Annotated in this window: 52 protein-coding genes (2 of these 52 only partly in view); 37 read left to right on the top strand and 15 right to left on the bottom strand. The window is 72.1% G+C overall.

The window, feature by feature from the left end:
• Positions 1–972: the 3' portion of a DNA polymerase III subunit delta gene (gene holA, locus LMU33_RS13645; protein WP_228620436.1), read on the top strand. 18 nt of this gene lie to the left of the window's left edge; only the last 972 of its 990 coding nucleotides appear in the window; its start codon lies beyond the left edge, outside the window; the stop codon is at positions 970–972.
• A 1062-nt stretch (positions 973–2034) separates the two neighbouring features.
• Here the strand turns inward: holA and rpsT are convergent.
• Positions 2035–2301, bottom strand: coding sequence for a 30S ribosomal protein S20 (rpsT, locus tag LMU33_RS13640; protein WP_067006864.1), 267 nt, complete (start codon positions 2299–2301; stop codon positions 2035–2037).
• 226 nt (positions 2302–2527) lie between these two features.
• Here rpsT and lepA point away from each other — a divergent pair, with 226 nt between their 5' ends.
• The 5 genes from lepA to LMU33_RS13615 all read left to right on the top strand — a co-directional run bounded on the left by lepA (position 2528) and on the right by LMU33_RS13615 (position 10534).
• Positions 2528–4402 (top strand): translation elongation factor 4, encoded by a 1875-nt coding sequence (lepA, locus tag LMU33_RS13635; RefSeq protein WP_228620435.1) that lies wholly within the window; start codon positions 2528–2530, stop codon positions 4400–4402.
• A 271-nt stretch (positions 4403–4673) separates the two neighbouring features.
• Positions 4674–6548, top strand: coding sequence for an AMP-dependent synthetase/ligase (locus LMU33_RS13630; protein ID WP_228620433.1), 1875 nt, complete (start codon positions 4674–4676; stop codon positions 6546–6548).
• Positions 6549–6752: 204 nt separating this feature from the next.
• Complete coding sequence (locus LMU33_RS13625) at positions 6753–8582, top strand: SpoIIE family protein phosphatase (RefSeq protein ID WP_228620515.1); 1830 nt, start codon at positions 6753–6755, stop codon at positions 8580–8582.
• Positions 8583–8609: 27 nt separating this feature from the next.
• Positions 8610–9842 carry a radical SAM family heme chaperone HemW gene (gene hemW, locus LMU33_RS13620; protein WP_228620431.1) on the top strand — a complete coding sequence of 411 codons (1233 nt, stop codon included), beginning with the start codon at positions 8610–8612 and terminating at the stop codon, positions 9840–9842.
• 101 nt (positions 9843–9943) lie between these two features.
• Complete coding sequence (locus tag LMU33_RS13615) at positions 9944–10534, top strand: Uma2 family endonuclease (protein ID WP_228620429.1); 591 nt, start codon at positions 9944–9946, stop codon at positions 10532–10534.
• On the opposite strand, the gene LMU33_RS13610 is transcribed toward LMU33_RS13615, so the two are convergent.
• A complete protein-coding gene (locus LMU33_RS13610; protein ID WP_228620427.1) occupies positions 10512–11381 on the bottom strand; it encodes a DUF3097 domain-containing protein in 870 nt (289 codons plus the stop codon). The genes LMU33_RS13615 and LMU33_RS13610 overlap by 23 nt on opposite strands.
• 34 nt (positions 11382–11415) lie before the next feature.
• Positions 11416–12138, bottom strand: coding sequence for an MBL fold metallo-hydrolase (locus LMU33_RS13605; RefSeq protein WP_228620425.1), 723 nt, complete (start codon positions 12136–12138; stop codon positions 11416–11418).
• A gap of 172 nt (positions 12139–12310) precedes the next feature.
• Between LMU33_RS13605 and hrcA the strand changes: the two genes are divergently transcribed.
• The 10 genes from hrcA to LMU33_RS13555 all read left to right on the top strand — a co-directional run bounded on the left by hrcA (position 12311) and on the right by LMU33_RS13555 (position 23033).
• Positions 12311–13327 carry a heat-inducible transcriptional repressor HrcA gene (hrcA, locus tag LMU33_RS13600; RefSeq protein WP_228620423.1) on the top strand — a complete coding sequence of 339 codons (1017 nt, stop codon included), beginning with the start codon at positions 12311–12313 and terminating at the stop codon, positions 13325–13327.
• Positions 13328–14464, top strand: coding sequence for a molecular chaperone DnaJ (gene dnaJ, locus LMU33_RS13595; protein ID WP_228620421.1), 1137 nt, complete (start codon positions 13328–13330; stop codon positions 14462–14464). It begins immediately after the preceding gene.
• An 88-nt stretch (positions 14465–14552) separates the two neighbouring features.
• Entirely contained in the window at positions 14553–15629 is a 1077-nt protein-coding gene (locus tag LMU33_RS13590; protein ID WP_228620419.1) for a nitronate monooxygenase, read from the top strand.
• On the top strand, positions 15626–16378 hold the full coding sequence (locus tag LMU33_RS13585) for a 16S rRNA (uracil(1498)-N(3))-methyltransferase (RefSeq protein WP_228620417.1): 753 nt from the start codon (positions 15626–15628) through the stop codon (positions 16376–16378). The genes LMU33_RS13590 and LMU33_RS13585 overlap by 4 nt, the downstream gene beginning before the upstream one ends.
• A 15-nt stretch (positions 16379–16393) precedes the next feature.
• Positions 16394–16786, top strand: coding sequence for a VOC family protein (locus LMU33_RS13580; RefSeq protein WP_228620416.1), 393 nt, complete (start codon positions 16394–16396; stop codon positions 16784–16786).
• A 147-nt stretch (positions 16787–16933) separates the two neighbouring features.
• Positions 16934–17452, top strand: a complete 519-nt coding sequence (locus LMU33_RS13575) for a hypothetical protein (protein ID WP_228620414.1) — start codon at positions 16934–16936, stop codon at positions 17450–17452.
• A 46-nt stretch (positions 17453–17498) separates the two neighbouring features.
• A complete protein-coding gene (locus LMU33_RS13570; protein WP_228620412.1) occupies positions 17499–20693 on the top strand; it encodes a S41 family peptidase in 3195 nt (1064 codons plus the stop codon).
• Between the two features lie 49 nt (positions 20694–20742).
• On the top strand, positions 20743–21096 hold the full coding sequence (locus LMU33_RS13565) for a histidine triad nucleotide-binding protein (RefSeq protein ID WP_228620410.1): 354 nt from the start codon (positions 20743–20745) through the stop codon (positions 21094–21096).
• A gap of 6 nt (positions 21097–21102) precedes the next feature.
• Positions 21103–22011, top strand: a complete 909-nt coding sequence (locus tag LMU33_RS13560) for a ribonuclease Z (RefSeq protein WP_228620408.1) — start codon at positions 21103–21105, stop codon at positions 22009–22011.
• Between the two features lie 17 nt (positions 22012–22028).
• A complete protein-coding gene (locus LMU33_RS13555) occupies positions 22029–23033 on the top strand; it encodes an adenosine deaminase (protein WP_228620406.1) in 1005 nt (334 codons plus the stop codon).
• Here LMU33_RS13555 and LMU33_RS13550 read toward each other — a convergent pair.
• Positions 22985–24214: an MFS transporter gene (locus LMU33_RS13550; RefSeq protein ID WP_228620404.1), complete on the bottom strand. Its 1230-nt coding sequence runs from the start codon at positions 24212–24214 to the stop codon at positions 22985–22987. The genes LMU33_RS13555 and LMU33_RS13550 overlap by 49 nt on opposite strands.
• Before the next feature lie 274 nt (positions 24215–24488).
• Here LMU33_RS13550 and LMU33_RS13545 point away from each other — a divergent pair, with 274 nt between their 5' ends.
• The 8 genes from LMU33_RS13545 (at position 24489) to LMU33_RS13510 (ending at position 32354) form a co-directional block, all read left to right on the top strand.
• On the top strand, positions 24489–25385 hold the full coding sequence (locus LMU33_RS13545; protein WP_249813686.1) for a 5-dehydro-4-deoxyglucarate dehydratase: 897 nt from the start codon (positions 24489–24491) through the stop codon (positions 25383–25385).
• Positions 25382–26671: a glucarate dehydratase family protein gene (locus tag LMU33_RS13540; protein ID WP_228620401.1), complete on the top strand. Its 1290-nt coding sequence runs from the start codon at positions 25382–25384 to the stop codon at positions 26669–26671. The genes LMU33_RS13545 and LMU33_RS13540 overlap by 4 nt, the downstream gene beginning before the upstream one ends.
• 64 nt (positions 26672–26735) lie before the next feature.
• On the top strand, positions 26736–27893 hold the full coding sequence (locus LMU33_RS13535; RefSeq protein WP_372477949.1) for a carbohydrate kinase family protein: 1158 nt from the start codon (positions 26736–26738) through the stop codon (positions 27891–27893).
• A gap of 139 nt (positions 27894–28032) precedes the next feature.
• Positions 28033–29115 carry a PhoH family protein gene (locus tag LMU33_RS13530; RefSeq protein ID WP_228620400.1) on the top strand — a complete coding sequence of 361 codons (1083 nt, stop codon included), beginning with the start codon at positions 28033–28035 and terminating at the stop codon, positions 29113–29115.
• Positions 29116–29127: 12 nt separating this feature from the next.
• Positions 29128–29625 (top strand): rRNA maturation RNase YbeY, encoded by a 498-nt coding sequence (gene ybeY / locus LMU33_RS13525; RefSeq protein WP_228620399.1) that lies wholly within the window; start codon positions 29128–29130, stop codon positions 29623–29625.
• A gap of 9 nt (positions 29626–29634) precedes the next feature.
• Positions 29635–30936, top strand: coding sequence for a hemolysin family protein (locus LMU33_RS13520; RefSeq protein WP_228620397.1), 1302 nt, complete (start codon positions 29635–29637; stop codon positions 30934–30936).
• Positions 30933–31292 (top strand): MmcQ/YjbR family DNA-binding protein, encoded by a 360-nt coding sequence (locus LMU33_RS13515; RefSeq protein ID WP_228620395.1) that lies wholly within the window; start codon positions 30933–30935, stop codon positions 31290–31292. Before LMU33_RS13520 ends, LMU33_RS13515 begins: the two co-directional genes overlap by 4 nt.
• A gap of 42 nt (positions 31293–31334) precedes the next feature.
• Positions 31335–32354: a S66 family peptidase gene (locus LMU33_RS13510; protein ID WP_228620393.1), complete on the top strand. Its 1020-nt coding sequence runs from the start codon at positions 31335–31337 to the stop codon at positions 32352–32354.
• Here LMU33_RS13510 and LMU33_RS13505 read toward each other — a convergent pair.
• Positions 32339–33769 (bottom strand): MFS transporter, encoded by a 1431-nt coding sequence (locus tag LMU33_RS13505; protein ID WP_228620391.1) that lies wholly within the window; start codon positions 33767–33769, stop codon positions 32339–32341. The two genes, LMU33_RS13510 and LMU33_RS13505, sit on opposite strands and share 16 nt — an antisense overlap.
• A 163-nt stretch (positions 33770–33932) precedes the next feature.
• On the opposite strand from LMU33_RS13505, the gene LMU33_RS13500 reads away from it, so the two are divergent.
• The 5 genes from LMU33_RS13500 (at position 33933) to LMU33_RS13480 (ending at position 38415) form a co-directional block, all read left to right on the top strand.
• The gene (locus LMU33_RS13500) at positions 33933–34754 is read left to right on the top strand and encodes a helix-turn-helix transcriptional regulator (protein ID WP_228620512.1); all 822 of its coding nucleotides are present in this window, start codon (positions 33933–33935) and stop codon (positions 34752–34754) included.
• 28 nt (positions 34755–34782) lie between these two features.
• Positions 34783–35136 (top strand): cytidine deaminase-like protein, encoded by a 354-nt coding sequence (locus LMU33_RS13495; RefSeq protein WP_228620389.1) that lies wholly within the window; start codon positions 34783–34785, stop codon positions 35134–35136.
• A gap of 207 nt (positions 35137–35343) precedes the next feature.
• A complete protein-coding gene (locus LMU33_RS13490; RefSeq protein WP_228620388.1) occupies positions 35344–35820 on the top strand; it encodes a hypothetical protein in 477 nt (158 codons plus the stop codon).
• Positions 35821–35972: 152 nt separating this feature from the next.
• Complete coding sequence (locus LMU33_RS13485; protein WP_228620386.1) at positions 35973–37310, top strand: beta-xylosidase; 1338 nt, start codon at positions 35973–35975, stop codon at positions 37308–37310.
• Positions 37311–37389: 79 nt separating this feature from the next.
• The gene (locus LMU33_RS13480) at positions 37390–38415 is read left to right on the top strand and encodes a WxL protein peptidoglycan domain-containing protein (protein ID WP_228620384.1); all 1026 of its coding nucleotides are present in this window, start codon (positions 37390–37392) and stop codon (positions 38413–38415) included.
• On the opposite strand, the gene LMU33_RS13475 is transcribed toward LMU33_RS13480, so the two are convergent.
• Positions 38309–38647, bottom strand: coding sequence for a P-II family nitrogen regulator (locus tag LMU33_RS13475; RefSeq protein WP_228620382.1), 339 nt, complete (start codon positions 38645–38647; stop codon positions 38309–38311). The two genes, LMU33_RS13480 and LMU33_RS13475, sit on opposite strands and share 107 nt — an antisense overlap.
• Entirely contained in the window at positions 38644–39960 is a 1317-nt protein-coding gene (locus tag LMU33_RS13470; RefSeq protein ID WP_228620380.1) for an ammonium transporter, read from the bottom strand. The genes LMU33_RS13475 and LMU33_RS13470 overlap by 4 nt, the downstream gene beginning before the upstream one ends.
• Before the next feature lie 175 nt (positions 39961–40135).
• On the opposite strand from LMU33_RS13470, the gene era reads away from it, so the two are divergent.
• A complete protein-coding gene (gene era, locus LMU33_RS13465) occupies positions 40136–41089 on the top strand; it encodes a GTPase Era (RefSeq protein ID WP_228620378.1) in 954 nt (317 codons plus the stop codon).
• Between the two features lie 19 nt (positions 41090–41108).
• Here era and LMU33_RS13460 read toward each other — a convergent pair whose 3' ends face one another.
• Positions 41109–41963 (bottom strand): helix-turn-helix transcriptional regulator, encoded by an 855-nt coding sequence (locus tag LMU33_RS13460; protein ID WP_228620377.1) that lies wholly within the window; start codon positions 41961–41963, stop codon positions 41109–41111.
• A 123-nt stretch (positions 41964–42086) separates the two neighbouring features.
• On the opposite strand from LMU33_RS13460, the gene LMU33_RS13455 reads away from it, so the two are divergent.
• Positions 42087–42941: an NAD-dependent epimerase/dehydratase family protein gene (locus LMU33_RS13455; RefSeq protein WP_228620375.1), complete on the top strand. Its 855-nt coding sequence runs from the start codon at positions 42087–42089 to the stop codon at positions 42939–42941.
• Between the two features lie 50 nt (positions 42942–42991).
• Here the strand turns inward: LMU33_RS13455 and LMU33_RS13450 are convergent, their stop codons facing one another.
• Genes LMU33_RS13450 through LMU33_RS13435 form a run of 4 tightly spaced genes read right to left on the bottom strand, consistent with a single transcriptional unit; the run spans position 42992 to position 47010 of the window.
• Entirely contained in the window at positions 42992–44245 is a 1254-nt protein-coding gene (locus tag LMU33_RS13450) for an MFS transporter (protein ID WP_228620373.1), read from the bottom strand.
• 10 nt (positions 44246–44255) lie between these two features.
• Positions 44256–45578: a GH1 family beta-glucosidase gene (locus tag LMU33_RS13445; protein WP_228620371.1), complete on the bottom strand. Its 1323-nt coding sequence runs from the start codon at positions 45576–45578 to the stop codon at positions 44256–44258.
• Positions 45579–45635: 57 nt separating this feature from the next.
• Entirely contained in the window at positions 45636–45902 is a 267-nt protein-coding gene (locus tag LMU33_RS13440; RefSeq protein WP_228620369.1) for a protealysin inhibitor emfourin, read from the bottom strand.
• A gap of 37 nt (positions 45903–45939) precedes the next feature.
• Positions 45940–47010: a M4 family metallopeptidase gene (locus LMU33_RS13435; protein ID WP_228620367.1), complete on the bottom strand. Its 1071-nt coding sequence runs from the start codon at positions 47008–47010 to the stop codon at positions 45940–45942.
• A 358-nt stretch (positions 47011–47368) separates the two neighbouring features.
• Here LMU33_RS13435 and leuA point away from each other — a divergent pair, with 358 nt between their 5' ends.
• The 6 genes from leuA (at position 47369) to LMU33_RS13405 (ending at position 55397) form a co-directional block, all read left to right on the top strand.
• Complete coding sequence (leuA, locus tag LMU33_RS13430; RefSeq protein WP_228620365.1) at positions 47369–49090, top strand: 2-isopropylmalate synthase; 1722 nt, start codon at positions 47369–47371, stop codon at positions 49088–49090.
• Between the two features lie 185 nt (positions 49091–49275).
• Positions 49276–49971: a TerB family tellurite resistance protein gene (locus tag LMU33_RS13425; protein ID WP_228620363.1), complete on the top strand. Its 696-nt coding sequence runs from the start codon at positions 49276–49278 to the stop codon at positions 49969–49971.
• A 217-nt stretch (positions 49972–50188) separates the two neighbouring features.
• Entirely contained in the window at positions 50189–52258 is a 2070-nt protein-coding gene (locus LMU33_RS13420; protein WP_228620361.1) for an MMPL family transporter, read from the top strand.
• A gap of 39 nt (positions 52259–52297) precedes the next feature.
• Complete coding sequence (locus LMU33_RS13415; RefSeq protein ID WP_228620510.1) at positions 52298–53491, top strand: sensor histidine kinase; 1194 nt, start codon at positions 52298–52300, stop codon at positions 53489–53491.
• Positions 53488–54153 (top strand): response regulator transcription factor, encoded by a 666-nt coding sequence (locus LMU33_RS13410; RefSeq protein WP_228620359.1) that lies wholly within the window; start codon positions 53488–53490, stop codon positions 54151–54153. The genes LMU33_RS13415 and LMU33_RS13410 overlap by 4 nt, the downstream gene beginning before the upstream one ends.
• A complete protein-coding gene (locus LMU33_RS13405; protein WP_228620357.1) occupies positions 54150–55397 on the top strand; it encodes a sialidase family protein in 1248 nt (415 codons plus the stop codon). The genes LMU33_RS13410 and LMU33_RS13405 overlap by 4 nt, the downstream gene beginning before the upstream one ends.
• A gap of 11 nt (positions 55398–55408) precedes the next feature.
• Here LMU33_RS13405 and LMU33_RS13400 read toward each other — a convergent pair whose 3' ends face one another.
• The 3 genes in view from LMU33_RS13400 to LMU33_RS13390 are tightly spaced (at most 1 nt apart) and all read right to left on the bottom strand, a layout consistent with a single transcriptional unit that may run on beyond the window.
• Positions 55409–56335 (bottom strand): dihydrodipicolinate synthase family protein, encoded by a 927-nt coding sequence (locus tag LMU33_RS13400; protein WP_228620355.1) that lies wholly within the window; start codon positions 56333–56335, stop codon positions 55409–55411.
• A gap of 1 nt (position 56336) precedes the next feature.
• Positions 56337–57341, bottom strand: coding sequence for an oligopeptide/dipeptide ABC transporter ATP-binding protein (locus LMU33_RS13395; protein ID WP_228620353.1), 1005 nt, complete (start codon positions 57339–57341; stop codon positions 56337–56339).
• Positions 57338–57671: the final stretch of a dipeptide/oligopeptide/nickel ABC transporter permease/ATP-binding protein gene (locus LMU33_RS13390; RefSeq protein ID WP_228620351.1), read on the bottom strand. The gene runs 1625 nt beyond the window's last position; only the last 334 of its 1959 coding nucleotides appear in the window; its start codon lies beyond the right edge, outside the window — the gene reads right to left on this strand; its stop codon occupies positions 57338–57340. Before LMU33_RS13390 ends, LMU33_RS13395 begins: the two co-directional genes overlap by 4 nt.

The raw sequence follows: 57671 nt of genomic DNA, 5'->3' as shown, positions 1-57671 counted from the left end.
AATGACGACCCTCTCGCCCCGGTGACGCTCGCCGTGGGCCAGGAGGACCTCCTGCTCGACCGTGCCGTGCAGGAGGTGGTGGCCGCCGCCAAGGCCGCCGACGCCGACACGGACGTACGCGACCTCACCCCGGACCAGTTGCAGCCCGGCACGCTCGCCGAGCTCACCAGTCCTTCGCTCTTCGCCGAGCGGAAAGTCGTGGTCGTACGCAATGCGCAGGACCTGTCCGCCGACACGGTCAAGGACGTGAAGGCATATCTCGGGTCGCCCGCCGAGGAGATCACGCTCGTGCTGCTGCACGCGGGCGGGGCCAAGGGCAAGGGGCTGCTCGACGCCGCGCGCAAGGCGGGAGCGCGGGAGGTGGCCTGTCCGAAGATGACCAGGCCGGCGGACCGGCTGGCCTTCGTGCGAGGGGAGTTCCGCTCCTTCGGGCGATCGGCCACGCCTGAGGCGTGCCAGGCGCTGTGCGACGCCGTCGGCAGCGATCTGCGGGAGCTGGCCTCGGCGGTCTCCCAGCTGGTCGCCGACGTGGAGGGGACGATCGACGAGGCGGTCGTCGGGCGGTACTACACCGGCCGTGCCGAGGCCTCCAGTTTCACGGTCGCCGACCGGGCCGTGGAGGGGCGTACGGCGGAGGCGCTGGAGGCGCTCAGATGGTCGCTGGCGACTGGCGTGGCGCCGGTGATGATCACCAGTGCGCTGGCCCAGGGCGTGCGGGCGATCGGGAAGCTGTCCTCCGCGCGCGGGGGGCGGCCGGCCGATCTGGCCCGGGAGCTGGGGATGCCGCCGTGGAAGATCGATCGGGTGCGACAGCAGATGAGGGGGTGGACGCCGGACGGGGTCGCGGTGGCGATGCGTGCCGTTGCCGAGGCCGACGCCGGGGTGAAGGGCGGGGGCGACGATCCCGAGTACGCCCTGGAGAAGGCGGTCGTGACGATCGCCCGGGCAGCGCGGTCGAGAGGCCGGAGCTGACCGCCGCCGCGCCGTCCTGGCCGGACCGGCTCCGGCCCGGGGCTGCTCCGCCGATGCCCCAGGGCGCACCGGCACCGGCCCAGGGCTCCGCAACGCAACGACAGGGCTGAACTGGGCGCCGCTCCGGGTTGCTCCGCCGCCGACCTGGGCCCACCGGCACCGGCTCCGGCCCGGGGTTGATCCGCCGACGACGCAGCGCGAACTCGGCGCCGCCCTGCGCTGATCCGGCGCCGCCTGGGGCCGATTCGGCATCGACCAGGTCTGCTCTGGCGTCGACCTGGAGCTGACCGCCGCCGCGCCGACCTGGGCCGGACCGGCTCCGGCCCGGGGCTGCTCCGCCGATGCCCCAGGGCGCACCGGCACCGGCCCGGGCTCCGCAACGCAACGACAGGGCTGAACTGGGCGCCGCTCCGGGTTGCTCCGCCGCCGACCTGGGCCCACCGGCACCGGCCCGGCTGATCCGCCGACACTCCAGGGCGCACCGGTACCGGTCCAGGGCTGCTCCGCCGACGACACAGCGCGAACTCGGCGCCGCCCCGCGCTGATCCGGCGCAGCCCGAGCGGATTCGGCATCGACCCGGGCTGCTCCGACGTCGCACCCGGCTGCTCCGGCCCCGTCCCGGGACCACTCGGCGCCGACCCGGGTGGGTTCGTCGCCGACCTGGGTGGGTTCGTCGCCGACCTGGGTGGGTTCGTAGCCGACCCGGGCGGGTTCGTAGCCGACCTGGGCGGGTTTGGCGCCGATCCGGGAGGGGCAGCCCAGTCGGCCGGGAGTAGCAGCCCAGTCGGCCAGGAGTAGCAGCCGCAGAGGATCCTGGGCGTTGGCCGCAGGCGGCGCAGCGCGAGCCGTTCTGCGCGGCCCGGTCGTCGAAGGGAAGGGCGCATGCCGAAGGCCCCGGTGGCCGCCCTGGGGAAGGGAGGGTGCCGGGGCCTTCGGATCAAGCTGGTGGACTCGCACCCGCGTGGCGAACGCAGGCCGCGTGCGAATCCGGGGTGCCGGGCGGGAGCGGATGAGAGAGGGCCCGCTCTGGGTCCTTCCGGCGGTCAGATCAAAGAGGAGGTTCAGCCCTTGAGGGACGTGACCTTGGAAGCAAGCGCCGACTTCTTGTTGGCGGCCTGGTTCTTGTGGATGACGCCCTTCGAGACGGCCTTGTCGAGCGCACGCGCGGCAGCGCGCTGCAGCTCGGTGGCCTTCTCGACGTCACCCGCGGCAGCGGCCTCGCGGGCCTTGCGGATCGCGGTCTTCAGGGAGGACTTGACGGCCTTGTTGCGCAGCCGAGCCTTCTCGTTGGTCTTGATCCGCTTGATCTGGGACTTGATGTTCGCCACGAAGGAGCCTTTTCAGGTTCTGGTGCGGGGCCGCGCGGGTCCCGTACCGGTGATCCAAAATTTCTCGGACGTGCCTCGCGCTGAGAGGGCATGAGGCACAGCCATCTACAGTACCAGTGGCCCTGCGAGCGGCCCAAAACGGTGCCCGGTCCCTCCGCGTGGGACCATGGAGACTACGTATCGATCCGACCCGAGGCATAAGGCGCCTCAAGAGACAGGACCCTGCGTGCCCGCGACCCCTAACCATGTGCCCGAGCCGAGCCGTACCGCCCCGGCTCTGATCCGCAATTTCTGCATCATCGCGCACATCGACCACGGCAAGTCCACACTCGCCGACCGGATGCTCCAGCTGACCGGTGTGGTCGAGCAGCGGCAGATGCGTGCTCAGTACCTCGACCGGATGGACATCGAGCGCGAGCGCGGCATCACGATCAAGTCCCAGGCGGTGCGTCTGCCCTGGGCCCCCACCGAGGGCCCCGACCAGGGCACGACCCACATCCTCAACATGATCGACACCCCGGGGCACGTCGACTTCACCTACGAGGTCTCGCGGTCGCTCGCCGCTTGTGAGGGGACCATCCTCCTCGTCGACGCCGCCCAGGGCATCGAGGCTCAGACCCTCGCCAACCTCTACCTGGCGATGGAGAACGACCTCACGATCATCCCCGTACTGAACAAGATCGACCTGCCGGCCGCCCAGCCGGAGAAGTTCGCCGAGGAGCTGGCGAACCTGGTCGGCTGCGACCCGGAGGACGTCCTCAAGGTCTCCGCGAAGACCGGTCTCGGGGTCGACGCGCTCCTGAACAAGGTCGTCAAGGAGATCCCGGCACCGGTCGGGGTCGCCGACGCGCCCGCCCGCGCGATGATCTTCGACTCCGTCTACGACTCCTACCGCGGTGTCGTGACGTACGTCCGTGTCATCGACGGCCAGCTCAACAAGCGCGAGCGCATCAGGATGATGTCGACCGGCGCCACGCACGAGCTGCTGGAGATCGGCGTCAGCTCGCCCGAGATGCTGCCGGCCGACGGCCTCGGCGTCGGCGAGGTGGGTTACCTCATCACCGGTGTGAAGGACGTCCGGCAGTCCAAGGTCGGTGACACCGTCACCAGCCAGAGCAAGGGGGCGACGGAGGCGCTCGGAGGGTACAAGGACCCGAAGCCCATGGTCTTCTCCGGTCTGTATCCGCTCGACGGCTCCGACTACCCCGAGCTGCGCGAGGCCCTGGACAAGCTGCAGCTCAACGACGCCGCGCTGGTCTACGAGCCGGAGACCTCCGCCGCCCTCGGCTTCGGCTTCCGTGTCGGCTTCCTCGGTCTGCTGCACCTGGACGTGATCCGGGAGCGGCTGGAGCGCGAGTTCGGCCTCGACCTGATCGCCACCGCCCCCAACGTGGTCTACCGCGTGGTCATGGAGGACGGCAGCGAGCACACGGTCACCAACCCGAGCGAGTTCCCCGAGGGCAAGATCAACGAGGTCTTCGAGCCGGTCGTGCGGGCCACCATCCTCGCGCCCACCGAGTTCATCGGCTCGATCATGGAGCTGTGCCAGACCCGGCGCGGCACCCTGCTCGGCATGGACTACCTCTCGGAGGACCGTGTCGAGATCCGCTACACGCTGCCGCTCGCGGAGATCGTCTTCGACTTCTTCGACCAGCTGAAGTCCAAGACCCGCGGCTACGCCTCCCTCGACTACGAGCCCACCGGCGAGCAGACCAGCTCCCTGGTCAAGGTCGACATCCTGCTGCACGGCGACAAGGTCGACGCGTTCTCCGCGATCACCCACAGGGACCAGGCGTACGCGTACGGCGTGCGGCTCGTCGCCAAGCTCAAGGAGCTGATCCCGCGGCAGGCCTTCGAGGTGCCGGTGCAGGCCGCCATCGGCTCCCGGGTCATCGCCCGCGAGACCATCCGCGCCATCCGCAAGGACGTTCTCGCCAAGTGCTACGGCGGTGACATCTCCCGTAAGCGGAAGCTGCTGGAGAAGCAGAAGGAAGGCAAGAAGCGGATGAAGATGGTGGGTTCCGTGGAGGTTCCGCAGGAAGCCTTCATCGCCGTCCTGTCCAGCGATGACAGTGCGGGGTCGGCCAAGGGCAAGAAGTAACCAGCGGTAACAACGGGTTACGTCCATAAACGGGACACAAGGGGGTCCGTCGCGCAAAAGCGCGGCGGGCCCCTACGCGTGCGTAGCGTCGCTCTGCGTGGAAAGTGACAGGCCGAAGCCCCTTACGCAGCGGCCGGTCGCGGCTTACTCTGATCCCTGCTCGATAGTTACTCGCGAGTTAAACAACGTGAAGTACCCGCACGAACCCCCACCGTGAGTTAACCCAGCCGCACCGAGTCAGCCGCACCGTCGCGGGCCCCCGGAGGATGTCGTGAGCGACACACAGACCTTGATCGAGAACCGTCCGCCGTCCGTGGCGGCCCTCTTCCTGGAGCGCGTGGCGGCCACACCGGACGCCGAGGCCTACCGGTACCCGGTGCCTCCTGCGTCCGGCCAGGGCCCCGACGACTGGAAGTCGCTCAGCTGGGCGCAGGCGGCCGAGCGCGTGTACGCGATCGCGGCCGGCCTCATCGAGCTGGGCGTGCAGCCCGAGCAGCGGGTGGCGCTCGCCTCCTCCACCCGGGTGGAGTGGATCCTCGCCGACCTCGGCATCATGTGCGCCGGTGGCGCCACGACCACCGTCTACCCGCAGACCAACGCGGACGAGTCCGCCTTCATCCTCTCGGACTCCGAGAGCCGGGTGCTGATCGCCGAGGACGCGGCCCAGGTCGCCAAGGCGCTCGAGAAGCGCGCCGAGCTGCCCGAGCTGACCAAGGTCGTCGTCATCGACGCGGCGGGCGCGGAGACGAGCGACTGGGTGATCACGCTCGCGGAGCTGGAGCGGCGCGGAGCGGCCTACCTGGAGACCCACCCGTCGCTGATCAAGGAGCGGGTCGGCGCGATCAAGAAGGAACAGCTCGCCACCCTCATCTACACCTCCGGCACCACCGGCCGCCCCAAGGGAGTCAGGCTCCCGCACGACAACTGGGCGTACATGGCGAAGGCGATCGCCGCGACCGGCCTTGTCACCATGGACGATGTGCAGTACCTGTGGCTGCCGCTCGCGCACGTCTTCGGCAAGGTGCTCACCTCCGGCCAGATCGAGGTCGGCCACGTCACCGCCGTCGACGGCCGCGTCGACAAGATCATCGAGAACCTTCCGGTGGTGCAGCCGACGTACATGGCGGCCGTGCCGCGCATCTTCGAGAAGGTCTACAACGGCGTCGCCGCCAAGGCCCGCGAGGGCGGCCCGGCCAAGTACAAGATCTTCCAGTGGGCCGCCGAGGTCGCCCGCGAGTACGCCAAGGTGAGCCAGGACAACTTCCGGCGCACCGGCACCGCCGCGGTGCCCTTCAGTCTCGGCGCCAAGCACAAGGTCGCCGACACCCTCGTCTACGGCAAGCTCCGCGAGGCCTTCGGCGGCCGGCTGCGGGCCTGCGTCTCCGGCGCCTCCGCCCTCGCGCCCGAGATCGGCTACTTCTTCGCCGGCGCCGGCATCCACATCCTGGAGGGCTACGGGCTCACCGAGTCCTCCGCCGCCTCCTTCGTCAACCCCGGCGAGGCCTACCGCACCGGCACGGTCGGCAAGCCGCTGCCCGGCACCGAGGTGCGCATCGCCGACGACGGCGAGATCCTGCTGCGCGGCCCCGGCATCATGGAGGGCTACCACGGGCTGCCCGAGAAGACCGCCGAGGTGCTGGAGACCGACGGCTGGTTCCACACCGGCGACATCGGCGAGCTCTCGCCCGACGGCTATCTGCGCATCACCGACCGCAAGAAGGACCTCATCAAGACCTCCGGCGGCAAGTACGTCGCCCCGGCCGAGGTCGAGGGCCAGTTCAAGGCGGTGTGCCCGTACGTCTCCAACATCCTGGTGCACGGCGCCGACCGGAACTACTGCACCGCCCTCATCGCCCTGGACGAGATCGCCCTCCTGGACTGGGCGAAGGAGAACGGGCTGGGGGGCAGGCCGTACGCGGAGGTCGTCGCCGCGCCGCAGACGGTGGAGATGGTCGACGGGTACGTGCAGCAGCTCAACGCCGGGCTCCAGAAGTGGCAGACGATCAAGAAGTTCCGGCTGCTGCCGCGGGATCTCGACGTCGAGCACGGGGAGATCACGCCGAGTCTGAAGCTGAAGCGGCCCGTGGTCGAGCGGGAGTACAAGCACCTCATCGACGAGATGTACGCCGGGACGAGGGAGAAGTAGGGCGCTTTCCGCAGGGGCGGGGGATCGTAGGCGGCCGCGGGTTTCCGTGGCCGCTCGGCCCCATGCGGCGGAGCCGCATCTCGGGTACCGCCCCCGCCCCTGGGTAAGTTGCGCTCACCGGCGTTCGAAAGTGGCCGTCTTCTGTCCACTTCAGTGACTCAACGCTTATAGCTGCCCCCGGTCTGTCACCCTGGCCGCATGGACATGGCGGCCATACCGACACAGCGGGACAGCGAGCCCCGGGCCCGGGAGGTGCGGGGGCGGGCCACGCTGCCCGGAAGTCCTCTCGCGCCCGGCGCCGCTCGTGCGCTGGTGCGGTCCGCCCTGGCCGAGGCGCCCGCGGTGTCCGGGATATCGGCGCGGCTCGTCGACGACGCCATGGCCGTCGTCAGCGAGCTGGTCACCAACGCCGTCGTGCACGCCGGCACCGACGTGGAGGTCGGCTGGCTGGTGGAGGAGACCGGCGCGTTCGTGGTGGAGGTGGGCGACCGGCATCCCTCCCGCGCCCCGCGCGACCCGCTCGGCGGCGACGGGCCGTACGACACCCCCGAGTACGGGCGCGGCCTGCGGCTGGTCACCACGCTCGCCGAGTCGTGGGGCGTCACCTACCGTGCCGGCGCCAAGACCGTCTGGGCGCGGCTGCCCCCGGGAGGCGTGGAGGACCCGGACGCCCCCGCCCCGGACGCCGCCCTGGAGGTCGCCGAGGACCTGGCCCCGCAGCCGCAGCGCGCCGACGGCGACCGGGACTGGCTCGGCCGGGGCGCGCTGTCCTTCCTCGCGGAGGCCTCCGACCTGCTCGCCGGGCAGCTGGACGAGAACCTGGTCACCGCCCTCACCGGCCAGCTCATCGTGCCCCGGCTCGCCGACTGGTGCGCGGTGTGGCTGGAGGACGAGGCGACCGTCCGCGGCGGCGCCGCCGACGGTCCCGACCGGGTGTGGCACGCCAGCGAGAACCGCATCGAGGAACTGCGGTGCGCGCTGGAGAAGGAGCCGCCCTGCCCGCACGAGGGACTGCGCTCCGGCCCCGAGCCGTACCCGTGGCCCGGCCATGCGCTCGGTCCGCAGGGCACCGACGGCACGGCGCTGTCGTACCGGCTGGTCGCGGGCGGCCGGCCGCTCGGCACGCTGGTCATCGGCCGGTGCGGGCTGCTCGACTTCCCCGACGAGGTCACCGGGCTCGTGGAGGACCTCGGCCGCCGCGTCGCCCTCGCGATCGGCGCCGCCCGCCAGTACGCCCGCCAGGCCACGATCAGCGCCGTCCTGCAGCGTGGCCTGCTGCCCGGCGCGGTCGCCGAGATCCCCGGCGTGAGCAGCGCACTCGTCTACGAGCCCTGCGACAAGGGCGGTCCCAGCGGCGACTTCTACGACCTGTTCCCGGCCGGTGACGGCCGCTGGTGCTTCGCCGTCGGCGACGTCCAGGGCAAGGGGCCCGAGGCGGCGGTCGTGATCGGCCTCGCCCGCCCCTGGCTGCGCCTCCTCGCCCGCGAGGGCTACCGCGTCGCCGACGTCCTCGACCGCCTCAACCAGCTCCTCCTGGACGACGCCACCGAGGCCGCCGACGCCGCCGCCCGCGCGCTCGTCGCCGCCGGCGGCAGGCCGGTGGTCACCGGGGACGGCCCGCAGACCCGCTTCCTGTCCCTGCTCTACGGCGAGCTGACCCCGTACGACGGCGGGATCCGCTGCACACTCGCCTCCGCCGGCCACCCGCTCCCGCTCGTCCTGAGCCCCGACGGCACCGTGCGCACCGCCGCCGGCCCGCAGACCCTGCTCGGCGTGGTCGAGGACGAGACGTACACCAGCGAGACCCTCGACCTGCGGCCCGGCGACAGCCTGCTGTGCGTCACCGACGGGGTGACCGAGCGGCGCTCCGGCTCCCGCCAGTTCGACGACGGCGACGGCCTGGCCCGCGCCCTGTCCGGCTGCGCCGGCCTCAGCGCCGAACTGATCGCGGAAAGGATCCGCCGCCTGGTGGACGACTTCGGCGGGGGCCCGCTCGAGGACGACCTCGCCCTGCTGGTGCTGCAGGCGGAGTAACGGCGCCCGTGCTGGACAATGGAAGGCATGCCTTCCGCTCTCCCCGACGGCGAGCCCGTCCCCGCCGACGGCGCGCTGCCCGCGCACGCGCTCGCCGGGGCGGCCGACCGCCCGCTCGGCTTCTACCTGCACGTCCCGTACTGCGCGACCCGCTGCGGCTACTGCGACTTCAACACCTACACCGCCACCGAGCTGCGCGGCACGGGCGGGGTGCTGGCCTCCCGCGACAACTACGCGGACACGCTGACCGACGAGATCCGGCTCGCCCGGAAGATACTCGGCGACGACCCGCGCCAGGTCCGCACGGTCTTCGTCGGCGGCGGCACGCCCACCCTGCTCGCTGCCGACGACCTCGTACGGATGCTGGCGGCCGTCCGCGACGAGTTCGGCCTGGCGCCGGACGCGGAGATCACGACGGAGGCGAACCCGGAGTCGGTGGATCCGGCGTACCTGGCCACGCTCCGGGAGGGCGGCTTCAACCGGATCTCCTTCGGCATGCAGAGCGCGAAGCAGCACGTGCTGCGCGTGCTCGACCGCACCCACACCCCGGGCCGCCCCGAGGCCTGCGTCGCCGAGGCGCGGGCGGCCGGCTTCGAGCACGTGAACCTCGACCTGATCTACGGCACCCCCGGCGAGAGCGACGACGACTGGCGGGCCTCGCTGGACGCGGCGATCGGGGCGGGGCCGGACCACGTCAGCGCGTACGCGCTCATCGTGGAGGAGGGCACCCAGCTCGCCCGCCGGATCCGCCGGGGCGAGGTCCCGATGACCGACGACGACGTACACGCCGACCGCTATCTGATCGCCGAGGAGGTGCTGTCCGGGGCGGGATTCGACTGGTACGAGGTCTCCAACTGGGCCACCTCCGAGGCGGGCCGCTGCCTGCACAACGAGCTGTACTGGCGCGGCGCCGACTGGTGGGGCGCGGGGCCCGGGGCGCACTCGCACGTGGGCGGGGTGCGCTGGTGGAACGTCAAGCATCCGGGGGCGTACGCGGCGGCGCTCGCCTCCGGCAGCTCCCCGGGGGCGGGTCGGGAGCTGCTGTCCGACGAGGACCGGCGCGTGGAGCGCATCCTGCTGGAGCTGCGGCTGCGGGAGGGGGTGCCGTTGTCCTTGCTGAAGGAGGAGGGCCTTGCGGCTTCCCGGCGCGCGCTGGCCGAGGGGCTCCTCCAGGAGGGGCCGTACGACGAGGGGCGGGCCGTGCTGACGCTGCGGGGGCGGTTGCTGGCGGACGCTGTGGTGCGGGACCTGGTGGACTGATCACCCGGGCGAGTGAATCGGTGCGGAACGCCGGTTCGGTCCCTAACCTGGTTCGTACGCTGCTGCCGTTTGCATGGTGGCGGAAACCGGAGGCTGCGGAGATGACCGCTGTGGAAGACCGACCGATGACCACCGACATCATGAAGTACTTCGAGAACTTTGAGTTCCCTGAAGAATTCAAAGTTGAACTCCTCCGGGGGGAAATCGTGATGATGGCGGGGCCGGATGTGGCCCACAACGACATCCTGGAAGCAGTCGTCGACCAGATTCCCCGTCGGCATTGGCGACGGCTGCAGACTCAGGACATCGCCATCCTCGAAGAGACGAGCCAGCCGCAGCCGGACCTGGTGGTAATCGAGCGCGGTACTGGGCCAGGCCAGGGAAGGCTGATGCCATCCGAGGTCATCACGATGCTCGTGGAAGTCGTCTCCAAGACCAGCGTGGAACGCGACTACGTGGTCAAGCGCTCGATCTACGCGGCGGCAAAGGTACCTGCTTACCTGATCATCGACCCCGTCATGGCTCAGTGCGTACTGCTCACCGAACCGACGGGACACGGCGAGGACGCGGACTACCGGCGCCAGCGGATCACTAAGTTCGGCGACCTCACGCCGCTGGAGCCCATCGGTATCGAGCTGGACACCAGTGAATTCGCCGCTTACGAGAAGGTCAGGCCCCACCGCTACCCGTGACGAAGTCGATGAGTTCCTCCACCCGCCCCAGCAGCTCCGGCTCCAGGTCCTTGTAGGACCCCACCCGCTTCAGGATCGCCTGCCACACCGCGCCGGTGTTCTCCGACGGCCAGCCCAGCGCCCGGCACACCCCCGTCTTCCAGTCCTGCCCCTTCGGCACCGTCGGCCACGCCTCGATCCCCAGCGCGGCCGGCTTCACCGCCTGCCAGATGTCGATGTACGGGTGACCGACCACCAGCGCGTGCTCGCTGGTCACCGACTCCGCGATCCGCCACTCCTTCGTGCCCGGCACCAAGTGGTCCACCAGGACACCCAGGCGGGCGTCCGGGCCCGGCGCGAAGGAGGCGACGATCGACGGCAGGTCGTCCACGCCCTCCAGGTACTCCACCACCACACCCTCGATGCGCAGGTCGTCGCCCCACACCTTCTCGACCAGCTCGGCGTCGTGCCGGCCCTCCACGTAGATGCGGCCGGCGCGGGCCACGCGGGCGCGGGCACCGGGGACGGCGACCGAACCGGAGGCCGTACGGGTGGGCCGTACCGGACCGGCGGAAGGCCTCACCAGCGTCACCACCCGCCCCTCCAGCAGGAAGCCCCGCGGCTCCAGCGGGAACACCCGGTGCTTGCCGAAGCGGTCCTCCAGCGTCACCGTGCCCGCCTCGCAGCGGATCACCGCCCCGCAGAACCCGGTGCCGGGCTCCTCCACCACCAGGCCCGGCTCCGCCGGTACCTCCGGCACGGGCTTCGGCTTCTTCCACGGCGGGGTCAGGTCGGCGGAGTACGAACGAGGGCGCGGGCCCGAAGGGCCCTCGTTGGAAGGGCGGTGGCGGGAGACGGGTGGGCGCATTCGAGTGACGATAGGAGAAGCCGTACGGCCGCGCTCACGACACGCCGAAACGCCTGGCCAGCTCGTCGCGTTGCCGTCGTACGAACGCCGCGTCCACCACCGCTCCGTGACCGGGCACGTACGCCGCGTCCTCGCCGCCCAGCGCGAGCAGCCGGTCGAGCGCGTCCGGCCAGCGGGACGGGACCGCGTCCGGGCCCGCCTGGGGCTCGCCGGACTCCTCGACCAGGTCGCCGCAGAAGACCACCTCCGGATCCCCCGGGACCAGCACGGCCAGATCGTGCGCGGTGTGGCCGGGACCCACGTTCGCCAGCAAGGCCTGCCGGCCGCCCCCGAGGTCCAGCGTCCACTCGCCGGAGACCAGATGCCGGGGCGGGGCCAGCGTGTCCACCGCCTCGTCGGCGTCTGCGACCGGCAACCCGTTTCTGACCGCGTCCAGGCGCAGCTCCTCCCGCTCGTACGCGAAGACCGCGTCCAGGCCCACCGCCCCGTACACATCCGCGCCCGCCATCGCCGCCGCCCCGAGGACATGATCGAAGTGCGGGTGGGTGAGCGCGAGATGGGTCACACCGCCGTCGGCCAGTCGCTCGGCCTGAGACCGCAGCCGCGCGCCTTCGGCCAGGCTCGAGCCGGCGTCCACCACCAGCGCCGTACCCTCTCCGAGGACCAGTCCGGCCGTGCAGTCCCAGCCGGGCAGCCGGCACCGGCCGACCCCCGCGGCCAGCCGCTCCCACCCCAGCTCTTCCCAAGTCACCGTCATACCGCGACGCTAGCCGCATAAGCCGCCGGGACCGCACCGACCTTGCCCTCGGTGTACCCGACAGCCGTACACTGGGCCGGGGAACGCTGGCACTCGCATGCGAAGAGTGCCAGGCGGACGAACCGCAGGACCGATGGGAACCGAGGGGACGACGTGCTGGAGGTGCGCGCGGATGCTGAGTGAACGCAGGCTGCAGGTGCTGCGCGCCATCGTCCAGGACTACGTCGGCACCGAGGAGCCGGTCGGGTCGAAGGCCCTGACCGAGCGGCACAACCTCGGCGTGTCCCCGGCGACGGTCCGTAACGACATGGCGGCCCTGGAGGACGAGGGGTACATCGCGCAGCCGCACACCAGCGCGGGGCGCATCCCCACGGACAAGGGCTACCGGCTGTTCGTGGACAAGCTGGCGGGCGTCAAGCCGATGACCGCGCCCGAGCGGCGGGCGATCCAGAACTTCCTGGAGGGCGCCGTCGACCTCGACGACGTCGTGGCCCGTACGGTACGGCTGCTCGCGCAGCTCACCCGGCAGGTCGCCGTCGTGCAGTACCCGTCCCTGACCCGGTCCACCGTGCGGCACGTGGAGCTGCTCTCGCTCGCCCCCGCGCGCGTGATGCTCGTGCTGATCACGGACACCGGCCGGGTCGAGCAGCGGATGGTCGACTGCCCGGCGCCCTTCGGCGAGAGTTCCCTCGCCGATCTGCGCGCTCGGCTGAACAGCCGGGTCGCGGGCCGCCGGTTCACGGACGTGCCGACGCTGGTCGAGGACCTGCCGGAGGCCTTCGAGCACGAGGACCGCGGTACGGTCTCGACGGTGCTCTCCACTCTTCTGGAGACACTCGTCGAGGAGAACGAGGAGCGGCTGATGATCGGCGGGACCGCCAATCTCACCCGCTTCGGGCATGACTTTCCCTTCACCATCCGGCCGGTGCTCGAAGCACTCGAGGAGCAGGTCGTGCTCCTCAAGCTGCTGGGCGAGGCCAAGGAACCGGGCGTGACGGTGCGTATCGGGCACGAGAACGCCCACGAGGGACTCAACTCCACCTCCGTGGTGTCGGTCGGCTACGGTTCGGGCGGCGAGGCGGTTGCCAAGCTCGGCGTGGTCGGACCGACCCGCATGGACTATCCGGGAACGATGGGAGCGGTACGCGCAGTGGCACGGTACGTCGGACAGATCCTGGCGGAGTCGTAAGTGGCCACGGACTACTACGCCGTTCTCGGCGTGCGCCGCGACGCTTCGCAGGATGAGATCAAGAAGGCGTTCCGCCGGCTCGCGCGCGAGCTGCACCCGGACGTCAACCCCGATCCGAAGACCCAGGAGCGGTTCAAGGAGATCAACGCCGCTTACGAGGTGCTGTCGGACCCGCAGAAGAAGCAGGTCTACGACCTCGGCGGCGACCCGCTCTCGCAGAGCGGCGGCGCGGGCCCGGGCGGCTTCGGGGCCGGTGGCTTCGGCAACTTCTCCGACATCATGGACGCGTTCTTCGGTACGGCGTCGCAGCGCGGGCCGCGCTCGCGCACCCGGCGCGGCCAGGACGCGATGATCCGCATCGAGGTCGAGCTGGACGAGGCGGCCTTCGGGACCACCAAGGACATCCAGGTCGACACCGCGGTCGTCTGCAACACCTGCAACGGTGAGGGCGCGGCGCCCGGTACGACGGCCCAGACGTGTGACATGTGCCGGGGCCGCGGTGAGGTCTCGCAGGTCACCCGGTCCTTCCTGGGCCAGGTCATGACCTCCCGGCCGTGCCCCCAGTGCCAGGGCTTCGGCACCGTCGTGCCGACCCCGTGCCCGGAGTGCGCCGGTGACGGCCGGGTCCGCTCGCGGCGGACCCTGACCGTGAAGATCCCGGCCGGTGTCGACAACGGCACGCGGATCCAGCTCGCCGGTGAGGGCGAGGTCGGGCCGGGCGGCGGTCCGGCCGGTGACCTCTACGTCGAGATCCACGAGCTGCCGCACCGGACCTTCCAGCGCCGCGGTGACGACCTGCACTGCACGGTGACGATCCCGATGACCGCGGCCTCCCTCGGCACCAAGGTGCCGCTGGAGACCCTGGACGGCATGGAGGAGGTCGACATCCGGCCCGGCACCCAGTCCGGCCAGTCGATCCCGCTGCACAACCGCGGTGTCACGCATCTGCGCGGCGGCGGCCGGGGTGACCTGATCGTGCACGTCGAGGTGCAGACCCCGACCAAGCTGGACCCGGAGCAGGAGCGGCTGCTGCGCGAGCTGGCCAAGCTGCGCGGCGAGGAGCGTCCGCAGGGGCAGTTCCAGCCCGGGCAGCAGGGGCTGTTCTCGCGGTTGAAGGACGCCTTCAACGGGCGCTGAGAACGCTGTTGATCGTGGGGTTGCCCCCGGCCTATGCCGGGGGAAGCCCGGATTCGGACTTGTACGGAGGACGTGACAACATGCGGTCATGTCCTCCCCGCTGACCGATCTCTTCCCCCACCCGATCGTGCAGGCGCCCATGGCGGGCGGTGTCTCCCTCCCGCAGCTCGTCGCCGCCGTCTCCGAGGCCGGTGGTCTCGGGTTCCTCGCCGCCGGGTACAAGACCGCCGACGGCATGTACCAGGAGATCAAGCAGTTGCGGGGGCTCACCGGCCGCCCCTTCGGCGTGAACGTGTTCATGCCCCAGCCCGAGTATGCCGAGTCCGGCGCCGTCGAGGTCTACGCCCACCAGCTCGCCGGCGAGGCCGCCTGGTACGAGACCGAGCTGGGTGACCCGGACAGCGGCCGGGACGACGGCTACGACGCCAAGCTCGCCGTACTCCTCGACAACCCGGTGCCCGTGGTCTCCTTCCACTTCGGCGTGCCGAGCCGGGACGTCCTCGACTCCTTCCGCCGTGCCGGAACCTTCACTCTGGTCACCGCCACCACCGCGGAGGAGGCCCGCGCCGTCGAGCGGGCCGGGGCGGACGCGGTGATCGCGCAGGGCGTGGAGGCGGGCGGCCACCAGGGCACCCACCGGGACCTCCCCGAGAACGACGGCGCCGGCATCGGACTGCTGTCGCTGGTCGCGCAGATCCGTGAGGCCGTGAGCATCCCGGTCGTCGCCGCGGGCGGCATCATGCGCGGCAGCCAGATCGCCGCCGTCCTCGCGGCCGGTGCGAGCGCGGCCCAGCTCGGCACCGCCTTCCTCGCCACCCCCGAGTCCGGCGCCCAGGCCGTGCACAAGCAGGCGCTGACCAACCCCCTGTTCGCGCGCACGGAGCTGACCCGCGCGTTCTCCGGCCGCCCCGCGCGCGGCCTGGTCAACCGTTTCCTGCGCGAGCACGGCCCGTACGCCCCCGCCGCCTACCCGGAGATCCACCACCTCACCTCGCCGCTGCGCAAGGCCGCCGCCAAGGCCGGGGACGCGCAGGGCATGGCGCTGTGGGCCGGGCAGGGGCATCGGCTGGCCCGGGAGCTGCCCGCCGGGGAGCTCGTGGCGGTGCTGGCCGCCGAACTCGACGCCGCCCGGACAGCGTTGTCGGCCAAGGGGGGCCTGCGATGACCGCGCCGGTGTTCGTCGTGGACTCGCTGGAGGGCGTGGGTCCCGGCTCGGTCGTCGACGTCACGGGCCCCGAGGGGCGGCACGCGGTCTCCGTACGGCGGCTGCAGCCCGGTGAGCAGGTGGTGCTGACCGACGGCAAGGGCCGGGGCGCGGCCGGGGTGATCGTCGGTGTGTCGGGCAAGGACCACTTGGTGGTGGAGCCTCACGAATTCCCGGTGGAGCCCGAGCCCAGCCCCCGTATCACCGTCGTACAGGCGCTGCCCAAGGGCGACCGGGGCGAACTCGCCGTGGAGACGATGACGGAGACCGGCGTCGACGCGATCGTGCCCTGGCAGGCCGCCCGCTGCATCACCCAGTGGAAGGGCGAGCGGGGTCACAAGGCGCTCGCCAAGTGGCGGGCCACCGCGCGCGAGGCCGGCAAGCAGTCCCGCCGGCTGCGCTTCCCGGAGGTCGCGGACGCGGCGACCACCAAGCAGGTTGCCGCACTTCTCGCCAAAGCCGACTTCGCCGCCGTGCTCCACTCCGACTTCGAGCACGAGAGCCGGCCGCTGGCCACCGCCGAACTGCCCACCGAGGGCGAGATCGTGCTGGTCGTCGGCCCCGAAGGCGGCGTCGCGCGCGACGAGTTGGCGCTCTTCGAGGAGGCGGGTGCGAAGGCGTACGTCCTCGGTCCTACCGTGCTGCGAACATCGACCGCCGGCACCGCCGCCGTGGCCCTGCTGCTGGGCCGCACCGGACGCTGGTCCTGACACCTGGGGGACACCGTGGAACTCGCCCAAGTACGGCTCCTGGTCACCGACTTCGCCGCCTGCTACCGCTTCTACGCCGACGTCCTCGGCCTCAAGCCGCAGTCCGGGGCGACGGAAGGGCCGTACGAGAAGTTCAGCCCGCACGCCGGCTCGGCCGGTATCGCGCTGCAGGACCGGGCGATGATGGCCGAGGTGCTTCAGGAGCTGGGAGAGACGGCCACCGGTCACCGTTCGCTGGTGGTGCTGCGCGTGGACGACCTGGACGCCTACTGCGCCGAGATCGCCTCCCGCGGCGCCATCGTCCTCCACGGCCCGGCCCCCATGACAGAGCGCATGCGAGTCGCCCACCTCAAGGACCCGGAGGGCAACCTGGTCGAACTCCAGCAGTGGCTGCTGCTGCGCGGGTAGCTCCGCCGGCTCGGCCGAGGGCGCGACCGGAAGAGACAGCCCCGCGCCCCTTCGGGGCGCTGTGAGTGGCCGTATGTCACCTTTCGTGTCGCCGCCGCCGGTGGCACTCTGCGCTGCATGGGGGTTTTGCGAGGGAAGCGACGCGGGATGCGGGGCCTGGCTGTCGCCGGGCTGGCCGTGGGGACCGGTGCGGCCGTTGTGGCCTGTCAGCCAGATGCTCTCAGCACCGCGTCCGTCGCCTACACCACCGGCACCACCGCGACGGCCAGGCTCAAGCACCAGCATGTCGACGTCAGTTGGCTCACCTGTACCGGCGACTACGGCGAGGGAGGCGGGCCGGCCGCGAAGGCGCCCTCGGCGAGCGCGACCACCGTCGTCTCCGTCGACTGCCGGGGCGAGACCAAGGACGGGCGGAAGATCACCGTCACCGGGAAGGTGACCAAGGCCGTCGACGGCGCCTGTGTGCGCGGCGATCTGACCGCCAGGGTCGGGGGCAGACAGGTGTTCCGCGTCAGCGGGCTCGGGGACTGCGGCGCCACGCACGGACCGACGTACAGGCCGCCCACCCGTCAGCCGGGAGGCGGCAGGCCGACCGTGACCGTCACCGTCACGAGGACCCTGTGGTGCAAGGGCGATCCCACCTGTTGGCCCGTCGAGGGGAAGTGATCCGAACACCGGGCGGGATGCACCCGTCGCTGCGTACAGTGACGGGGTGACTCAGGGTGCCGCCTATCTCCGATTCCCCCATCTGCATGGCGATCTGGTGACCTTCGTCGCCGAGGACGACGTATGGCTCGCGCCTCTCGACGGCGGCCGGGCCTGGCGGGTCAGCGCCGACAACATGCCGGTGACCTCGCCCCGGATATCGCCGGACGGACGGCACCTGGCCTGGACCTCCACCCGTGACGGCGCGCCCGAGGTGCATGTCGCCCCCGTCGACGGCGGCCCCGCCGACCGGCTGACCCACTGGGGCAACCGCCGTACCGAGGTGCTCGGCTGGACCGCCGACGGGCGGGTGCTCGCGCTCGGCGCCCACGGCCGGCACAGCTTCCGCCACAGCTGGGCGTACGCCGTCCCGCTGGACGGCGGACCCGCCGAGACCCTCCCGTACGGCCCGGTCGGCGATGTGGCCTTCGGCCCCGCCACCGTGCTGCTGTCCGCGCCGATGGGCCGCGAGGCCGCCCACTGGAAGCGCTACCGGGGCGGCACGGCGGGCAAGCTGTGGATCGACCGGGAGGGGAACGGCGAGTTCGTCCGGCTGCACGAGGACGTCGACGGCAACATCGAGCGTCCGGTGTGGGCCGGGGACCGCATCGCCTTTCTCTCCGACCACGAGGGCACCGGCGCCCTCTACTCCTCCCTCGCCGACGGCTCCGACCTGCGCCGCCACACCGTGCTCGACGGCTTCTACGCCCGGCACGCCTCCGGCGACGGCAGCCGTGTCGTCTACAGCTCGGCCGGTGAACTGTGGCTGCTGGACGACCTGGAGGGCGCCGAGCCGCGCCGGCTGGACGTGCGCCTCGGCGGCCCCCGGATCGACCTGCGCGCCCGTCCGGTGGACGCCGCCCGCTGGTTCGGCGAGGCGGCCCCGGACCACACCGCGCGCGGCAGCGCCGTCTGCGTGCGCGGCGGGATCCACTGGGTCACCCACCGCTCCGGGCCCGCCCGTGCCCTCGCCGCCACCCCCGGGGTCCGCGCCCGGATGCCGCGCGCCTTCCGCGCCGAGGGCGAGGAGTGGGTGGTGTGGGTGACGGACGCGGAGGGCGACGACGCCCTGGAGTTCGCCCCCGCGACCGGGACGGTACCGGGCGCCCCGCCCCGCCGGCTGGCCGCCGGACAGCTCGGCCGGGTGCTGGAGCTGGCCATGGCCCCCGACGGCAGCCGGGCCGCCGTGGCCGCGCACGACGGACGGCTGCTGCTCGTCGAACGCGAGACCGGAGAGATCCGCGAGGTCGACAGCAGCGACGACGGCGAGGTCTCCGGCCTCGCCTTCTCACCCGACTCGGCCTGGCTCGCCTGGGCCCACCCCGGCCCGCGCCCGCTCTCCCAGCTGCGCATCGCCCACACCACCGACCTGTCGGTCACCGAGGCGACCCCGCTCCGCTTCCAGGACTACGCCCCCGCCTTCACCCTCGACGGCAAACACCTCGCCTTCCTGTCCAACCGCGCCTTCGACCCCGTCTACGACGAGCACGTCTTCGACCTCGCCTTCGTGGTCGGCGCCCGCCCGCACCTGATCACCCTCGCCGCCACCACACCCTCGCCCTTCGGCCCGCAGCGCCACGGCCGCGCCTTCGAGACCCCGGACAAGGACGAGACCCCTGAGAGCGAGGGCACCCCCGCCACCCGTATCGACCTCGAAGGCCTCGCCGACCGGATCGTCCCCTTCCCGGTCGAGGCCGGCCGCTACTCCACCCTGCGCGCCGCCAAGGACGGCGTGCTCTGGCTGCGCCACCCCGTGCACGGCGTCCTCGGCACCGCCCGCGCCCACCCCGGGGACCCCGGTCCGCACACCGAGCTGGAGCGCTACGACCTCGCCCAGCGGCGTCTGGAACACCTGGCCTCCGACGCCGACCACTTCGAGGTCAGCGGCGACGGCAAACGCGTGCTGCTGTGGAGCGACGACCGGCTCCGGGTCGTCCCCAGCGACCGCCGCACCGGCACCGACGACGACGGCGACACCAGCGTCAGCGTGGACCTCGCCCGCATCCGGCAGACCCTCGACCCGGCCGCCGAGTGGCGCCAGATGTACGACGAGACCGGCCGCCTGATGCGCGACCACTTCTGGCGCCCCGACCTCGGCGGCGTCGACTGGACCGGCGTCCTCGCCCGCTACCGCCCGCTCCTGTCCCGCCTCGCCACCCACAGCGACCTCGTCGACCTCCTGTGGGAGCTGCACGGCGAACTCGGCACCTCGCACGCCTACGTCCTGCCCTCCGGCGGCCGTGGCGGCGGCCCCCGGCACGGTCTGCTCGGCGCCGACATCTCCCGTCACCCGGACGGCAGTTGGCGCATCGACCGCATCCTGCCCTCGGAGACCTCCGACCCGGACGCACGTTCCCCGCTCGCCGCACCCGGCGTGGCCGTCCGCCCCGGCGACGCGATCATCGCCGTCGCCGGCCACTCGGTCGACCCGGTGACGGGACCGGGTCCGCTGCTCGTCGGCACGGCGGGCCACCCGGTGGAGCTGACGGTCTCCCCTGCGGGCGGCGGCGAACCCCGGCACACGGTCGTCATCCCGATCGCCGACGAGGAACCCCTGCGCTACCACGCCTGGGTCGCCGACCGCCGCGCCCACGTCCACGCCGCCTCCGACGGCCGGCTCGGCTACCTGCACGTCCCCGACATGCAGGCCCCCGGCTGGGCACAGATCCACCGGGACCTGCGCGTGGAGGTGGCCCGCGAAGGGCTCGTGGTCGACGTCCGCGAGAACCGCGGCGGCCACACCTCCCAACTGGTCGTGGAGAAGCTGGCCCGCCGCATCATCGGCTGGGACCTCCCGCGCGGCATGCGGCCCACCAGCTACCCCCTCGACGCCCCGCGCGGCCCGGTCGTCGCCGTCGCCAACGAGTTCTCCGGCTCCGACGGCGACATCGTCAACGCGGCGATCAAGGCCCTCGGTATCGGCCCGGTCGTCGGCACCCGCACCTGGGGCGGCGTCATCGGCATCGACAGCCGTTACCACCTGGTCGACGGCACCCTGGTCACCCAGCCGAAGTACGCGATGTGGCTGGAGGGGGTGGGCTGGGACGTGGAGAACCACGGGGTGGACCCCGATGTGGAGGTCGTCCAGCGCCCCCAGGACTGGGCGGCGGGCAGGGACACCCAGCTGGACGAGGCGGTGAGGCTCGCGCTAGAGGCACTGGAGGAACGGCCCGCGAAGGCTCCGCCCGGGATGCCCACCTGATACGACTACGATGCACCGGTATTGATCACCAGCGTGAGGAGGCACACGCATGGCCGGCGAACCGCAGGACGACTGCCTGTTCTGCAAGATCGTCGCGGGTACGATCCCGGCGACGATCGTCCGCGAGACAGACACCACCGTCGCCTTCCGGGACATAAACCCGCAGGCCCCCACCCACATCCTGGTGATCCCCAAGGCCCACTACAAGGACGCCGCCGTGCTCGGCGCCGAAGCGCCACAGCTCGCCGCCGACGTCCTCGCCGAGACCCAGGCCGTGGCCGACGAGGAGAAGCTCGACAGCTACCGCATCGTCTTCAACACCGGCTCCGGCGCCGGCCAGACCGTCTGGCACGCCCACGCGCACGTCCTCGGCGGCCGTGGCCTGCAGTGGCCCCCCGGATGACCGGCCGTGTCCGTACGTGAACTGGTGATCCTCGGCACCGCCAGCCAGGTGCCGACCCGGCACCGCAACCACAACGGCTATCTGCTGAGGTGGGACGGCGAGGGCATCCTGTTCGACCCCGGCGAGGGCACCCAGCGGCAGATGGTGCGCGCCGGGGTCGCCGCCCACGACCTGAACCGCATCTGCGTCACCCACTTCCACGGCGACCACTCCCTCGGCCTCGCCGGTGTCATCCAGCGGATCAACCTCGACCAGGTGCCGCACCAGGTCACCGCGTACTACCCGCACTCCGGGCAGCGCTTCTTCGACCGCCTCCGGTACGCCACGGCCTACCGCGAGACGGTCGGCATCACCGAGGCGCCGGTCGCCGCCGACGGCATCCTCGCGGTGACCCCGTCGTACACGCTGGAGGCCCGCAGGCTGTCGCATCCGGTCGAGTCCTACGGCTACCGGCTGATCGAACCCGACGGCCGCCGCATGCTGCCCGACCGGCTCGCGGCGCACGGGATCAAGGGCCCGGACGTCGGCCGGCTGCAGCGCGAGGGCCGGCTGGGGGACGTCGCGCTGGACGACGTCAGCGAGGTGCGGCGCGGGCAGCGGTTCGCGTTCGTCATGGACACCCGGCTGTGCGACGGCGTGCACGCGCTCGCGGAGGGCTGCGATCTGCTCGTCATCGAGTCGACCTTCCTGGACGAGGACATCGAACTGGCCGTGGAGCACGGCCACCTGACCGCCGGGCAGGCCGCCGCCGTCGCCCGGGACGCGGGCGCACGGCACCTCGTCCTCACCCACTTCAGCCAGCGCTACACCGAACCCGAGGAGTTCGAGCGGCAGGCGCGGGCGGCCGGCTTCGAGGGCGAGCTGACCGTGGCGCACGACCTGCTGCGGGTGGCGGTTCCGAAACGGCGACAGTAGATCCGTACGATGCTTTGATGCCCCTCCCGAAAGCAGAACTGCACCTCCACATCGAAGGCACCCTGGAGCCGGAGCTGGCGTTCCGGCTGGCCGCCCGCAACGGCGTCGAGCTGCCGTACGCCGACACGGACGCGCTCCGCAAGGCCTACCAGTTCGAGGACCTCCAGTCCTTCCTGAACCTGTACTACGAGCTGATGGCCGTCCTGCGGACCGAGCAGGACTTCGCCGACCTGGCGAACGCCTACCTGGCCCGTGCCGCCGCGCAGGGGGTGCGGCACGCGGAGATCTTCTTCGACCCGCAGGCCCACCTCGCGCGGGGCGTAGCCATGGTCACGATCGTGGAGGGGCTGTGGCGGGCGCTGGGCCGCTCCGAGGAGAACCACGGCGTCTCCACCAGGCTCATCATGTGCTTCCTGCGCGACCTGTCCGCCGAGTCGGCCCTGCGGACCCTGGAGATGGCCGAGCCGCACCTCGACCGGATCACCGGCGTCGGCCTGGACTCCGCCGAGGTCGGGCATCCGCCGGCGAAGTTCCGGGAGGTGTACGAGGCCGCGGCCGCGCTCGGGCTGCGCCGCGTCGCGCACGCCGGTGAGGAGGGGCCGCCGGAGTACATCGCCGAGGCCCTGGACGTGCTCGGCGTCGAGCGCGTCGACCACGGCCTGCGCTGCGTGGAGGACCCGGCGCTGGTCGAGCGGCTGGTGCGGGAGCGGATCCCGCTCACCCTGTGCCCGCTGTCCAACGTCCGCCTGCGCACGGTCGACACGCTGGCCGACCACCCGCTGCCGGCCATGCTGGACGCGGGCCTGCTGTGCACGGTCAACTCCGACGACCCGGCGTACTTCGGCGGGTACGCCGGCGACAACTTCGCGGCCGTGCGCCAGACCCTGGGCCTGAGCGAGGACCGGCTGCGCGAGCTGGCCCGCAACTCCTTCCTCGCCTCCTTCCTGGAGGACGACGAGGAGCGGCGGGCCCGCTACCTCGCCGAGGTCGACGCGTACGAGTTCGGCGACGCGGTGTCGTAGGCGCTCCGGGCGGGTACGGCGGGCGCCTCCACCGGCACTTCCACGACCGGCAGGAGCCGCCTGCCCCCCCGCAGCGCCACCGCCGTCATCGGTACGGCGATCAGCAGCAGCCCGGCGCCGAGCACCTTCCCCATCACCGGGAAGCCCGCTCCTGCCGCCAGCACACTCCCCGTCAGCGGTCCCGCCGCCGTCCCGAGCGACGCCGCCGAGCCGACCAGGACCGCCCAGCGGCCGCGCGGGTCGAGGGAGGCGGCGAGACCGATGACGTACGACAGGACGACCGGGTAGAGCAGGTTCCAGGAGATCTCGCCCGCCGCGAAGGCCGTGAGGTCGGTCGCGGACGCGCTGAGCGCGATACAGCCCGCTATCAGGGCCGTACCGGCGCCGATGGGTACCGCCTGGCCCAGCCGGGGTCCGAGCACGCCCGCGCCGACGACCCCGACGAGCCCGGCGCCGAGCGCGACCGCGAACACCGCGCCGACGGTGACCTCGGTGAGGTGGGCCTGGTCGAGTCCGATCCGGCCGCTGACGCCCCACAGGGCGTTCTGGGCGAGGGACCAGCAGGGCATGGTGGCGGCCAGCAGCAGCCCGGCGCGCAGGCGGGGGAGCCGGCCGTGCGCGACGGCCGTACGGGCGGGTGCGTTACGACCGGACAGGCGGCCGGTGAGAGGGAGGACCGCGAGTGCCGTCAGCGCGATGGCGAGCAGCGGCAGGCCGTGGCCGGGGCCGAGGTGGGGGATCGTCAGGTACAGGGCACCGGCGAGGGCGGAGACGCCGAGCAGGCCCAGGGTGGTGACCCGGTGCGGGTCACGGTGGGCGGCGATGCCGCTCGCGGCGACCGCCGTGACCGTGCCGGACCCGAATCCGCCGATGACCGCGCCCGCGACGACGGCCGGTACGAAGGCGGTGAGGGCGGCACCGCCGTAGCCGAGGACGGCGAGCGCGAGGCCGAGCCGGGCGAGCCTGCGGGGGCCGATGCGGTCGACCCGGGAGGCCAGCAGGAAGCCCGCCGCCGCCGAACTCAGCAGCAGGGCACTGCCGATGGCCCCGGCCTGCGTGGGGTCGAGCGGAAGCGCGGAGTCGAGCCGGCCGACGGTGGTCGGCAGCAGATAGGGCGCGAGATACCCGGCCGTGAAAAGGGCGACGAGGGACCAGGGCAGGGGGCGGCGGGGGGCGGACACGGGCGTTCCCAGGCAGGCGGAAGGAAGGGCTCGAAGAAGGGGGAGGGGCGGCGACCGTCGACGGACAGGAACCCGCGAGCAAGTTGTATCAAGCACGCGGTTTCCGGAAGAAGCACGGGTGGTGCGATCTGCGTCACTTTTCGGTTTGCTGGATGTGGGCGCGGGCAGAAGGAGCTACGCTCGTTCTCATATGTGGACGCTATTCATAAGGGGAGATGGTCAGGTGGGCGGCGATCCGAGTCCCGAGGGTGTGGCGCGGCGGCTTCGGGAGGGGATGGCGCGCGGGGTGCTGTCCTTCCCGCTCACCGCGTTCCACGACGACGGCTCCCTCGATCCCGACGGCTTCCGCGCCCATGTCGCAGGCCGGCTCGCCGCCGGGCCCGGCGCCGTCTTCCCGGCCTGCGGCACCGGGGAGTTCTTCTCGCTGGACGAGGAGGAGTACCGGACCGTCGTCGCCGTCACCGTCGAGGAGGCCGGCGGACGCGTGCCGGTCGTGGCCGGGACCGGGTACGGCTGGGCGCAGGCCGCCCGGTTCGCGCGGATCGCCGAGGAGGCCGGCGCCGACGCCCTGCTCGTGCTGCCGCACTACCTGGTCGACGCCCCGCAGGACGGCCTCGCCGCCCAGCTGGAGCGGCTCGCCGAACGCACCCGGCTGCCGCTGATCGCCTACCAGCGCGGCCAAGTCGCCTACACCGTCGACACCTTGAGGCGGATCGCGCGCGTCCCGAACGTCATCGGCCTCAAGGACGGCCACAGCGACCTCGACCGGCTCCAGCGCCTCACCCTCGCCGCCCCCGACGGCTTCCTCTTCTTCAACGGCGCCGCCACCGCCGAGATCCAGGCCCGCGCCTACGCCGCCGTCGGCGTCCCCGCCTACTCCTCCGCCGTGCACGCCTTCGCCCCCGAGATCGCCGGCGCGTTCTTCACTGCCCTGCGGGACGCCGACCGCGGGAGTGCCGACAAACTGCTGCGCGACTTCTACGTCCCGTTCGTGGAACTGCGCGACCGCGCCCCCGGATATGCCGTGTCCCTGGTGAAGGCGGCGGCGCGGCTGCGCGGACAGCGCGTCGGACCCGTGCGCGCCCCGCTCACCGACCCCGCACCCGCCGACCTCGCCGACCTCGAGGCCCTGCTCACCGCCGGACTCGACCTCGTAGGAGCCGCCCTGTGACCCGTGACCTGACCATCGCCGAGGTGCGGCTGACGCCGATCCTGGTCGCCGACCCGCCGCTGCTCAACACCCAGGGCGTGCACCAGCCGTACACCCCGCGGCTGATCGTGGAGATCGTCACCGCCGACGGGACCACCGGGCTCGGCGAGACCTACGGCGACACCAAGTACCTGGAGCTGGCCCGCCCGCTGGCCGAACGGCTCACCGGGCGCTCGGTCATGGATGTGAACGGGCTGTTCGCGATCGATCTCGGTGTGGACGAGTCCCGGGTCCAGGGCGAGGTGGACGCCGGCGGACTGCGCGGCGTGCAGAGCGCCGACAAGCTCCGGCTGTCGGTGCTGTCCGCCTTCGAGGTCGCCTGCCTGGACGCCCAGGGCAAGGCGCTCGGGCTGCCCGTGCACGCACTGCTCGGCGGCAGGCTGCGGGACGCCGTCGAGTACAGCGCCTACCTGTTCTACAAGTGGGCCGGCCATCCCGAGGGCGTGGCCGGCGAGAAGGACGACTGGGGTGCCGCGCTCGATCCGGCCGGGGTCGTGGAGCAGGCACGGAAGTTCAAGGAGCGGCACGGCTTCACGTCCTTCAAGCTCAAGGGCGGTGTCTTCCCGCCCGACGAGGAGATCGCCGCCGTACGGGCCCTCGCCGAGACCTTCCCCGGGCATCCGCTGCGCCTCGACCCCAACGGTGCCTGGTCGGTCGAGACCTCGCTGAAGGTGGCGAGGGAACTCGGGGACGTCCTGGAGTACCTGGAGGACCCGACGCTGGGTACACCCGCGATGGCCGAGGTGTCCGCCGGGACCGGCATTCCGCTCGCCACCAACATGTGCGTGACCACCTTCGGCGAGATCAAGGAGGCCTTCACACGGGATGCCGTGCAGGTCGTGCTCTCCGACCACCACTACTGGGGCGGGCTGCGCAACACCCAGCGGCTCGCCGCGATCTGCGCCGCCTTCGGGGTCGGGGTGTCGATGCACTCCAACACCCATCTGGGGATCAGCCTCGCGGCGATGACCCAGGTCGCGGCCACCGTCCCCGGCCTTCACCACGCGTGCGACTCCCACTACCCCTGGCAGTCCGAGGACGTCCTCACCGAGCGGCTCACCTTCCGCGGCGGAAAGGTCGAGGTCTCCGACGCCCCCGGCCTCGGGGTCGAGCTCGACCGGGACGAACTGGCCCGGCTGCACCGGCGCTGGGCCGAGGACGACGGCTCGCTGCGCGACCGCGACGACGCGGCCGCGATGCGGGTGGCCGAACCGGGCTGGCGGCAACCGGTGATGCCCCGCTGGTAACCCGCTGTGCCACGGGCCGATTGGTGCACACTGGCCAGACCCGCACCACGCCAGGGAGCGCACCGTGACCCCGTCGCACACGATCACCGGAGAGGAACCGGAACACCTCACCCAGGCCGCGCGCTGTCAGGCCCAGGTCGACCCGCTCGCCGCACTGCGCCGGCCCGGCGACCCGCCCTGGGACGTCTATCTGACGGGCACGGTCTTCCTCGACATCATCTTCACCGGCCTGGACTCGGCGCCCGTGCGCGGCACCGAGTCCTGGGCCCGGGGCATGGGGTCCAGCCCCGGCGGGGTCGCCAACATGGCCACGGCCCTGGCCCGGCTCGGCCTGAAGACCTCCCTGGCGGCGGCCTTCGGCGACGACCACTACGGCGAGTACTGCTGGGACGCGCTCGCCCAGGGCGAGGGCATCGACCTGTCGGCGTCCCGTACCGTGCCCGGCTGGCACTCGCCGGTGACGGTGTCCATGGCGTACGAGGGTGAGCGGACGATGGTGTCCCACGGGCACGAGCCGCCGCCGGAAGCCGTGCTCATCCAGGAGGGGGCCCGGGCCTGCCCGCCCCGCGCGCGTGCCGCCGTGGCCTCGCTGACGCCCGGTACGCCCGCGCCGTGGATCGCACAGGCCGCGCGGAGGGGGACCCGGATCTTCGCCGACGTCGGCTGGGACGACACCGGGGCGTGGGATCTCGCCGGGCTCGCCGATCTGGAGCACTGCGAGGCGTTTCTGCCGAACGCGGAGGAGGCGAAGCGGTACACGGGCACCGACTGCCCGCGGCTCGCCGCCCACGCCCTGACCGAGCACGTGCCGGTGGTCGTGGTGACCCTGGGGCCGGAGGGGGCGTACGCCGTGGACCGGCGGACGGGGGAGGCGGCGGAGGTACCGGCGATCGCCGTGGAGGCGCTGGATCCGACGGGGGCGGGGGATGTGTTCGTCGCCGGGTTCGTGACGGGGTCCCTGGCGGGGTGGCCGCTGGCGGACCGGCTGGCCTTCGCCGGGCTCACGGCGGCGCTGTCGGTGCAGGAGTTCGGGGGGTCGCTGTCGGCGCCGGGGTGGTCGGAGATCGGGGCGTGGTGGCGGCGCGTGCAGTCCGTGCCGGGGCAGGAGCCGACGGCGCTGCGCCGGTACGGCTTCCTGGACGCGCTTGTCCCGGAGGAGCTGGACCGGCCGTGGCCGTTGCGTCGCGCCGTGCCCACCATCGGGTTCCGCCGCTCCGGCTGACGTTCAGCGGCCGGCCGGGAAGCGGCCCGCTGAAAAGCCCTACGGGCTTGTCTGTGCACCGTCGTACTCTGGAAGCGCGAGGCCGCCCTCAGCTACGCGGCCGTGATGAGGAGGAAGCGCAGGCCTTCAGAGCCGGCCCATGACACAGACACCCACAGCTCACACCACCCCCGCGCAGGAGCAGGCGAGAGCGCAGTTCACCGTCCCCGCCCAGCACCCCATGGTGACCGTGCTGGGTTCCGGCGACTCCCTCCTGCGTGTGATCGAGAAGGCCTTCCCGGCGGCCGACATACATGTCCGGGGCAATGAGATCAGCGCGGTCGGCGACCCGGCCGACGTCGCTCTCATTTCGCGCGTGTTCGACGAGATGATGCTGGTGCTCCGCACCGGGCAGCCGATGACGGAGGACGCAGTGGAACGCTCGATCGCCATGCTCAAGGCGAGCGAGAACGGGACGAGCGACGGCCCCGAGACCCCGGCTCAGGTGCTGACGCAGAACATCCTGTCCTCGCGGGGGCGGACGATCCGCCCGAAGACCCTCAACCAGAAGCGGTACGTCGACGCGATCGACAAGCACACCATCGTGTTCGGCATCGGGCCCGCCGGTACCGGCAAGACCTACCTGGCCATGGCCAAGGCGGTGCAGGCCCTGCAGTCCAAGCAGGTCAACCGGATCATCCTCACCCGGCCGGCGGTGGAGGCGGGGGAGCGGCTCGGGTTCCTGCCGGGCACGCTCTACGAGAAGATCGACCCCTACCTGCGCCCGCTGTACGACGCGCTGCACGACATGCTCGACCCGGACTCCATCCCGCGGCTGATGGCGGCGGGGACGATCGAGGTCGCGCCGCTCGCCTACATGCGTGGGCGGACCCTCAACGACGCCTTCATCATCCTGGACGAGGCCCAGAACACGAGCCCCGAACAGATGAAGATGTTCCTCACCCGCCTCGGCTTCGACTCGAAGATCGTGATCACCGGTGACGTGACGCAGGTCGACCTGCCGAACGGCACCAAGAGCGGTCTGCGGCAGGTGCAGGAGATCCTGGAGGGCGTCGAGGACGTCCACTTCTCCCGGCTGTCGTCCCACGATGTCGTACGGCACAAGCTGGTGGGCCGTATCGTCGACGCGTACGAGCTATACGACAGCAAGTACGGCACCGAGAACGGCACCCACAAGGGCGGCCGTGGCAAGTCCGGTGCCAAGGGCTCCAAGGGGAAGTAGACCAGCACGACCATGTCGATCGACGTCAACAACGAGTCCGGCACCGAGGTCGACGAGCAGGCGATCCTCGACATCGCCCGCTACGCGCTCGCGCGGATGCGTATCCACCCGCTGTCCGAGCTCTCGGTGATCGTCGTGGACGCCGACGCCATGGAGCAGCTGCACATCCAGTGGATGGACCTGCCGGGTCCCACCGATGTCATGTCGTTCCCGATGGACGAGCTCAGGCCGCCGTCCAAGGACGACGAGGAGCCGCCGCAGGGGCTGCTCGGTGACATCGTGCTGTGCCCGGAGGTCGCCGCCAAGCAGGGCACCGAAGCCCCGACGCAGCACTCCATGGACGAGGAGCTCCAGCTGCTCACCGTCCACGGGGTGCTGCACCTGCTCGGCTACGACCACGAGGAGCCGGACGAGAAGGCGGAGATGTTCGGGCTCCAGGCGGCCATCGTGGACGGCTGGCGGGCCGAGCGCGGGCTGACCGGGCCGTCTCCGGCGCCGACCGTCTCATAAGCGGGCCGTATGTCTCCGCAGATCGTGATCGGCGCGATCGCGCTGGTCGTCGTCGCCTGGCTCGCCGCCTGCGCGGAGGCGGGCCTGGCCCGGATGTCCAGTTTCCGCGCCGAGGAGGCCGTGAAGTCCGGCCGCCGCGGCAGCGCGAAGCTGGCCCAGGTCGCCGCGGACCCCACCCGCTATCTGAACGTGGCCCTGCTGGTCCGCGTCGCCTGCGAGATGGCGGCCGCCGCCCTGGTGACGTACGCCTGCCTGGAGGAGTTCACCGCCACCTGGCAGGCCCTGCTGGTCGCCATCGGGGTCATGGTCCTGGTGTCGTACGTCGCCGTGGGTGTGTCCCCGCGGACCATCGGCCGCCAGCACCCGCTGAACACCGCGACCGTGGCGGCGTACGTGCTGCTGCCGCTGGCCCGGATCATGGGGCCGATCCCGTCCCTGCTCATCCTCATCGGCAACGCCCTCACCCCCGGCAAGGGCTTCAGGCGCGGCCCGTTCGCCTCCGAGGCCGAACTGCGCGCGCTGGTCGACCTCGCCGAGAAGGAGTCGCTGATCGAGGACGAGGAGCGCCGCATGGTGCACTCGGTCTTCGAGCTGGGCGACACGCTCGTCCGCGAGGTCATGGTGCCGCGCACCGACCTGGTCACCATCGAGCGCTTCAAGACCATCCGGCAGGCCCTCACCCTCGCCCTGCGCTCCGGGTTCTCCCGGATCCCGGTCACCGGCGAGAGCGAGGACGACATCGTCGGGATCGTGTATCTGAAGGACCTGGTCCGCAAGACGCACATCAGCCGGGAGGCGGAGGGCGACCTGGTCTCGACCGCCATGCGGCCCGCCGCCTTCGTGCCGGACACCAAGAACGCCGGTGACCTGCTGCGCGAGATGCAGAAGGAACGCAACCACGTCGCCGTCGTCATCGACGAGTACGGCGGCACCGCAGGCATCGTCACCATCGAGGACATCCTCGAGGAGATCGTCGGCGAGATCACCGACGAGTACGACCGGGAGCTCCCGCCCGTGGAGGACCTCGGCGACGACCGCTTCCGGGTCACCGCCCGCCTGGACATCACCGACCTCGGCGAGCTGTACGGCCTGGAGGAGTACGACGACGAGGACGTGGAGACCGTCGGAGGACTGCTCGCCAAGGCCCTCGGCCGGGTGCCCATCGCGGGCGCGTCCGCCGAGGTCGAGCTGCCCGACGAGCGCCGGCTGAAGCTGACAGCGGAGGCCGCGGCCGGACGCCGGAACAAGATCATCACGGTATTGGTGGAGCCCGTCCCCGTGCCGGCCGCCGAGGAGGCGAAACCCGAGTGACGCCCGAGCGGCTGCGCGCCTTCTGCCTGTCCTTCAACGCCGCCGAGGAGGACTTCCCGTTCAACCCGGACACCTCGGTCTTCAAGGTGCTGGGCAAGCTGTTCGCCCTGACGCGGCTGGACGCGCGGCCCCTGACGGTCAACCTCAAGTGCGACCCGGAGGACGCGATCCGGCTGCGCGCCGAGCACGAGGGGCTGATCATCCCCGGGTATCACATGAACAAGCGGCACTGGAACACCGTGACGGTGGACGGCGGGCTGCCCGAGCGGCTGGTGAAAGAGCTGATCGAGGACTCGTACGACCTAGTCGTGGCCGGGCTGCCGCGGACGGAGCGGCTGCGGCTGGACCGGCGGTAATTCCGTTGCCGGGGGCGGGCGGTGAGGGGTCGGATGTACCGCATGAGCATCAGATATCCGCGCCCCCTGCGCCCCGGTGACCGTGTCGGTGTGACCTCTCCCTCCGCCGGAGTGGCCAAGGAACTCCAGGGGCGGCTCGATGTCGCGGTCCGGGAGATCGAGGCGCGCGGGTACGAGGTGGTCGTCGGCCGGTGCATGGACGGCTCGGCGCACACCAGTGCGCCGGCCGCCGAGCGCGCGGCCGAGCTGACCGAGATGCTGACCGATCCGGAGATCCGCGCCGTCGTGCCCCCGTGGGGCGGCGAGTTGGCCATCGACCTGCTGCCGTCGCTGGACTTCGAGGCGATCCGGCGGGCCGAGCCGACCTGGGTCGTCGGCTATTCCGACATGTCCACGATCATCACGCCGCTGACCCTGCTCACCGGGGTCGCGACCGTGCACGGCAACAACCTCATGGACACGCCGTACCGGGCGCCGGAGGGGCTGCTGTCCTGGCTGGACGTCGTGGCCGCGCCGCAGGGGGAGCCGTTCACACAGACGCCGCCCGGGCGGTACCGGTCCGGCGGGTACGACGACTGGCGGCGCCACCCGGAGGTGCGGGAGCTCACCCTGGACGCGCAGGGCACCTGGACCCGGCTCGACGGCGACGGGGACGTCGACGTCGAGGGACGACTCGTCGGCGGGTGCATCGAGACCCTCGCCAACCTCGCGGGCACGCCGTACCTGAACACCTCGTCCTTCGCCACCGGTGAGCCGCTGCTCGTCTATGTCGAGGCCTGCGAGGACAACGCGTTCACCATCTGCCGCAACCTGCACGGCATGCGTCTCGCCGGCTTCTTCGACCGCGCCGCGGCCGTCCTCGTCGGCCGCACCCACGCCCCCGACAGCCGCACCCTCACCCAGCACCAGGCGGTGCTCGACGCGCTCGGGCCGCTCGGGGTGCCGATCGTCGCCGATGTCGAGTGCGGGCATGTCGCGCCCTTCCTTCCGCTGGTCAACGGCGCGCGCGGCCGTGTGGTGCACACGGCCGCGCGGAGCGGGATCGTTCAGACGCTGGACTGACGGCCGCGCAGGCCGAGTCCGACCAGGACGGCGGCGGCGAGGACGATCGCGGCGTCCAGGGCGAGGACCGTGCGGACGCCGGCCAGCAGATCGCCGGAGGTGGTGGCCAGGACGCCCAGCAGCGGGATGCCGACCGTGATGCCGACCTGCTGGGTGGAGGTCACCAGACCGGTGGCCAGGCCCTGCTCCTCGTCCGGGACACCGGAGGTGACGGTCAGGCCGTACGAGATGATCGCACCCAGGTGGAACATGCTGGCCACGGAGACGGCCGCCGTGGCGAGCCAGACCGACCAGACGTGGGAGTTCAGCAGGAGCAGCGTCGCGATCAGCGCGCCCTGGCCGGTCAGCGAGCCGACCAGGGTGCGGCGGGCGCCGAAGCGGCCGATCACCTTCGGGGCGCGGGTGCCGGCGAAGGCCGACAGCACACCCTGGACGCCGAAGACCAGGCCCGTCTCGAAGGCCGACAGGCGCAGGATCTCCTGGAGGTACAGGGTCAGGACGAAGATGACGGTGGACATCATCGAGAAGGTGACCAGGCCGCCCACGTTCCCCCAGGCCACCGTGCGGCGGCGCAGCATCGGCAGGGAGACGAGCGGGGCTGCCGTACGGGATTCGACGACCGTGAACGCGGCCAGCAGGAGCACGCCGGCGATCAGCCCCGCGACGACGTCGGTGCGGCCGAAGCCGTGGTCGGCGGCCGTGGACAGGGCGTAGATCAGGGACAGCAGGCCGGCGGTGACGGTGACCGCGCCGGGCACGTCCAGGCGCGGACGTTCCGGGGTGCGCGACTCCGGCAGCAGGCCCGGCGCCAGCGGCAGCACGATCAGCGCGAACACCGACAGCAGGGCCATCGTGGAGCGCCAGCCGAGCGCGTCCGTCAGCACACCGCCCGCGACCATGCCGATGGTGAAGCCCAGCGACAGCAGCGTGCCGGAGATGCCGAGGGCGCGGTCGCGGGCCGGGCCCTCCGGGAAGGTGGTGGTCAGCAGGGACATGCCGGTCGGGACGATCGCCGCCGCGCCGAGACCCTGCAGGGCGCGTCCGACGAGGAAGGACGCCGGGTCCCAGGCCAGGGTGGCCAGCAGCGAGGCCGCGCCGAACAGGGCCAGGCCGGTCAGGAACAGCTTGCGGCGGCCGTACAGGTCGCCGATGCGGCCGAAGAGCAGCAGGAAGCCGCCGGAGGGCAGCGCGAACGCGGTGACCGCCCACTGCAGGGCCGAGCGGCTCATGCCGAGGTCGGTGCCGAGTTCCGGCAGGGCCACGTTCAGGACGGAGAAGTCCAGCGCGACCATGAACTGGGCGGCGCACAGGACGAACAGGACGAGCTTGTCACGCGTCGACAACCGGGGTGGCCGGGGGGTGTCGAGCGGTGTGCCCGTGGAGGTGGTGGTCTGGGTGGTGGTGTCGATCGCCATGGCAAGAGCTTCGGGCGAACGGAATACCGGTGGGGAGTCGGAACTTATGGTGGTGGTGGCACCACCAGTCACGACGGGGACCAGCACGACGGGGGAGGAGCGGTACGTGCCTGCTGCTGAGGCGACGAGGAGTCAACGGCGCGAAGAGCTGCGCGAGTTCCTGATGAGCCGGCGGGCCCGGGTCAGCCCGGCGGAGGCCGGGCTGCCCGTCGGCGGCGGCCGGCGCCGTACGCCCGGACTGCGCCGGGAGGAGGTCGCGGTGCTCGCCGGCGTGGGCGCCTCCTGGTACCAGTGGCTGGAGCAGGGGCGGGAGATCTCCGTCTCCCCGCAGGTGCTCGACGCGGTCGCCCGGGTGCTGCGGCTGAGCGACGCCGAGCGCCGGCATCTGTACCTGCTGGCCGGGATGAACCCGCCGGCGCCCGAAGTGGCACCGGAGAAGCGGGACATGTGCGACGGGCTGCGTCGGCTGATCGACACCTGGATGCCGTATCCGGCGCACATCATGGACCTGTACTACAACTGCGTGATGTACAACGACGCGGCAGCCATCGTGCTCGGCATGCGGCCGGACATCACGCAGAACTGTCTCGTCGACTTCTTCCTCGACCCGTTGTACCGCTCGCGCAGCCACAGCTGGGAGGAGAACGCCCGTACGGTCGTGGCGCAGTTCCGGGCGGCGTGTGCGGCGCGGCCGGACGACGAGGGGTTCCGGGCGGTGCTCGCCGAGGTGAGCGAGGCCAGCGCCGAGTTCCGGGCGATGTGGGCCGAGCGGGACATCGAGGACCAGGGGCAGATCCGCAAGGAGCTGGAGCATCCGCTGGTCGGCCTGCTGGTCGTGGAGTCGACGGTGATGAAGGTGCCGGCCCGGCCCGATCTGATGATCGTGCTGCACACTCCGCTGGACGAGGCGAACACCGCGGCGAAGCTGGAGTGGCTGGCCTCCCCGGAGGGGCGGCGGGGCGCGATGTACCCCGTGGCGGGGTGAACGGGGCCGGGCTTCGTATGCTCTGGGCATGACCGAGAGCAACGCGCTTGACCCCGAGGACCGCAAGATCGTGACCCTGGCCCGTTCCGTGCGGGCCCGCAACGGTGTGCCGGAGGGGGCGGCCGTACGGGACGAGACCGGGCGGACCTATGTCGCCGGGTCGGTTGCGCTGCCCTCGCTGCGGCTGAGCGCGCTGCGGACGGCTGTCGCCATGGCGGTGGCGTCCGGTGCGACGTCGCTGGAGGCGGCGGCCGTGGTCGGTGAGGCGGAGTCGGTGCCGGCGGAGGACCTGGCTGCGGTTGCCGATCTCGGGGGTGCGGGAACGCCGGTGTTGCTGGCCGGGCCCGACGGTGTCGTGCGGGAGACCGTTTCCGCCGGCTGACGTACCGAAGTACCGGCCGAACGAAAGGTCGGCCGGAATTCAACCTTGTCGTCGTCCTCCCCTCGCGCATCAATGGAGCCGTACGTTTCCGACGGGCCGTCAGATCCGCACCGCCGACGCAGTGTGCCGTACCGCCTGCGCAGGCCTCTCGCCCGTCGGTGTCCCCCCCCACATCGCACTCCCCACAGGGAAGGGAAGCGGATCCCCATGAGAGGCAAGCGCACGGCAATGGGTGCGGCACTGGCCGCCGGGGTCCTCGCGGTCACCGGTCTGGCCTTCGCGCCCTCCGCGGCCGCCGTCACCCCACAGTCGGCGACCATCACCGCGAGCTGCGGCATCTTCGGCGGCGGAGCGGCCACGCTCACCGCCACCCAGAGCGGCACCTCGGCCACCGTCACCCTCACCTCCTCCGCGATCACCGCGCCGGTCGCGGTCGCGCAGGACTCCATCTCCTCCACCCTCACCCTGGCCAAGTCCGGCGGCGGATCCGTGGTGTTCAGCGGGACCAGGAACCCCGCCATGAACACCGGCGACGCCGTCAGCGTCGGCCCGCTGCCCGGCACCGTCGCCTCCGGTGACAGCCTGGACGCCTACGGCGGCTCGCTGAAGATGGTGATCTTCGGGGTCACCGTGACCTGCACGGCGAACGGTCCCCAGTCGCCCGGCCCCTTCGTCTTCGACTGACTGAACTGAGCGATGTGTTCCGGATGCCGCAGAAACTGATGATCCGTCAGATTTCTGCGGCATCTCCATTGACTTCTCACCGCCGCTCCACATCAATGCCCCCTGTCGGCGCAGACGAGCCGCTGCGCCCGCAACCCTCAGGAGGGGGCCCCATGGGTTCGACACCCCCAAGACCACGAAGATCCCGACGGTGGCGCTGGGCGTCGCTGTTCGGGGCGACCGCGCTCGCGGTCACCGCGGGCGGCGCGCTGGCCTTCCCGGCCGGTGCCGCCGGCACGAACGTGAACTTCGCCACGCACTGCATCCCGCCCGCCGTCGCGGGCATCCCGCCGATCGACGGCACCACGACCGCCAACGTGTCGGTGGACAACACCAACCCCAAGGTCGGCGACACCGTCACCGTCACGTACACGGTGGTCACCGCCGCCGCCAGCAACCCCACCGACCTGGCCCTGCCCGCCGACATCATGACCCCGACCGGGAAGGTGACCCTCGGCGGCGCCCAGACGGGAGACGTGACCGTCGCCGGACCGAAGAAGAACCCACCGGTGCCGGGGAAGGCCGCCTTCCCGTCCTTCTCCATGACCGGCACGTTCACCGTGACCAAGGCCGGGCAGATCACCCTCTCGCCCGGCGACTACAACATCCACACCAGCTACATCCTCGAGCTGGACACCCCGTGCACGGTCACCAATCCGCCCGCCCCGGTGTCCCAGACCGTCACCGCGACCGACGGCACTCCGGCCAACACCCGGGCCATCTCCCTGGGTTCGGCCTCCGGTGACCCGGGGGCCAGTGTCACGGTGAACGGTACGAACTTCACGCCGGGCGCCACCGTCACCCTGGCCGGGCGGTCCGGGAACCAGCAGACGGCCGACACGGCCACCGCGACCGCGAACGCCCAGGGATCCTTCAGCGGCTCGCTGGCCGTCAACGACAAGACGACGACCGGGATCGTGGCCTACGAGGGCGCCTCCTGGAGCGCGGACAAGGGCGCCGGCCCAGCGGCCTACGTCGTCAACGACAACTCGCCCGTCCCGCCGGGCAGCCAGAAGCTGACGACCACCGTCAAGGCGGGCACGCTGTCCATGTCCCAGGCCGGGGACTCCGTCGCGCTGTCGGCGGTCGACTTCGGCAGGGGCGGGGCCTCGACCGGCAAGCTTCAGACCGTGACCGTGCAGGACTTCCGCGGCGGGCCCGCGGGCTGGTCCCTGACCGGCAAGGTCACCGACCTCACCGGTCCCGGCGGCAAGATCGCCGCCGGGAAGCTGAGCTGGACGCCGGCGTGCGCGACCAAGGCGGGCAGCCCCAGCACCTGCAAGGCCGGCTCGGCGGGCGCCGTGGGCTCCTCGGGGGCGACCCTGGCACAGACCTCCGACGGCACGCTCACCGGCGGTGAGTTCACCGTCGACGCCGGACTCTCCCTGGACGTACCGGCGTTCACGCCCCCGGGCGCGTACTCCGGTGTGCTCACGCTGACGCTCTCCTGAGCGTGCGGGCGTCCGCACCCGCCCGTTGCCCCGTCTCCCGTCCGTGCTTCTCCGTGCTCTTCCGTGGGGGTCCGCACCCATGCGCAAGCTGTACGTCCTCCTCCTGAGCCTGCTCTGTATCCCGGGCCTGCCCATGGGCACCGCGCACGCCGCCGACAACGGCAGCTGGTCCGTCTACCCGGTCGCCTCGAAGATCGCCGCGCGGCCCTACTTCTACCTCTCGGCCGACCCCGGCCAGACCCTCGCCGACAAGGTCGCCGTCCAGAACAAGACCGGCGGGCCGCTCACCTTCCGCCTCTACGCGGCCGATGCCTACAACACCGCCCGGGACGGCGGTTTCGCCGTACGCACGCTGAAGGAGCGGATGCGCGGGGTGGGCGCGTGGGCGAAGCCCGCCAAGGACCGGGTCACCGTGCCCGGACATCGCACCGTCACCGTGCCGTTCACGCTGCACGTCCCGGACGGGGCCGAACCCGGCGACCATCCGGGTGCCATCGTCGCCCTGGACGAGCATGTCGACCCCGGCAGCGGATCACCGGCTCTCGGGGTGCAGCGGGCGGTCGGCGCCCGGGTCTACCTCCGGGTCGGCGGGCCCACGCTGCCCGCGCTCTCCGTCGGGCAGCTGCACATCAGCCACCACCAGCCCCTGATGCCGGGGCTCGGCACCGCCACGGCGACCGTCTCCTACACCCTGCGCAACACCGGGAACGTCACCCTCGACCCGAAGGTGGAGCTGAAGGCACGCGGGCTGTTCGGCCGTACGCTGCTCGACCGCGAGCTGACCCGGGTGCCGTCCGAGCTGCTGCCGGGACAGCGGGTCCGGCTCACCGAGACCTGGTCCGGCGCGCCCCAACTCGACCTGGCCGACCTGACGTTGACGGCGAGCGCGCCGGGCACCCGGCAGTCGGCGAGCGCCTCCTTCCTCGCGCTGCCGTGGCTGGTCGCGGCGCTGGTGTTCGTCGCGGGCGCGGTGACCGGGACGCTGGGCGTCAGGGCCGTCAGAGCGCGTCGGGGCCGCGTTCGCCGGTCCGCACGCGTACGACCGTCTCCACGGGCACGGCCCACACCTTCCCGTCCCCGATCTTCCCCGTCTGCGCGGCCCTGACGATCGCGTCGATCACGGGCTCGGCGTCGGCGTCCTCCACGACGACCTCGATGCGCACCTTCGGCACCAGGTCGACGCGGTACTCGGCGCCCCGGTACACCTCGGTGTGGCCGCGCTGCCGGCCGTAGCCGCTCGCCTCGGTCACGGTCAGACCGTGCACACCCAGCTCCTGCAGGGCGGTCTTGACCGCGTCCAGACGGTACGGCTTGACGATCGCGGTGATGAGCTTCATGCCTGGGTGTCGACCTTCTGCGTGCTGGTGCCGGTGAGGACGGAGTGGGTTACCGGGGCGCCGTGGCCCAGGACCCCGTGATCGTAAGCCGTCTCGGCGTGCACCGTAAGGTCCAGGCCGGTGTGCTCCTGCTCCTCGCTCGCGCGCAGGCCCATCGCCTTGTCGAGCAGTTTCCCGAGGCCGTACGTCACCGCGAAGGCGTAGACGGCCACGACCACCACGGCGAGCAGCTGCCTGCCGAGCGGGGCGAGTCCGCCGCCGTAGAACAGGCCCTCCGTGCCGCCGGTCATCGCCTTCTCGGCGAACAGGCCGATCAGCAGGGTGCCGATGATGCCGCCGACCAGGTGGACGCCGACGACGTCCAGGGAGTCGTCGTAGTTCAGCCTGAACTTCCAGCTGACCGCGTAGGAGCAGACGACACCGGCGGCGAGGCCGACGATCAGCGCGCCGAGCAGGGAGACCGTGCCGCAGGAGGGCGTGATCGCCACGAGACCGGCCACCGCGCCGGAGGCGGCGCCCAGGGTGGTGGGGTGTCCGTCCCGCTTCTGCTCGACGAACAGCCAGCCGAGCAGGCCGGTGCAGCCGGCGGCGAGGGTGTTGAGGAAGGCGGCCGCGGCGAGACCGTTCGCGCCGAACGCGCTGCCCGCGTTGAAACCGAACCAGCCGAACCAGAGCAGACCGGCGCCCAGGATCACCATGGGCAGGTTGTGCGGGCGCATCGCGTCCTTCTTGAAGCCGAGACGCGGGCCGAGGACCAGGCACAGGGCGAGACCGGAGGCGCCGGAGGTGATCTCGACGGGCAGCCCGCCCGCGAAGTCGAGCGCGCCGAGCCTGCCGGCGATCCAGCCGCCGGGGCCCCACACCCAGTGGGTGATCGGAACGTATACGAGCAGGGCCCACGCCGGGACGAAGACCAGCCACGCCGAGAATTTCGTACGGTCGGCGACCGCGCCGCTGATCAGGGCGGCCGTGATGATCGCGAAGGTGAGCTGGAAGGTGGCGAAGAGGGCGGTGGGGACGGTGCCGTGCACGCTGCCCGGGGTGATGTGCGCCATGCCGGCGTGGTGGAGCCCGCCGATGAGCCCGCCGAACGCGTCGTCGCCGAAGGCGAGGGAATAGCCGGCCGCCAGCCAGACCACCGTGACCAGGGCGATCGACACGAAACTCATCATCAGCATGTTGAGGACGCTCTTCGTGCGGACCATGCCGCCGTAGAAGAGGGCCAGGCCCGGGGTCATCAGCAGGACGAGGGCGGTCGCGGCGAGCAGCCAGGCGGTGTCGCCGGTGTCGACGTGCGCGGCGGCGAGGGTCACGGGCGTCTCCAACAGGTGTGCGGGCTCGTCAGAGGGTCACCGGTGTGCGTTTCCGGTTGCGTACAGGTGTGTTTCCGTGACGTTTCGTTGCGTGCGGGTTTCCGGAACCTCACCGGGAGATGCGGTGCGCACCGCTGGTACGGCGGGGTCCTGTGGATCAGGGACAATGAACGCCATGAGCGTTCGTACCCCGTCATCCGAAGAGCCGGTCGAGACCGTCCACCGCGCCGGCTTCGCCTGCTTCGTGGGCCGCCCCAACGCGGGCAAGTCCACCCTCACGAACGCTCTGGTCGGGCAGAAGGTGGCGATCACCGCCAACCAGCCGCAGACGACGCGGCACACGGTGCGTGGGATCGTGCACCGGCCGGACGCCCAGCTGATCCTCGTGGACACCCCGGGACTGCACAAGCCGCGCACGCTGCTCGGCGAGCGGCTCAACGACGTCGTACGGACGACGTGGGCCGAGGTCGACGTGATCGGCTTCTGCCTGCCGGCGAACGAGAAGATCGGACCCGGCGACCGCTTCATCGCCAAGGAACTGGCCGGGATCCGCAAGACCCCGAAGGTCGCCGTCGTCACCAAGACCGACCTGGTCGACTCCAAGACCCTGGCCGAGCAGCTGATCGCGATCGACCAGCTCGGCAAGGACCTGGGCATCGAGTGGGCGGAGATCGTGCCGGTGTCGGCGGTCGGCGCCAAGCAGGTGGATCTCCTGGCCGACCTCCTCGTCCCCCTCCTCCCCGAGGGCCCGGCCCTCTACCCCGAGGGCGACCTCACGGACGAGCCCGAGCAGGTCATGATCGCGGAGCTCATCCGCGAGGCGGCCCTGGAGGGCGTCCGCGACGAACTGCCGCACTCCATCGCCGTGGTCGTGGAGGAGATGCTCCCGCGCGAGGACCGCCCCGCGGACCGTCCCCTCCTGGACATCCACGCCAACGTCTACATCGAGCGCCCCAGCCAGAAGGGCATCATCATCGGCCCCAAGGGCAAGCGCCTGAAGGAGGTCGGCATCAAGTCCCGCAAACACATCGAGGCCCTGCTCGGCACGCCCGTCTTCCTCGACCTGCACGTGAAGGTCGCCAAGGACTGGCAGCGGGACCCGAAGCAGCTGCGCAGGCTGGGGTTCTGATCGAGGGCGCACTGAGGGGCTAACCGACGGCATCCCGGGAGGTCATGTCCTGCAGCCCCACCACCCTCAGCAGTTGCAGCCGCTCGTGGGAGTCCGTGCCCGGGCGGGCTGTGTGGAGGATGAGGTGGTGGCGGTGGTCGTCGGTCAGGAGGACCTCGCAGTCGAGTTCGAGGAGGCCCACCACCGGGTGCCGGAAACGCTTCGTCGTGCTGCGCCGCACCGCCACCTCGTGTTCGTCCCAGAGGCGGGCGAACTCCTCGCTGGCGGCGCGGAGTTCGGCCACCAGGGCGGCCGGTCCGGGGTCGCCGGGCCGGGCGGCGGCCACCGCGCGCAGGTTCGCCACGTGCTGCCGCGCGTGGTCCGGAACGTCCTCCGGCGGGAAGAGGCCGCGCCCCGCCGGGTCCAGGAAGAAGCGGCGCACCAGGTTGCGTTCGCGCGGCGGGCGGGCCAGCGCGTCGCCCGAGAGAGCCCTGGACATCGCGTTCTGCGCCAGGACCTCCCCGCAGTCCGTCACCACGAGCGCCGGCGCGTCGTGCAGCCGGTCCAGCACCAGCAGCAGCCCGGGCCGGACGTGGGCGGAGGCCGTCTCCCGGCGGGGCGGCTCCTCCCCCGCCAGGTGGAAGAGGTGGTCCAGCTCGTCGTCGGTCAGGCGCAGCGCCCGGGCCAGTGCCGTGAGCATCTGGCGGGACGGGCGCGGGCCCCGGCACTGTTCCAGCCGGGTGTAGTAGTCGACCGACATGCCGGCCAGCGACGCCACCTCCTCCCGCCGCAGGCCCGGGGTACGGCGGCGGGCGCCGGGGGCCAGGCCCACATCGGTCGGGTCCAGGCGGGCACGGCCACGGCGCAGGAAGTCGGCGAGTTCGGTTCGGTTCACCTCTTCAGGGTGGGGCAGCGCGCGGGGGTTATCCAGGGAGTGCCGGTCCCCTGATCGGGAGGTCTCTCCCGGCCCGCGCGACACGGCCCGACAGTGGTGGCACCAGGTCGAGAGGAGCAGAAGATGCTGACATTGGTGACGGGCACCACGGGACAGGTCGGCCGGCGCTTCGTGCCGAGGCTGCTGGCGCAGCGGCAGCCCGGCGAACAGGTACGGGTCCTGGTGCGGGACGCGCCGCGCGGCGAGGCCTTCGCGGAACTGGGCGCCCAGGTCGCCGTCGGCGATCTGCGGGACGACGAGACGCTCGGCAAGGCGCTCGCCGGGGTGGACGCGGTCGTGAACATCGCGGCGTCCTTCCGCGGGGTGCCGGACGAGGAGGCGTGGGCCGTCAACCGGGACGCGGCCGTGGCCCTGGGCCGCGCCGCACTGGCCTCGGGGGTGCGGCGCTTCGTGCAGGTCAGCACGAGGCTGGTGTACGGCGTCGGGCGGGGCCGCCCGCTGATCGAGGACGACGAGACCCGGCCCGGCGGGGCGATGTGGGGCGCCTATCCCGAGTCCAAGGCGGCGGCCGAACGGGAACTGCTCGCGCTGGAGGGCATGGAGGTCCGGGTGGCCCGGCTGCCCTTCCTCTACGGCGAGGGCGATCCGCACCTGGCCCAGTCCCTGCGCTGGGCCGCGCACTGGGCGGCCACGCAGCGGCTGCACATGGGCCACCACGCCGACGTCGCCCAGGGGCTGTTGCGCCTGCTGTACGCACCGGCGGTGAGCGGCCCGGTCTACAACATCGCCGACGACGCCCCCGTCACGGCGGTCGAGCTGCACCAGCTCAACGGCGTCGAGCTGCCCGCCGACCTGCACACCCGGACCGACCCCGACCCCTGGCTGGGGATCATGTCCACCCGGAAGATCCGCCGGGACCTGGGATTCCGGCCCCTCCACCCGACCGTCTGGGCCGCCCGCGACGCCGGAGTCCTCTGAGGCCTCAGAGCCACCTGGCCGACCTGAGCCACCTGGCCCACCCGAGCCGCCTAGTCGACTCCCCTGATCCGCCCCACCAGCACCGCCCCCGCCAGCCCGATCACCGCCGCCGCCAGGTACAGCACCCGGTAGCCGCCCAGGTAGGTCACGATCGGCGCGGCCAGCGCGGGGGCGGCCACCTGGGGCAGGGCGTTGGCCACGTTGATGACTCCCAGATCCTTGCCCCGGTCCAGCGCCTTCGGCAGGACGTCCGTCATCAGCGCGAAGTCGACCGAGGTGAACACGCCGAAGCCGACACCCAGGACGGCCGCCGCCACGATCGCTCCGGGCCAGGTCTGCCAGCCGGCCAGGGCCGCCGTCGCCACCGCCATCAGCACGCCCGACCAGACGACGAACGGCTTGCGCCGGCCCACCCGGTCCGACCAGAGACCGCCCGCGACGACCGTCGCCACCAGCGTCAGGCTGTTGACCGCCGTCAGCACGAGCACCCCCTGGCCGGGGTCGGGGCGGTGCAGGCGGTCGCGCAGGTAGTACAGCAGGTACAGCAGCACCAGCGCATTGCTGAGGTTGATCAGGAACCGGGTCAGCCAGGCCCAGCCCAGGTCGGGATACCGGCGCGGGCTCAGCCAGAAACCCGCGAGGAAGCCGCGCCAGGCCCAGGGCGGGCGGTCCTCCGGCGACAGCCGCAGGTCGTCGTGGCGCAGCACGTACGGCAGCACGCCCGCCGCCGTGAACACCGCGCACGCCGCATACCCGGCCCCGGTCCCGCCGGCCACGGTCGCAAGTCCCGTGCCGCCGACCACGCCCAGGATCTGCGCCGCCCCCAGCCAGCCGCCCACAGCGCCCCGCTGGAGCCGGGGCACCCGGTCCGGCACGGCCGCGGTCACCGCCGCGAACGCCGCGTTCAGCGTGAGCTGCACCAGGCACCAGCCCACCGCCATGGACCACACCCCGCCCGCCCGCGCGAGCAGCAGCAGGGACAGCGCGCCGCCCGCCGCCCCGGCCACGATCCACGGCGTACGGCGGCCGGGCCGGGCGGTCGTACGGTCGGACAGGGCGCCGAAGAGCGGGTTGGCGAGCAGGGAGACCACCGCGCCGGCGCCGGTCACCCAGGCCAGCACCGTCTCCTTGGACATCCCGGAGCCGGGTGCGAAGTCCCCCGCCTGGGAGGCGAGCAGGATCTGCAGCGGGCCGAACCAGCCGACCCAGATCGCCCCGTTGGCCAGCGAGAGTGCCGCCGTCCAGCCCCGGCCGACCGGTTCGACGGGCTCGGCGAGGGCCGCCGAGGCGCGGACCGTGGTCATCTCCGTGCCGTCATCTCTGCGCCCGGAGCACGTCCCGGAACCAGTGGTAGGAGGCCTTGGGCGTGCGCTGCAGCGTGTCGTGGTCGACGTGCACCAGGCCGAAGCGCCGCTGATAGCCCTCGGCCCACTCGAAGTTGTCCATGAGGGACCACACGAAGTAGCCGCGCACGTCGACGCCCGCCTCCAGCGCGGTGTGCAGGGCGCGGATGTGGCAGTCCAGGTAGGCGATGCGGTCCTGGTCGTCGAGGCCGTCGTAGGAGCAGCCGTTCTCGGTGATGACGATCGGCGGGAGCCTGTCGCCGTAGGTCTCGCGGAAGCCGCACAGCAGCTCGGTGAGGCCTTCGGGGACGACCGGCCAGCCGAAGTCGGTCACCGGGCGGCCCTCGATCTCCCGGACGGAGAAGGGCAGTTCGGCGGGCAGCGCCAGACCGCCGTACTCGCTGTCGGTGCCGCCGGGGGCTCCCACCCGGGTCGGCGCGTAGTAGTTGATCCCGTACCAGTCGACCGGTTCGGCGATGACCTTCAGGTCCGCCGCGACGTCCCCCGGCATCAGCTCGCCCATGCCGTCCGGGTATTCACCGAGGATGACCGGCTCGGCGAAGAGGCGGTTGAGCAGGACGTCGTAGAAGCCGGCCGCCGCCACGTCCGCCGGTTCGGCGGAGGCGGGCCAGGTGGGGCCGTGGGAGTTGGCGATGCCGATGTCCGTCGCCCCGGCCGCGCGCAGGGCCCGTACCGCGAGACCGTGGGCGAGGAGCTGGTGGTGGGCGACCGGGAGCGCGTCGAAGAGGAGCTGCCTGCCGGGCGCGTGGGCGCCGATGGCGTGGCCCAGGAGGGTGTGTTCGGCTGGTTCGTTGAGGGTGATCCACTTGGTGACGCGGTCGCCGAGCCGCTCGGCCACCACGGAGACATACCCGGCGAACCGTTCCGCCGTGTCCCGCTCCAGCCAGTCCAGGGAGGCGGGCAGGTCCCAGTGGAAGAGGGTGGGCACGGGGCGTACGCCCGCCGCGCACAGCTCGTCCACCAGGCGGTCGTAGAAGTCCAGGCCGCCGGGGGAGTTGACCCGGGGCCAGGAGACGGAGAAGCGGTACGCGTCCACGCCGAGGCCGGCGAGGAGGGCCACGTCCTCCTGGTGGCGGTGGTAGTGGTCGCAGGCCACCGCCGCCGTCGAAGCGTCCTTCACCCGCCCGGGTTCGGCCGTGAACACGTCCCACACGGATTGCTCGCGCTCCTCGGCCGCCCCCTCGATCTGATGGGCCGAGGTCGAGACACCCCACAGGAAGCCGTCCGGGAAACGGGGTGTCGGGGGCGTCGGGTCGCCTGCGTCAGTCGCCATGCCCGGATCATCCTTACCCCCGGTAACGTAAGTCAACGCCCCGGCGGGAACCGGCGCTCACGCCCCTTCGTTCAGCACCCGGGACACCAACTCCCGGATTTCCTCGGTGAGTCGGGGGTCGGCCGCGTAGACCGTGCGGCCGTCCACGGTGATCTCGTACTGGAAGCCGTCGGGCACGCCGGCCGGTGGGGTCCCCCGGCCGGACGCGAGGACCCGCTCGGCCAGGGCGTGCCACGCAGGGGCGTCGGACCGGCCCGAGGTGTCCACCTCGGCCCGGCGCTCGATGCCCGCGAACCCGCCCGTGCGCCTCACCTGAATCCGCATGGGCTCAGTGTCGCAGTACGACAGCCGCGTCGCCGTGCTACAGCGTCCGCACCCCGACCTGTTCCCACGCCTTCTGTACGGCCTGGAGCTCGTCCCCGGCGCCGTACCGCTCCCGCGCCGCCTTCACCGTCAGCGTGGCGAAGTCGGCGAACTGGGCGTCCTGCTTCAGCCCGCCGCCGGTGAGCACGTCGTACCAGACCTGCCCGGCCTTCTCCCAGGAGTGCCCTCCGATCGCCGTGGCGACCAGGTAGAAGGCGTGGTTGGGGATGCCCGAGTTGATGTGCACGCCGCCGTTGTCGCGGCCGGTGCGGACATAGTGGTCCATGGTCGCCGGCTGCGGGTCCTTGCCGAGGTTCGGGTCGTCGTACGCCGTGCCCGGGGCCTTCATCGAGCGCAGTGCGGTGCCGTGGACGTGCGGGGCGAGCAGGCCGGCGCCGATCAGCCAGTCGGCCTCGGCGGCGGTCTGGCCGAGGGTGTACTGCTTGATCAGCGAGCCGAAGACGTCGGAGACCGACTCGTTGAGCGCGCCGGACTGCCCGAAGTACTCCAGGTTCGCGGTGTGCTGGGTGACGCCGTGGGTCAGCTCGTGGCCGATGACGTCGACCGGGATGGTGAAGTCCAGGAAGATCTCGCCGTCGCCGTCGCCGAACACCATCTGCTCGCCGTTCCAGAAGGCGTTGTCGTAGTTCTGGTCGTAGTGGACGGTGGCGTCCAGCGGCAGCCCGTGGTCGTCGATGGAGTGCCGGCCGTACGCCTTCAGGTACAGCTCGAAGGTGGCGCCGAGGCCCGCGTAGGCGCGGTTGACGGTGGCGTCCGAGACCGGGTCGGAACCCTCCGCGCGGACCTCGGTGCCGGGCAGGTCCTGGGTGTGGTGGGCGTCGTAGATCGTGCGGTGCGGCTGGTCGGCGGCGGCGCCCGCGGGCGCGGCGACGGAGGGTGCACCGATGACCGTGGTCAGGCGGCGCTTGGTGCGCTGGTAGGCGTCGTGCTCCAGGGACCGGCGGGCCGGGCCGGAGAGCGCGGAGTCCTCGGCCTGCGCGAGCCTGTCGAGGACGTGCGGCGGCACGATCGTGCAGAAGACGGGCTGGAAGCCCCCGTTGGTCGTCATGCCCCGCACCATCGCACTGTGTGACGCCGCTGTCACTAACGGCCACCATGATTGGTGAAATACCAGGACAGGAAGGCATCGCTTCGTGACGCTGTGGTACGGACGCTGTGGCGCGGCGCACTATTTATCCACTTTCTAGTGGGTTTATAGGTGCGGTCCCGCATACTGGGACACGCCCCCCGCGCCGGGGCGGCTCGGCTAGGCTGCGGAGCATCATGCGTTTCGGGCTGCTTCTCCTTAGCTGCCGCGGCGAGGGCCTGTAGACAAGGCCGACTCCCTCCCCGCGGAGCTTGGTGTTGCGTCGTCGGCCGTCCACCGGACCCGCCCACCCGCGGAACCTTCGAGGAGCCACGCAGACATGGCCAACCGCCAGCAGCCCAGTTCCATGCCGATCCACAAGTACGGTCGCTACGAACAGGTGGACATCCCGGACCGCACCTGGCCGGAGCAGCGCATCACCGTCGCCCCCCGCTGGCTCTCCACCGACCTGCGCGACGGCAACCAGGCCCTGATCGACCCGATGTCGCCCGAGCGCAAGCGCCGGATGTTCGACCAGCTGGTGAAGATGGGCTACAAGGAGATCGAGGTCGGCTTCCCCGCCTCCGGCCAGACCGACTTCGACTTCGTGCGCTCGATCATCGAGGAAGAGGGCGCGATCCCCGACGACGTCACGATCTCCGTACTGACCCAGGCCCGCGAGGACCTGATCGAGCGGACCGTGGAGTCCCTGAAGGGCGCCAAGCGCGCCACCGTCCACCTGTACAACGCGACGGCTCCCGTGTTCCGCCGGGTGGTGTTCCGCGGCTCCAAGGACGACATCAAGCAGATCGCCGTCGACGGCACCCGCCTGGTGATGGAGTACGCCGAGAAGCTGCTGGGCCCGGAGACCGAGTTCGGCTACCAGTACAGCCCGGAGATCTTCACCGACACCGAGCTGGACTTCGCGCTGGAGGTCTGCGAGGCGGTCATGGACGTCTACCAGCCGGGCCCGGGCCGCGAGATCATCCTCAACCTGCCCGCCACGGTGGAGCGTTCGACCCCGTCCACGCACGCGGACCGCTTCGAGTGGATGCACCGCAACCTGACCCGCCGCGAGTACGTCTGCCTGTCCGTCCACCCGCACAACGACCGCGGTACGGCCGTGGCGGCGGCCGAGCTGGCCCTGATGGCCGGCGCCGACCGCGTCGAGGGCTGCCTGTTCGGGCAGGGCGAGCGCACCGGCAACGTCGACCTGGTCACCCTCGGCATGAACCTGTTCTCGCAGGGCGTCGACCCGCAGATCGACTTCTCCGACATCGACGAGATCCGTCGCACGTGGGAGTACTGCAACCAGATGGAGGTCCACCCGCGCCACCCGTACGTGGGCGACCTGGTCTACACGTCCTTCTCCGGCTCCCACCAGGACGCCATCAAGAAGGGCTTCGACGCCATGGAGGCCGACGCGGCGGCTCGCGGGGTCACGGTCGACGACATCGAGTGGGCGGTGCCGTACCTGCCGATCGACCCCAAGGACGTCGGCCGCTCCTACGAGGCCGTCATCCGCGTCAACTCGCAGTCCGGCAAGGGCGGTATCTCCTACGTCCTGAAGAACGACCACAAGCTGGACCTGCCGCGCCGGATGCAGATCGAGTTCTCGAAGCTGATCCAGGCCAAGACGGACGCCGAGGGCGGCGAGATCACGCCGAAGGAGATCTGGGCGGTCTTCCAGGACGAGTACCTGCCGAACCCGCAGAACCCGTGGGGCCGCATCCAGGTCAGGACGGGCCAGTCGACCACGGACACCGACGGCGTGGACACGCTCACGGTCGAGGCGACGGTCGACGGCGAGGACACCGTCCTGACCGGCTCCGGCAACGGTCCGATCTCGGCCTTCTTCGACGCCCTGGAGTCCGTCGGCGTCGACGTACGCCTGCTGGACTACCAGGAGCACACGATGAGCGAGGGCGCCTCCGCGCAGGCCGCCTCCTACATCGAATGCGCGATCGACGGCAAGGTCCTGTGGGGGATCGGCATCGACGCGAACACGACGCGTGCCTCGCTGAAGGCGGTCGTCTCCGCGGTCAACCGCGCCGCCCGCTGACCCGCTCTGACCGGGAGTTTCGGGGCCCCGGCCGCTGTGTACGGCGGCCGGGGCCCCGGCTGTTCTCGGCCATGGGGCCGGTCAGGTCACAGAAAGGTCTCTTACGGGGTACTGACTCAGCCTTGGTGATGTGGCTAACATCACGCCAGCGCCGCGATGTTGCGGCGTCGTTACGGAGGTGCGACGTGCTGCCAGTACGGGGACGAGACGGCCGTGCCACCAGGGCTGTGCGCATTCTGGGCAGCCGCACCGCATGGACACCCGTCGGGGACGGCGAGTTCTTCTGCCCCGGCTGCGGAGGCGACCGCAACTACCAACGGCTCACCGGCCGCCGCAGGCTCACCCTGCTCGGCGTCCCCCTGCTGCCGCGCGGCACCGCGGGCCCGGTCGTGGAGTGCGCCGCCTGCCGCCACCACTACGGCACGGACGTCCTCGACCATCCCACCACACGCCGCTTCTCCGCGATGCTCCGCGACGCCGTGCACACCGTCGCCCTCGCCGTGCTCGCCGCGGGCGGCACCTCCTCCCGCGCGGCCCTGGAGACGGCCGCCGGTGCCGTGCGCGCGGCCGGCTTCGACGGCTGCACCGAGGAACAGCTGTCCGCCCTGGTCGAGGCCCTCGAAGCCGACACCGGCCGGGTCCTGGGCGCCGAGTGCGGCACCAGCCTGACCATAGAGCTGCACGAGGCCCTGGACCCCCTCGCCCCGCACCTCGCCCCCGCCGGCCGCGAGTCCCTCCTCCTCCAGGCCGCCCGCATCGCCCTCGCCGACGGCCCCTACACCCCCGCCGAACGCGACGCCCTCACCACGGTCGGCGCGGCCCTGACGATCCGCGCCGACGACGTGACCCGCCTACTGGCGGCGGCGCGCACACCGTCCTGACCGCGCGGGGTGCGAACCAGCCCGGCGTCGCGGGTCGCAGGGTGTGCGGGGGCCGGGGTGTGCCGGGGCCGGGTACTCCCCGGGGAGTAGTCGGGTCGCCGGGTCACCCCGCGCAGTACCGTCGAACTCGCTCCCGCGTCCGACGATCGGCGTCCCTTTCGCCGGAAGTCTGGAAGCCGTATCCAGACATCCACAGCGGAGGGGAGGCCCGATTTCCATGGGGGCCGCGAAGTCACGGAGGACCAGGGGGCTGCCCTGGCTGGTGGTCGGGCTGTGGGCGGTGCTGCTGGCCGTCGCCGGGCCGTTCGCCGCCAAGCTGGGCGACGTCCAGCACGACCGGGCCACCGACTACCTGCCGGCGTCCGCCGACTCCACCCAGGCCGCCAAGCTGGAAGACCGGCTGCCCGGCGGCGAGACCACCGAGCTGGTCCTCGTCTACCACCGGGCCACCGGTCTCACCGCCGCCGACCGGGCCACGGCAGGGACCCAGGTCGCCGGGATCGCCCACCGGCACCGTCTGACCGGGGGCACCCCGCACGGCATTCCGTCCGCCGACGGCACCACCCTCATCTACCCGGTCACCAGCAACGAGCCCGGCACGGACGAGAAGAAGCGGAACACCTTCGTCGACGACGTCCGTCAAGTCGCCCGCGACCAGGGCGGGTTGAGTGTGACGGTGGGCGGCCCGGCCGCGCTCGCCACCGACGCCTCCGGGGTGTACGCCTCGCTCGGCGGCCCCCTGCTCTACACCACGGTCGCCGTCGTCGCGCTCCTGCTCATCCTCATCTACCGCAGCCCCCTGCTGTGGCTCGTCCCCCTCCTCGTCGCCGGCCTCGCCGACTTCCTCGCCCGCGCCGCCGCCTACGGCCTCAACCAGGCCTTCGGCACCACCGTCTCCGGCCAGAGCGCCGGCATCATGACCATCCTCGTCTTCGGCGCCGGCACCGACTACGCCCTCCTGCTCGTCTCCCGCCACCGCGAGGAACTCCGCCGGCACGAGCGCCCGTACGACGCGATGCGCGCCGCCCTGCGCGGCTGCGGGCCCGCCGTCCTCGCCTCCTCCGGCACGGTCGCCGCCGGACTGCTCTGCCTGCTCGCCGCCGACCTCAACTCCAGCCGCGGCATGGGCCCGCTCGGCACGGTCGGCGTGCTGTGCGCGCTCGCCGCGATGCTGACCCTGCTCCCCGCCGTCCTCGTCCTCCTCGGCCGCCGTGTCTTCTGGCCGCTCGTCCCGGCGTACGGCAGCACACCCAAGGCCCGCCGGTCCCTGTTCGCGGCGATGGGCTCCTCCGCCGGGCGCCGCCCCCTGACCGTCCTGGCCTCCGGCGCCGTCCTGCTCGGCACGCTCGCGCTGGGCACCCTGAACCTGCCCGGCGCGATCAAGCAGCTGGACACCTTCGTGCACCGGCCCGAGTCCGTGACCGCCATGGAAACCGTCGCCAAGGCCTACCCCGAGCGGTCCGCGCAGCCCATCGAGGTCATCACCCCGGCCGGCCGAGCCGACAACACCCTCGCGGCCGTCAGGGGCACCAGGGGAGTGGCGGACGCCCGCGAGGTCCGCACCGGCGGCGGCTGGACCGAGATCACGGTGACCGCGTCCGCCCCGCCCCAGTCCGCCGCCGAGACCGCCACCATCGAGGCGCTCCGGCACCGGCTGCCCGGCTCCCACGTCGGCGGGCCCAGCGCCCAGCAACTCGACCTGAGGGACACAGGCGCCCGCGACCGCCTGGTCGTCGTCCCGCTCGTCCTCGCCTCCGTCCTGCTGATCCTGATCGTCCTGCTGCGCTCCCTGGTCGCCCCGTTGCTCCTGGTCGCCGCCGTCGTCGCCGTGTGGGGCGCCGCCCTCGGCCTCGGCGGGCTCGCCTTCGGGCCGCTGTTCGGCCTTCCCGGCACCGACCCCGGTCTCGGCCTGCTGTCCTTCGTCTTCGTGGTCGCCCTCGGCGTCGACTACGGCATCTTCCTGATGCACCGGATGCGGGAGGAGTCGGTCAAGGGCGCCGAACCGGCGGCGGCCGCGCTGATCGCCCTGCGCACCACCGGCGGCGTCATCGCCTCCGCCGGACTGGTGCTCGCCGCCACCTTCGCGGTGCTGACGAACATGGGCCTGGTCCCGCTGGTGGAGCTGGGCTTCGTCATCGCCGTCGGCGTCCTGCTGGACACCTTCCTCGTCCGCACCTACCTGGTGACCAGCGCGAGCGTCGCCCTCGGGCGCTGGGTGTGGTGGCCGGGCCGGCTGTCCCGCCCGGCGCCGGACGCCGACCGGACGCCGGAGCCGGTGAGCGCGTAGCGGAAGATGAATCCCGTGCAGGCAACCGTCACGAACCCCGTGCAGGCGACGATCACCGCGTCCCGGCCCGGCCGGACCCTCGCGTCCCTGGATCCCCTGCGGCAGGACGCGCTCCTGGCCGCCGCGCTCGCCGCGCTCGCCTCCGGCATCGCCGTCACCGTCGGCAGCGGCCGGCACCCGGACGCGCTCGGCTGGGCTCTGCTGCTCGGCCTGCACGTCCCGCTGGCCTGGCGCCGACGGGCCCCGTTCACCGTGCTGGCCGTCATGATCACGCTGATCGCGGCCTACCACCAGCTGGACTACAACCACTCGGCGCCCACCGCCGCCTCGATGGTCGTCCTCTACACGGTGGCGGTGAGCAGCGGCCCCCGGCGCACGGCCCTCATCGGCGGTGCCGTCGTCGTGCTGATGCTGCTGCTGAAGATCGACGAGGGCGTGGCCGGGCTCACGGTGAGCTTCCAGATCACCGGCTGGGTGGTGTCCATGCTGGTCCTCGGCGGCTACATCCGCGTCCACCGCGAGAACGCCGCCGCCGCCGTGGAACGCGCCGAACGCGCCGAGCGCACCCGCGAGGAGGAGGCCCGGCGCCGGGTCGCCGAGGAACGCCTGCGCATCGCCCGCGACCTGCACGACCTGCTCGCCCACACCATCACCCTCATCGGCGTGCAGACCTCGGTCGCCGCACACGTGCTGGAGGCCGACCCCGAGCGCCTGGACCGCACGGCCGTCGCGAAGGCCCTCGACGACATCGCCGGGACCTGCCGCACGGCCCGCGGTGAACTCCGTACGACCCTCGAGGTGCTGCGCGACCCCGGCACCCCGGACGCCGCCCGCGGCCCGCTGCCCGGCCTCGAGGGCCTCGCCGAACTCGCGAAGTCGGCGGCCGCAACGGTGGAGCTGACCGTGCGGGCCGACGGGGTGCCGCCGGCCGTCGGCGCCGCCGCCTACCGGATCGTGCAGGAGGCGCTCACCAACGCGGTACGGCACGGCGGCCGCACCGACCTGACCGTGCGCGTGGGCGTGTACGAGGAGCAGGGCGGCCTGTGCGTCCGGGTCACCGACAACGGGGTGGGCGGCGCCGGTGACGGTCCGCCCGGCTTCGGGCTCGTCGGGATGCGGGAGCGGGCCCGCAGCGTCGGCGGCACGGTCGACGCCGGACCGCGCTCCGACGGCCGGGGCTACGAGGTGAGCGCCGTACTGCCGCTGGGGGAGAGCGCGGGGGGCCAGGGATGATCCGGGTACTGCTCGCCGACGACCAGACCCTGGTGCGGGCCGCGTTCGCGATGCTCGTGGAGTCGGCGCCGGACATGGAGGTCGTCGGGCAGGCCGGCACCGGCCGCGAGGCCGTCGACCTCGCCCGCGCCGAGCGCGCCGACGTCGTGCTGATGGACATCCGCATGCCCGGTCTGGACGGCATCGAGGCGACCCGGCTGATCGCCGCCCACGAGGACCTCGCCGGGGTCAGGGTCCTGGTGCTCACCACCTACGACACCGACGAGCACGTGGTGGAGGCGCTGCGGGCCGGTGCCTCCGGATTCCTGGTCAAGGACACCCGCCCGGCCGACCTCCTCGACGCGATCCGCACGGTCGCGGCGGGCGAGGCGCTGCTCTCACCGGGGCCCACGGCACGCCTGATCGAGCGGTTCCTGCGCAGCCCGTCCGCCCCCGTCACGGGCGGCCCCGAGTGCCTGTCGGACCGGGAGCGGGAGGTGCTGACCCTGGTCGCGCGCGGCCTCAACAACGCCGAGATCGCCGAGGCGTTGGGGCTGAGCCCGCTCACCGCCAAGACCCACGTCAGCCGGATCATGGGCAAGCTCGGCGCCCGGGACCGCGCCCAGCTGGTGATCGTCGGCTACGAATCGGGGCTGGTGGTTCCTGGCAGCATGGGCGGGTGACACCGAAGAGCCGCACCCTGCTCACCGCCCTCGCGCTCCTCGCCTCGCTCACCGCCTGCCTCGCCACGACGGCCTCCGCCCGGGCGACCCCCATGACCGGTGGGGCGGCCCGGGAGACACCCGCCCGCGCCAGGTCCGCACACGCCCGCCACGGACAAGCCGGCCCCGGCTGCACCTCGTCGGTGCCGTACGTCTCCGGTCGGGGCGGCTACGCCGCCTACCGCATCCCCGCGGTCGTGGAGACCCGGTACGGCACCGTGCTGGCCTTCGCCGAGGGCCGGCGGGACGGCTTCGGCGACAGCGGTGACATCGATGTCGTCCTGCGCCGCTCCACCGACGGCGGCTGCACCTGGGGCCCGCTGACGGTCGTGGCCGCCGGAGACGGGGACACCCGCGGCAACCCGGCGCCGGTGGTGGACCCGCGCACCGGAGCCGTCGTCCTGGTCACCTGTGCCAACAGCGGGCGTGCGACGGAGGAACAGATCCAGCGAGGTGAGGCGGACCGCAGGGTGTTCGTGCAGCGCAGCTGGGACGACGGCCGGCACTTCACACCCCCGGCGGACATCACGGCCCAGGTGAAGCGGCCCGGCTGGCGCTGGTACGCCACCGGTCCCGGCCACGCCGTCGCCCTCACCCGGGGCCCCCACGCCGGCCGCCTGCTCGTCCCCGCCAACCACTCCGTCGCCCCGCCCGACGGTTCCTCCGGCCCCGGATCCCGGTACGACGGCGGGCACGCGCTCTACAGCGACGACGGCGGCCGCACCTGGCACCTCGGCTTCGTGACCGACACCCGCGACGGCGTGACCAACGTCAACGAGACGACCGCCGCCCAACTCTCCGACGGCAGGCTCTACTTCAACGCCCGCGACCAGTACGGCACCGCCCCCGGCAACCGCCTGGACACCTACTCCGGCGACGGCGGCGCCACCCTCGACCGCCCCTACGCCGTCCAGGCCACCCTGAACGACGTCCCGGTCGTCCAGGGCAGCCTCCTCCAACTCCCCGGCCGGAAAGCCCCGTTGCTGTTCTCCGGCCCTTCCGTGCCGACCGCCCGCCGCGCCCTGGCGATCTGGTCCAGCACGGACTGCGGCCACACCTTCACCAGGCTGCTCACCCTCTCGGACCGCCCGGCCGCCTACTCCGACCTGGTCCAGCTCGGCCGCGACACGATCGGCGTCCTGTACGAGACGGGCACCACCCACAGCTACGAGACCCTGGAGTTCCGCAGACTGACCCTGAGCTGAGCCGGAAGGGACTACAGCAACCCCGCCGCCGCCAGGAACTTGCCGACCCTCTCGGCCTCCTCGCCCGACAGCGGCACCTGCGGCTCCGCCGTCACGGGGCAGTCGATGACGCCCCGCAGATGCAGCGCGGCCTTGAACGCGCCCAGCGCCGACGAGCTGCCGCCCATCCGCGCCGGATCCCCGACCGTGACCATCCCGAACAGCGCGCACAGCCGTTCCTGCTCCGCCCGCGCCCCCTCCCAGTCACCGGCGCGGCACAGCCGGTACAGCCGGACGTACCCGTGCGGGTCGACGTTGGCCAGCCCCGGCACCGCCCCGTCGGCACCCAGCGCCAGCGCGGAGTCCGTGATCAGCTCCGAGCCGGTCAGCACGCTGAACCCGGGGTGCGCGCGGGAGCCGGTGACGATCTCGCGGAAGGCGGCCAGGTCCCCGCTGGAGTCCTTGACCCCGGCCAGCACCCGGTCGGCGGCGAGACCCAGCACCACGTCGGCGGGGAGCTTGGTGTGCACGGCGACGGGGATGTCGTAGGCGATGACCGGCACCGTGGATGCGGCGGCGATCCGGCGGTAGTGGTGGACGATCTCGGAGCGGTGGGTGCGGGCGTAGAACGGCGCGGTGACGACGACGGCCTGCGCGCCCGCCGCCGTCACGGCCGTGACATGGTCCAGGACGCGCGGCGTGGTCATGTCGATGGCGCCGGCGAGGACCGGCAACTGACCGCCCACATGGGCCACCACCGCCTCCACCACCTGCCTGCGCTGCCGGTCGGTCAGGAACGCGGCCTCGGACGTGGACCCGAGCAGGAACAGCCCGTGCACCCCGCCCTCCACCAGGTGGTCGACCAGCCTGAGCAGCGAGCGGACGTCCACCTCGCGCTCCGGTGTCAGGGGCGTGCAGACGGGCGGGACGACACCGGTGAGCGGGGTGGGGAAAGGCATGTCAGGTCTCCTGGCGTGCTGGGTCGCGGGTCGATTCCTCCTCCTCGACAGGATGGTGGCACCGGTAGCGGTGTCCGGGCCGTGACGCGGCCGAGAAGTCCGGCATCGCCTCGGCACACAACCCGTCCGCCTTCCAGCAGCGGGTGCGGAACGGGCAGCCGCTGGGCGGCCGGGTCGCCGAGGGCACCGGACCGGTCAGCGGGATCGGGTCGATGGGGTCCAGCAGGCCGGGCGTGGCCGAGAACAGGGCCCGGGTGTAGGGGTGCCGGGCGGCGTCGGTGACCCGGCCGGCCGGGGTCTCCTCCACGATCCGGCCCAGGTACATGGTGATCACCCGGTCGCTCATCCGCCGTACCGTCTGGATGTCGTGCGAGACGAACACCAGGGCCAGACCGAGGCGCTCCTTCAGGTCCAGCAGGAGGTTCAGGATCTGAGCGCGCACCGACACGTCCAGGGCGCTGGTCGGCTCGTCGGCGACCACCAGCGCCGGGTCCAGGGCGAGGGCGCGGGCGATGGCGACGCGCTGCCGCTGCCCGCCGGAGAGCTGCCCGGGCAGCGCGTCGGCCAGCGCCCGGGGCAGCCCGACCAGGGCCATCAACTCCCGTACCCGCTCCTCCCGTTCGGCCCTGGTCCCGCGGTCGTGGACGTCCAGCGGATCGCGCAGGATCCGCCGCACGGTCAGCCGCCGGTTGAGCGCGGTCGACGGGTCCTGGAAGACCATCCCGACGCCCGCGCCGACCGTGGCCCGGCGCTCGGCGGGCGGCATCGTCCACAGGTCCCGGCCCTGGAACGCCACCGTGCCCGGCACCGGCCGCTGGATGCCCACCAGCACCCGCGCCAGCGTCGACTTCCCGCACCCCGACTCGCCGACCACGCCCACCGTCTCCCCGGCGGCCACGGAGAGGTCGGCGCCGGTCAGGGCGTACACCCGGTCACGGCGCAGCAGCCCGCCGCTGCGGGCCCTGTGCACGACATGGGCGTCCTGGACGTCGACGACGGCGTTCACCGGAGAGCCTCCTCGACGGGTACGGCCGGATGATGGCAGGCGGCCGTGTGGGTGGCCGTACCTGCCAGGAGGGGAGCCTGGGCGTGGCACACCTCGCTCGCCAGGGGGCAGCGGTCGGCGAAGCGGCAGCCCGCCGGGAAGTCGGCCGGGGCCGGTACGACCCCCTTGATCTGCGTCATCCGCTCCTCGGCCGACTCCAGCGAGAGCACGCTGCCGAGCAGTCCGCGTGTGTAGTGGTGGGCCGGCGCCGCCACCAGGTCGGCGGTCACCCCGCTCTCCACGATCTGCCCGCCGTACATCACCACCACCCGGTCGGTGACGTCGGCGACC

The organism is Streptomyces barringtoniae, from assembly GCF_020819595.1.
Classification (GTDB): Bacteria; Actinomycetota; Actinomycetes; order Streptomycetales; family Streptomycetaceae; genus Streptomyces; species Streptomyces barringtoniae.
This window is presented reverse-complemented; position numbering and strand designations above follow the sequence as displayed.

Bases quoted from the DNA above. Each gene is read 5' to 3' on its own strand.
- LMU33_RS13625 (WP_228620515.1), top strand. From the start codon at position 6,753: ATGGCGGCCATACCGACACAGCGGGACAGCGAGCCCCGGGCCCGGGAG.
- hemW (WP_228620431.1), top strand. From the start codon at position 8,610: ATGCCTTCCGCTCTCCCCGACGGCGAGCCCGTCCCCGCCGACGGCGCG.
- LMU33_RS13615 (WP_228620429.1), top strand. From the start codon at position 9,944: ATGACCGCTGTGGAAGACCGACCGATGACCACCGACATCATGAAGTAC.
- LMU33_RS13610 (WP_228620427.1), bottom strand. From the start codon at position 11,381: ATGCGCCCACCCGTCTCCCGCCACCGCCCTTCCAACGAGGGCCCTTCG.
- LMU33_RS13605 (WP_228620425.1), bottom strand. From the start codon at position 12,138: ATGACGGTGACTTGGGAAGAGCTGGGGTGGGAGCGGCTGGCCGCGGGG.
- hrcA (WP_228620423.1), top strand. From the start codon at position 12,311: ATGCTGAGTGAACGCAGGCTGCAGGTGCTGCGCGCCATCGTCCAGGAC.
- LMU33_RS13590 (WP_228620419.1), top strand. From the start codon at position 14,553: ATGTCCTCCCCGCTGACCGATCTCTTCCCCCACCCGATCGTGCAGGCG.
- LMU33_RS13585 (WP_228620417.1), top strand. From the start codon at position 15,626: ATGACCGCGCCGGTGTTCGTCGTGGACTCGCTGGAGGGCGTGGGTCCC.
- LMU33_RS13575 (WP_228620414.1), top strand. From the start codon at position 16,934: ATGCGGGGCCTGGCTGTCGCCGGGCTGGCCGTGGGGACCGGTGCGGCC.
- LMU33_RS13565 (WP_228620410.1), top strand. From the start codon at position 20,743: ATGGCCGGCGAACCGCAGGACGACTGCCTGTTCTGCAAGATCGTCGCG.
- LMU33_RS13555 (WP_228620406.1), top strand. From the start codon at position 22,029: ATGCCCCTCCCGAAAGCAGAACTGCACCTCCACATCGAAGGCACCCTG.
- LMU33_RS13545 (WP_249813686.1), top strand. From the start codon at position 24,489: ATGGCGCGCGGGGTGCTGTCCTTCCCGCTCACCGCGTTCCACGACGAC.
- LMU33_RS13530 (WP_228620400.1), top strand. From the start codon at position 28,033: ATGACACAGACACCCACAGCTCACACCACCCCCGCGCAGGAGCAGGCG.
- ybeY (WP_228620399.1), top strand. From the start codon at position 29,128: ATGTCGATCGACGTCAACAACGAGTCCGGCACCGAGGTCGACGAGCAG.
- LMU33_RS13520 (WP_228620397.1), top strand. From the start codon at position 29,635: ATGTCTCCGCAGATCGTGATCGGCGCGATCGCGCTGGTCGTCGTCGCC.
- LMU33_RS13510 (WP_228620393.1), top strand. From the start codon at position 31,335: ATGAGCATCAGATATCCGCGCCCCCTGCGCCCCGGTGACCGTGTCGGT.
- LMU33_RS13505 (WP_228620391.1), bottom strand. From the start codon at position 33,769: ATGGCGATCGACACCACCACCCAGACCACCACCTCCACGGGCACACCG.
- LMU33_RS13500 (WP_228620512.1), top strand. From the start codon at position 33,933: ATGAGCCGGCGGGCCCGGGTCAGCCCGGCGGAGGCCGGGCTGCCCGTC.
- LMU33_RS13495 (WP_228620389.1), top strand. From the start codon at position 34,783: ATGACCGAGAGCAACGCGCTTGACCCCGAGGACCGCAAGATCGTGACC.
- LMU33_RS13490 (WP_228620388.1), top strand. From the start codon at position 35,344: ATGAGAGGCAAGCGCACGGCAATGGGTGCGGCACTGGCCGCCGGGGTC.
- LMU33_RS13485 (WP_228620386.1), top strand. From the start codon at position 35,973: ATGGGTTCGACACCCCCAAGACCACGAAGATCCCGACGGTGGCGCTGG.
- LMU33_RS13480 (WP_228620384.1), top strand. From the start codon at position 37,390: ATGCGCAAGCTGTACGTCCTCCTCCTGAGCCTGCTCTGTATCCCGGGC.
- LMU33_RS13475 (WP_228620382.1), bottom strand. From the start codon at position 38,647: ATGAAGCTCATCACCGCGATCGTCAAGCCGTACCGTCTGGACGCGGTC.
- era (WP_228620378.1), top strand. From the start codon at position 40,136: ATGAGCGTTCGTACCCCGTCATCCGAAGAGCCGGTCGAGACCGTCCAC.
- LMU33_RS13455 (WP_228620375.1), top strand. From the start codon at position 42,087: ATGCTGACATTGGTGACGGGCACCACGGGACAGGTCGGCCGGCGCTTC.
- LMU33_RS13450 (WP_228620373.1), bottom strand. From the start codon at position 44,245: ATGACCACGGTCCGCGCCTCGGCGGCCCTCGCCGAGCCCGTCGAACCG.
- LMU33_RS13445 (WP_228620371.1), bottom strand. From the start codon at position 45,578: ATGGCGACTGACGCAGGCGACCCGACGCCCCCGACACCCCGTTTCCCG.
- LMU33_RS13440 (WP_228620369.1), bottom strand. From the start codon at position 45,902: ATGCGGATTCAGGTGAGGCGCACGGGCGGGTTCGCGGGCATCGAGCGC.
- LMU33_RS13435 (WP_228620367.1), bottom strand. From the start codon at position 47,010: ATGACGACCAACGGGGGCTTCCAGCCCGTCTTCTGCACGATCGTGCCG.
- leuA (WP_228620365.1), top strand. From the start codon at position 47,369: ATGGCCAACCGCCAGCAGCCCAGTTCCATGCCGATCCACAAGTACGGT.
- LMU33_RS13420 (WP_228620361.1), top strand. From the start codon at position 50,189: ATGGGGGCCGCGAAGTCACGGAGGACCAGGGGGCTGCCCTGGCTGGTG.
- LMU33_RS13410 (WP_228620359.1), top strand. From the start codon at position 53,488: ATGATCCGGGTACTGCTCGCCGACGACCAGACCCTGGTGCGGGCCGCG.
- LMU33_RS13400 (WP_228620355.1), bottom strand. From the start codon at position 56,335: ATGCCTTTCCCCACCCCGCTCACCGGTGTCGTCCCGCCCGTCTGCACG.